The following is a 54,465-nucleotide window of genomic DNA, read 5'->3' as shown; positions in this document are numbered from 1 at the left end:
GGCTTCCTGGGGCACTCCCTGGTGCCGGAACACAGCGGGCTCGCGACGGTGGAGGTCACGGACGCGGACCTGCGCTGGGAACTGTCCGTCGCGACGGCCTCCACACGCCGCCCGAGCGCGGCGACGCGGGCGTTCCTGGACCTGCTCGCGGAGCGGCATCCGTCGCCTTGAGTTCAGCCGGGCAGCCTCACCCCGCCAGCGCTTACTCCACCGGCGGGGTGCCGTGCGTGTGGAAGGACTCGATCGTCTTCAGGCCCCACGCCTGGCCCTTCGCGCGCTCGGCCTGCGTCCACGTGATCGTCTTCCAGTCTGGCGCCAGGATGAGGCGTGCGACCGGGTTGCACAGCTCGATGCGGTTGCCGCCGGGCTCGTAGACGTACAGGAAGAACGTCTGCTGGATCGCGTGCTTGTGCGGGCCCGTCTCGATGAAGACGTCGTTCTCCAGGAAGATGTCGGCCGCGCGCAGGATGTCCTCACGCGTGTCCGTCGCGAAAGCGATGTGGTGCAGCCTCCCGTTGCTGCCCGTCCAGTCCTCTGTGTACACCAGGTCGTAGGACTTGTTCCCGAAGTGCAGCCACTGCGCGGCGATCTTCCCCGTGTCCAGCCGGATCTGCTCCGTCGCCTCGCCGCCGAGCAGGTCACGCACGAAGTCGCCGTTCGGTTCGACCTGTGCGGCCAGGAAGTTCACGTGGTCGAGCCGTCGCACGGAGACACCGCGGCCCGGGTACGCCTGCGCCTGGTTCTTCAGCGCCGGCCGCAGCTCCTCCGGCGGCTGGTACCACTCGCTTTCCCAGTACAGCTCGAATTCGTGCCCGTCCGGGTCCGTCGCGAGGTACGTCGGCCCGATACCCGCGTCGCCGTCGATCCAGCCGATGCCGCGGCCCGCGGCGTCCAGCGCCTTCACCCGCCGGTCGAGCGCCTCCTGGCTCGACGCACGCAACGCGGTGCGCCGGATGCCGGACGTCGAATGCGCCGTCAGCTTCAGGCTGTGGTGCTCGTAGTCGTCCCAGGTGCGCAGGTACACCGAGTCGCCGTCACGGCCGTTTTCGGTCAGCCCCATGATCTCCGTGAAGAACCACAGGCTCTTCTCCGGCTCGGGGGTGAGCAGCTCGACGTGGCCGACGTGAGCGATGTCGTGCGACGGTGCCATCGACAATCTCCTAGCTAGCGCGGGAAAACGGTGCCCTCGAACAGCTTTCGTGCGGTGCGCACCACGCCGGAGCGGCGCACGTGCACGCCGTCCAGTTCGACCTCCACCTCCAGGTGGCCGGTCGGGTGCTCGATGTCCAGCCGGTTGCCGGTGACGTGCGCCAGGTCGTGCCCGACCGCGCCCTCCATCAGCACGGCCGTCCCCACGGTCACCGCGCCCAGCACCCCGATCGACGTGTGCAGCTTCAGCGGGATGAACGTGCGCGTGCAGATGGTGCCGCCGTCACGCGGCGCCGCCACCAGCGTCGTCTTGGGCACCGACGCCTCGCTGACGTCCCCGAGCCCCATGAGTTTCCCGGCCTGCAGGCGGAGGGACTGGATCCGGTCGCGGAGACCGGCGAGTTCCTCGACGCTTTCGTAGCCGGTGATACCGAAATCCTTGGCGTACGCGACAACGACGGGCATCCCGTTGTCGATGCACGTGACCTCGATGCCGTCGATCTCGTCGCGCACGTTCCCCGTCGGCAGCAGGCTGCCGGTCGCCGAGCCCTCGGTGTCGGTGAAGTCCAGCGTGATCGCCGCGGCGGTACCGGGAACGCCCGAAATCGCGGTGTCCCCGTCGTAGCGCGGCACGCCGCCCGGCGTCGGGAACGTCGCCACCGCAACGGAATCCGAGTTGACCATGTGGATGCGCACGGACGTCATCTCGGCGCCGGGCCGCACGAGTCCGCGCTCGACCGCGAACGGGCCCACGCCGGCGAGGAGGTTGCCGCAGTTCTGCCGGTCGGAAACCGTGGCCTCCTCGACGCCCAGTTGCAGGAACAGGTAGTCCACATCGGACTTCCCGTCCCACGACGGGGAGATCACCGCGACCTTGCTCGTCAACGGGTGCGCGCCGCCGATACCGTCGATCTGGCGCGGGTCAGGACTGCCCATGATGCGCAGCAGGAGGTCGTCACGCTCGGCCGGATCGGACGGGAGGTCGTCGGCGAGGAAGTACGCGCCCTTGGAGGTGCCGCCACGCATCAGCAGGCACGGCACCCCGTTCACAGCCCGTACTCCTCTGCGGTCACGTACTGGACGCCGAGTTCCGCGAGCTTCGCGCGCAGGCCGTAGCGGTCGAGGCCGAGTTCGCCGTCGCGGAACGCCGCGCGGGTCTTCTCCTCCTTCTCCACGCGCGCCTGCGACGCCTCCACCGCGCGGTCGACGTCCTGCCGCGGCACGACCACGACACCGTCGTCGTCGGCGAGGATCGCGTCACCCGGTTTGACGAGCTGGCCGCCGATGGTGATCGGGACGTTCACGGCGCCCGCGGTCGCCTTGACGGTGCCCTGCGCGCTCACCGCGCGGGACCAGACGGGGAAGCCCATCTCGTGCAGTTCGGCGACGTCGCGGACGCCGGCCTCGGTGACCAGGCCGCGCACCCCGCGCACCTGGAGCGCCGTGGCGAACAGCTCACCGAACATGCCGTCCGTGCTGGGCGAGGTGGTGGTCACGACGAGCACGTCACCGGGACGGCACTGCTCGACCGCCGCGTGGATCATGAGGTTGTCGCCCGGCCAGGACAGGACGGTCACGGCGGTGCCGCCGATGCGGGAGCCGAGGTGCACCGGACGCAGCTGCGGACCGAGGAAGCCGGTGCGGCCCAGGGCTTCGTGCACCGTGGCGACCCCGTACTCGGCGAGCTTGTCGACCTTTTCGATCTCCGCGCGCGGCACGTCGGTGACGATGACGTTCCTCATGCCAGGACATCTCCCTACTTCCGGCTGCTCACCCGACAGTAGGAGCCTGCGACCTAGATTGTCAACAATTTTGCTAACAAGCGGAGGCTGCCTTCTGCCACGCGGTGATGCGGGCGATCACCAGCAGGAACAACCCGCCCGACACCACCCGGATGCCGAAAGCCACGGTGTCGGTGAGGGAGGCCGTGAACAGGTCGTGGGCATCGGCGGGCCGGAGGAACCCGACGGTGGCCCAGAGGTCGACGAGCGCGGACAGCAGGTAGAGCGACCACCAGGCCGTGACCAGTCCGCTTCCCCGCACCCGGGCCAGGTTCAGCGTCTCCGGGGAGCCGGGCCTGCTCGTCTTCCAGACGTCGGAGACGATCGTGTGCGGGTACCAGAAGTTGACGACCGGGCAGATCCAGCCGCCGATCACCCAGCCGCGGCCCAGCCGGTGCTGGGCGAGCGACCGCGACTCGGCGTTGCGGCGGGCCCGCCACAGCCACCCGGCCACGGCGGCCCCGGCGCACGCCAGGACCGCGAACGAGACCCAGCGGAGCGTCCTGTTGAGCGAGTCGGCGGCCACCACGTCGGCGAGCGGGGCGGAACCGTCGAGGTAGCCGGTGACCACGTGGTACGCGTGCCAGTGCGTCCACGTCACCGCACCCCTCGCCACCGCCGCCAGTACGACCGCGACCGCGGCGGCGGCACCGAGCGCGGTCAACGGCCGCACGGGTTCGGACTCGGACGGGGAGGATGCGGCGAAGGGCGCCAGGGCATCGGTCACGGGAGGACAGTCGTGATCACGCGCCCCGGCGTTTCACCCCCTCCGCCCCGTGAAGGCCAGCAGCCGTTCGCTGGCTCCGCCCGCCACCCCCAGGGGCGGGCCGAACCGGCCGGGGCGGTCCGCCGGGGTGAGCAGGAGCGGCGCCAGGTCGAGCAGCTCCTCCGCCAGGGGCTCCGGCAGCGGACGCCGCGCCCCGCACGCCTGCGCCACGTCCCACCCGTGCACCGCGATCTCGAACGCGCCGGCGCTGGTGAGGAGCTCCGACGTCAGGACCGCCGCCCCGACGCCGACCGTTCCCGGCGCTTCCGCCGCCGTCCACGCGGCGAGCAGACCGGTGGCGTGACCACGCACCGTCGTGACCGGATCGCCCGCCGCCTCGGGCACGGTGAGCGGGACGTGCCCGAGGTCGGCGGCTTCCCGCAGCGCAAGCAGCGAATCGTCGAGGTGTGCGAGGAGGTCCCCCAGCGTCCAGTCCGCACAGGGGGTCGGGCGCGACAGCGGACCGGGCGGGACGAGGGCCAGACTGCCGAGCGCGTAACCGATCGCGCGTTCGAGCAGCCCGAGCCCACCGAGCAGCGCCGCGCCCCCGTCCGTCATGCCGGCAGGACCTCCGGCAGCCCGAACTTCGCGAACAGGCCGGTGTCGAAGAAGCAGGTCACGTGCCGGACGCCGGACTTCGACAGCGTCAGCACGGGCATGTTGAACGGCCGGTACACGTCGCCGTCCCGGACGTACAGGCCGAACCCCGGCTGGCCGTTCGACCGGATCGGCAGCAGCCGCATGTCGCCGGGGCCCTTCGCGGGGCACTTGAGGTCGATGAGCTTCGCGATGTTCTCCGGGCCCTGGTACCAGCCGACGAACGGCGGCATCTCCCAGATCGCGTCCTTCGTGAACAGCTCGACCATCGCCGAGATGTCCTTGCGCTCGAACACGTCCACGAACCGCTCCAGCAGCTCGCGCTGCTCCGCGTCACCCGGCGCGACGACGTCGTCCTCCCGCGGCGTCACCTCGTCGAGCTGGGCGCGGGCGCGCTGCAGGATGCTGTTGACCGCGGTGGTCGTGGTGTCGAGGACCTTCGCCACCTCGGCGGCGCGCCACTGCAGGACGTCCCGCAGGATCAGCACCGCGCGCTGCCGCGGCGGCAGGTGCTGGAGCGCGGCCATCAGCGCCAGCCGGATGCTCTCGCGGGAGGTCACGATCGCGGCGGGGTCGGCCTGGTCGGCGCCGACCATGGCGTCCGGCACGGGTTCGAGCCACGGCACCTCGTCCTGGGCGACCAGCTCGTCACCCCCGTCCAGGCCGGGCCCGCCGAGCCCGGTCGGCAACGGGCGCTTGTCCCGGCTCTCCAGCGCGGTCAGGCACACGCGCGTCGCGATGCGGTAGAGCCACGTGCGCAGCGAGGAACGCCCTTCGAACCGGTCGTAGGACTTCCACGCGCGCAGGTAGGTCTCCTGCACCAGGTCCTCCGCGTCGTGCACGGAACCGAGCATGCGGTAACAGTGCGCGAGCAGCTCGCGTCTGAACGGATCGGCCTGACGCAGGAAATCCTCGTCGGCCCGTCTTTCGGTCAGTGTCATGGTCACCAGCATCGCCTCCTGTCGCGTCACCTGTACAGACCCGGCAAAGTTCGCGAACTCATCGCTGCGGTGGCGATGACTTTCCGTGGTCGCTCCGGACGCGCCTCGGCGCCTTCCTGGGGCCGAAGCTGCTCGGCGAACGGTTCGCCGTGCAGATCTTCGACGAGATCGGCGCCGGGCAGTGGTTCCGCTACCTGGTCGGCGTGCTGGAGCTCGCCGGCGCGATCGGGCTGGTGGTCCCGGCGCTGACCGGGCTCGCCGCACTCGGCCTGTCGGCCCTGCTCGTCGGCGCCACCTGCACGCAGCTCTTCGTGCTCGGCGAACCCCTGTACGCGCTCACCCCGGCGGCGCTGGCGATCGTCGCGGGAGTGCTCGCGTACGCGCGCCGGGAGAGCACGAAGAGCCTCCTCGCGCGGCTGAGGCGATGACGTCAGACCGCGAACCGCGCCACCGGGCTCGTCGTGGGTTGCGGCGAGCCCCCGGCCGGTTCGACCGTCATCGCGATCTGCTGGACGCCCCGCAGCCCGGCGAACGCGAGCGCCGAGGTACCGCGCGGCCCCAGGACACCCAGCGACTTCGCGGTGCCGCCGACGATCGCCCACGCCTGGTACGTCGTGTTCGCCGGCTGGTCCGGCATCCCGGACAGCACCAGCAGACCGCGGTCGAGCCGCTGCGAAAGCAGCACGCTGCCGCCTTCGGTCGAAACGGCCCGCAGATCCGGCGCGGACAACAGCTGCGTCACGGCGTTCTGCTGGGCCAGCTGACCGCGGGCCGCGGTGAGCTGGCCCTGCGTCCGCACCACGACCACGCCGAGCGCGACCGCCACGACGACGGCGACCGCGGCCGCCACCGAAACCAGCCGCAGCGCCAGTCCCCTCGCCCCCCGCGCCGGTTCCGTGCGTTCGGTGCCGGGGGGTTCCTGGCGCACGCCGGCGATCCTGGTCAGCACCTCGGCCTTCAGCCGTGGCGGTGGCGCCTCGCTGACGGCGAGCGCCAGCCTGGCGCCGGTGGCCCGCAGTTCGGCGACCTCCCGCGCGCACTCGGGGCACTGCGCGAGGTGGCGTTCGAACTGCCGCCGCTCGAACTCGTCGAGCGCGTCGATCGCGTAGGCACCGGTCAGCAGGTGCGCGTCCGGCGTCGTCATCGGGTCACCCCCAGGCAGTCCCGCAGGCGGATCAGCCCGTCCCGCAACCGTGTCTTGATCGTCCCGAGTGGACTGTCGAGCAGCTCCGCGACCTCCGGGTACGTCTTCCCGCCGTAGTAGGCGAGCAGCACGGACTCGCGCTGCAGCTCGGTCAGCGAGCCGAGGCAGCGGCGCACCTGCTCGCGTTCGAGCCGGGCCGTCACCGCCTCGGCGACCTCGTCGAACTCGCGGCCGGGGGCGACGGCGCTCGCCTTCTGCTCGCGGTCGGCACGGGCCTGCGCCGACCGCACCCGGTCGACGGCGCGGCGGTGGGCCAGCGTCAGCGCCCAGTTCACCGCGCCGCCCTTGGCCGGGTCGTAGCGCGGCGCGGTGCGCCACAGCTCGACCAGCACCTCCTGCGCGACCTCCTCGGACTGCGCGACGTCACGGACGACCCGGCGCACGATGCCGTACACGGGTCCCGCGACGACCTCGTAGAGCCGCTCGAACGCGGCCTCGCTGCCCCTGGCGACCTGCGTGAGCAGCTCCTCCGGGGTCGGCCCCTGCTCGCCCGGCCGCGTCGGGAACGCCCGCACCGACTCGTCCATGCACCCATCCTTCCCTGGCTCGGCACAGTTCGTTCGGTACCGGGCGCGGGGCGGATTGGTCAGTTCAGGAACTTCGCGGCGTCTGTCAGCAGCCCGCGCAACCAGACGTGCCCGGGGTCGTCCTCGAAGTTCTCGTGCCACCACAGTTTCTCGACGATGGGCTGCGGATCCCCGGGGCACGGCAGCACCCGCAGGCCCAGCGTGCCCGCGACCTGACGGGCGAGCCGTTCCTGCAACAGCGCGACGCGATCGGTCCCGGCGACGAGGTGCGGCACGGCCTGGTAGCTCTCGACGCGCACGACGACGCGCGGCTGGATGCCGAAGGCCGCGAGCTGCTGCGAGAGGGGCGCGGCGGGCGGGTAGCCCTGGTTGGGGTGGTACGGCGCCACCCACGACAGCCGCGAGAGGTCGTCCAGTGTCGGCTCGTCGGTGGTCAGCAGGGCGTTCCCCTCGGCGACCACGCACACCCAGCGGTCGCGGAACAGCTCCGCCGAGCGCAGCCCCGGAAGCCGGAACCGGCCGACGGGCGGGGCGATCATGCCGTCCATGAGGCGGATGTTCTCCTCGACGTCGGCCGCCATCGCCTCGCGGACCAGCCGCAGGTGCAACCGGACGCGCGGCGCCCGCTCGTCGAGCAACCGCGCGAGGTGCTCGCCGAGCACGGCGATCGTGTAGTCCGCGACGAGGAGGGTGAACTCGCGGCGGGACGTGGCGGGTTCGAAGCTCTCCCCCGCGGCGAAGAGCCGTTCGGCGGCGGCGCACACGACCTCGACCTGCTCGGCGAGCTGCGTGGCCAGCGGGGACAGCACGTAACCGCCCTTGCCGCGTACGAGCAGCTCGTCCCCGAAGTGCCGCCGGAGCCGGGACAACGCGGCGCTCGCGGCGGGCTGCGTGACGCCCACCCGTTCGGCGGCACGCGTGACGTTCCGCTCCCGGATCAGCTCGCGCAGGATGACGAGCAGGTTGAGGTCCAGGTTCGCCAGGTGCGCGACGGCTCGTTTCATGACGATCTGGACTTTACGCAGCTCACTCGTCCGCGAGAAGGTGCCGCAGGTAGCGCTCCGGCGCGGCGAGGAAGTCGCGCGTCAACCGCACCGGCAACGCCTGCTCGTAGGGGACGGGCACGATCTCGCCCGTCTCGGCGATCTCGTAGATCGTGGCGCCGGGCAGCGCGAGCAGCACCGGGGAGTGGGTGGCCACGACGATCTGGCTGCCCTGTTCCGCGAGTTCGGCGAGACGGGCCAAGACGGCCAGGCACCCGCGCACGGAAAGCGCGGCCTCCGGCTCGTCGAGGATGTACAGGCCGCGCGGCCCGAACCGGTGCGTCACGAGGTCCAGGAAGGATTCCCCGTGTGAGCGCTCGTGCGGGGACACGCCGCCGTAGGCCGGGAGGAGCGGCGGTCCCGGCTCGCGATCCAGGCGCTCGATCTCCGACGCGACGTTGTAGTAGGACTCGGCGCGGAGGAAGAAACCCGTGCGCGGCTTGGCCACACCCCAGGTCAGGATCAGCTGGTCGCCGAGGGAGGACTCGGTGGCGCGCGTGGCGAACCGGAAGTGCTGGCTGCCACCCTCCGGGTTGAAGCCCGCGGCGACCGCGAGCGCCTCGATCAGCGTCGACTTCCCGGTACCGTTCTCGCCGACCAGGAACGTCACCCCCGGATCGAGCCGCAGGCCGCCCGAGCGGTCCAGGTGTTTCACCGCGGGCAGGACTGCCGCCACAGCCGTGGCAGGATGTCCGTTGTGTCCCCGACTTTCGTGTTCGTCCACGGCTCCAACGGCAACTCCCTCGGCTGGGCCCCGCTCCAGCGCGAACTGGCACTGCGCGGGCACCGCTCGCTCGCCGTCGACCTGCCGGGGCACGGGTTCGGCACCACGTTCCCCCGCGCGTACCAGGCGCCGCAGGACCAGGCCGAGCTGAGCAAGACACCCTCCCGGCTGGCCGGCATCACGTCGGAGGACAACATCGCCCACGTCGTCGACACCCTGCGCCGGGTGCGCGAACACGGGCCCGCGATCCTCGTCGGGCACAGCCGGGGCGGCTTCACGGTCACCGGCGTCGGCAACGCGGCACCGGACCTGGTCGACCGCCTCGTCTACATCTCCGCGTGGTGCTGCGTCGACGCGACGCCCGCCGAGTACATGACCGGCCCCGAGTACGCGACCAGCGCCCTGCACGAAACCGCGGGCGTGCTCGCGGCCGACCCGGCGGAACTGGGCGCGCTGCGGATGAACTGGCGCACCGCCGACCCGGAACTGCTGACAGCGCTGAAGAACGCCGTGCTCGCCGACGGCACCGAAGACGAGTTCCTGGCGTACCTCAACACGCTGGAGCCCGACGAGATCCTCGACAGCAGCCACAGCCAGGCGCGCGCCGAGACGTGGGGCGCCATCCCCCGCACCTACGTCCGGCTCGCCCAGGACAGGTCGATCCCGTTGGCACTGCAGGACCGCTTCATCCGCGAGGCCGACGCGCTCACCCCCGCGAACCCCTTCACCGTGGAAACACTGGAAAGCAGCCACGCGGGCTTCCTCGTGCGCCCCGGCGAGGCGGCGGAGCTGCTCGCCGGAATGGTCTAGGCCAACCGGAGCAGTGCTTCCGCGTTGCCGTGCGCGATCCGCCTCCGGTCGGGCGCGGAGAGGGGCAGCGATTCGAGGAACTGCCGCGCCTGCGTCATCGGCTGGTACGGGTGGTCCGCGGAGAACATGATCCGCTCGACACCGACCTGGGTCAGCAGGTTGGTGAAGTTGGGCTCGTAGTTGAAGCCGCTGAACGTGTAGTGCACGTTCTCCCGCAGGTACGCCCCGACCGGGCGGGCCAGCCCCGTGGGCGGCGAGATCTCGTGGCTGCCGAACACCTCCTCCAGCCTCGGCAGCATGAACGACAGCCCCTCGCCCATGTGCCCGATCACCACCTGCAGCCGCGGGTACCGGTCGAACACGCCGCCCAGCACCATGCGCAGCACGTGGGTGGCGGTCTCGATGTGCCAGCCCCAGCCCGCCGCGGCGAGCGCGAAGGACACCCGTTCCGAGAAGTTCCCCGTGTAGCTCGCTTCGACGACCGGTCCGGGCGGCGGTGTCGGGTGCAGGTAGACCGGCACGCCCAGTTCCTCGGCCTTTCCCAGCACGGGCGCGAAGAACTCGTCGTCCAGGTACCGGCCGCGGATGTGCCCGTTGACGACCGCGCCGACGAAACCGTGCGTCTCGACCATTCGGGACAGTTCGTCCGCCGCGGCCGCCGGATCCGCCATCGGGAGCGCGGCGAAACCGGCGAACCGGTCCGGGTGGCGGTGCACCGCTTCCGCGAGTTCGTCGTTCGTCGTGCGGGCCCAGTACCGCGCGTCGTCCGCGTCGAGTTGTTCCGTGCCGGGCGCGGTCAGGGACAGGACCTGGACGTCTATCCCGGCCTCGTCCATCTCCGCGAGCCTCAGCTCGTCCAGGTCGCACAACCGGTTGAGGAAATCCCCTTGCCCGACGACGCGCCTGGCCGGCCCTTCGGCGAAGGCACGGGTGGCGAAGTGTTCCTCCAGCGTGATCGTCCGCATGCCCCCATTGTGCTCCCGAAAACGATCACGGGCGCTTCAGCGGGAACGGCGTCAGCCCACCTCCGTCGAGCACGAGCGTTTGCGCCGTGACATAACCGGCGTCTTCGGACGCCAGGTACCGCACCGCGGCCGCGACGTCCTCCGGCTGCCCCACGCGACCGACCGGGATCGCCCGGCCCCGCTGCGCCAGCACCTCCTGGTCGTCCAGGGCGGGATCGGGGTTGAGCACCGCGCGGCTCGTGCCCACCAGTCCCGGGCAGATCGCGTTCACCGTGACGCCCCACGGCGCCACGTCCATCGCCAGCGCCCGCGTCAGCCCGATCACCCCGGCCTTCGACGCCGAGTAGGCGGTGGAGGCCGGCGCGGCGGACAAGCCCGCCATCGACGCGATGTTGACGATCCGGCCCCACCGCTGCGCCCGCATCACGGGCACGGCGAACCGCGACATGAGGAACGTGCCACGCAGGTTCACGCGGATGACCTGGTCGAACACGTCCAGCGGGACCTCTTCGACGTCCTGCCGGTCCGGCCCCTGCGGGGCCGCGGCGTTGTTGACCAGCACGTCGAGCCGCCCGTGCCGCTCGACGACCTCGCCGATCATGCGGCGCGCGTCGTCCTCGTCGCCGATGTCGCCGGTCACCGCCGACGCTGTCCCGCCCTCTGCGGTGATCTCCGCGACGAGCGACTCGATGGTCCAGTCGTCGTGGCGGCCCAGGCGTTCCTGCCGCAGGTTCGGGACGCCGCCGGGCACGCGGTCGGACACCACGACGGCGGTCTTCTCCGCCGCCAGCGCCCGCGCGATCGCCTGCCCCATGCCGTCGCGTTTGCCGCAGCCGGTGACGAGTGCGACCTTCATCCGGCGTCGCCCGGGTACGTCAGGTCGATGGCCTGCTCGGGCACGCCGAGCGATTTGTGCAGGATGCCGCGCAGGACCGGTTCCGGCGCGAGGCAGTCCGCGCAGGCGTCCGGATCGGCGACGGAGATCCGCACGTCCACCCGCCCGCCGCGTTCGGCGACGTCGAGCGCGTACCCGTCGGCGGCGAGCGTGTCCCGCATCGCCTTGAGCCCGTTCTGGTCGATCATGCCTTTCCTCCCACCGGAACCGCTTTCCCGCGCCAGGCCCCGAAGACCCGCACGACCATCGACATCGCCGCGTTGCGTGCTCCGGCCACCACGACCGGCAGCTGGTCCGGGCTCGACATGAACCGCTCGAACTCCTCGTCGGTGCCGTCGTCCTCGGCCGCGTGACGCACCCAGTTGTCCGTCAGCCCGTTCTTGCCCACGCGCCGCAGGTCGCCGCGCCTGCGGCCGACGTGCTCGACGAGCCACGCCTTGACGTCCGCCTTGCTCATCCCGTCCTTGGCGAACATCTGCGCGTGCTCGGGGCTGAGCACCAGCCCGCACGGTGCCTCGCGGAAGATCACCGCACCCGTGCGCGCCATGGTGTCGGCGATGTCCGCCAGCACCTGCTCCGGGTCCTGCGTGTGCCGGTTGTCGACGTACTCACACGTCCGGAGCAACGTCGCCGACACGGCGCTGACGTCCTCGCCGAGCCCGCACTCCACCGAAAGCGGTTCCCACGGGCTTTCCTCCTCGTTCTCGGCGAGGCAGATCGACCACCGGCCGGGCAGGCCCTGCGTCGCCTGCTCAAGCACGTGCGGCCGGACGCCGAAGGCGTTGCGCACGATGAGCCCGATCGCCCTCGCCACTGTCGCGTTAGGACGGAAGCCGGGGCCGAACACCCCGCCGGTGCTGTTGAAACCCAGCCGCTGCCGCACGGGACCGTTGACGACGATCAGCGGCGCCGGACCGCTCGTGCTCTGCCAGCCGCCGCCCGCCGCGGCCCGGTCGGCCATGACCGCCTCGAACGCGGCGAGCACGACCGGGAAGTACTCGGGCTTGCAGCCGGCCATCGCGGCGTTGATCGCGGCCAGTTCCACCGTGCAGTCGCGGCCCAGCTGGGCGAGGCTGCCGAGGACCTCGTCCGGCGCGCGGTCGGTCTGCGCGAGGAACTTGTCGACAAGTGGCTGCGAGGCGGGGACCAGCGGCAGCCCGTCGCTCCAGTCCTGGTCGTAGCAGTACTCGATGGCGGCCTGCGCGACGTCGGGATCGGGCGCCGTCATGACGCTTCCGTCAGGATCGCCACGATCTCCGGCAGCACCTCTTCGGCGCGTTTGCGCACTTCGTCCGGGTTCAGCACCGCGACCGGGTGCGCGGTCTTCGCGTAGTGGTAGCCCTTGGCGCCCCGCAGGTCCGCCATCGCATCGGCGGTGACGACGAACGCGTCGCTGCAGATGACCGCCGCCGGGATGCCACGGCGTTCGAGCGCGACGCCGTCCGCCACGGCCGAAGCGCTGCACGACCCGCAGTCGCCGACGCCCGTGATCACGGCGTCACAGGTCTCGGCGAGTTCCGACAGCTGTTCCTCGGGCAGCGGCAGGGCGAACGCGGTCTTGACGCTCGGCCGCACGGCCTCGACGCCGTACCGCTCCTGCAGGAGCTTCCCCAGCTCGTCGAGGAACAGCGCCGCGTTCTGCTTGGTGTTGGACAGCAGCCCGACCGTCGCCCCGGCCAGCCGCGCGCGCCGGGGTGTCAGCACGGCCGCGCCCTCCGACACGGCGCGGCGCCCGCCGGTCGGATCCAGGATCGTGTTGGCCATGCCTGGAATCGTCGGCCGCCCGCGCGGGGGAACCAAGAGCGTTTTCGCCTGGCGCAAGCACTGTTACCAGCGCGGCCGCCGGGATCCTGGGAAACTGGGTGCATGGCGAATGATCGCAACGTGCTCGGCGGGGAACTGGAGCCGTGTGGCAGCGACCCCGTCACCGGGTTCTACCGCGAGGGCTGCTGCACCACCGGCCCCGACGATCTCGGCAACCACACCGTGTGCGCGGTCGTCACCAAGGAGTTCCTCGAGTACTCGCTGAAGGTCGGCAACGACCTGCTGACCCCGCGCCCGGAGTACGACTTCCCCGGGCTGCAGGCCGGGGACCGCTGGTGCATCGTCGCGGCGCGCTGGCAGGAGGCCTACGAGGCGGGCGTCGCCCCGCCGGTCGTGCTCGCCTCGACCCACGAGCGGGCGCTGGAGGTCGTGGACCTGGACGCGTTGCGGGAGCACGCGGCGGACGTGCCCGCGGACCCTAGCTCGCTGCTCTGACGCGTGAGCGGGTGAACCGCACGGTGGCGGTCACCAGCGCGACGGCACCGAGGATCGCGACCAGCTCGAAGTACAGGTTGTGCCTGCTCGCGAAGTCGGGTTCGAGGAGGCCGCCGGGATCGTCGAGCACGGCGACCCGCGCGCCCTCCTCCTGGCGGTCCGTGGAGTCGGTGCGGAGGGTGAACGTGCCGCCGCTGGGGCAGTTCAGGGTGTGCACGAAGCCGTAGTGGCGGTAGCGGGAGCTGGTGTCGACCTCCTCGCGGTGCACCACGTCGCACGTCTCCGCCGTGCCGAACACGTGGAGCGCGAGACCCCGGCCACCGACGGTGAGCGCCGCGAACAGCAGGGCGCCGGACAGCAGCGCGGCGATCAGCGCCCACCACGGACCGCCCGCGTACCGCACCATGCCGAGCCCGAACGCCGCCACCCCGGCGATGCCGAGGACCAGTGCGGCGAGGCTGCTGTGCGGCGGCAGCACGAACACCAGCGCGGCCACGACGACCGCCACCAGCCCGGCCGGGGCCACCACGCGCCCGGTCCGGATCCCGAGTCTTCGAGCCAGTTCACCCGCTGGAGTGCCTGCCATCGCGTAACTCTAGCTACCGGATCCGCCCTTGTATTGTGACCGCGTGCACGAAGCCGGCTACTACGAGCTGCTCGGGGTGGACAGGTCCGCCTCCGTGGCCGAGATCAAGTCGGCGTACCGCGCGAAGGCCCGCGCCAGCCACCCCGACGCGGGCGGTTCGCCCGCGGAGTTCCACCGGCTCCGGCAGGCCTACGAGACCCTGAGCGACCCGCGTCGCCGGGCGGACTACGACCGGGGGCTGGCACCCGCGCCGGTGCGGGTCCGGCGGCGGCCACGCGACTTCGGCGAGGACCCGTCGTTCGTCGCGACGATCCCCCCGCTCGACCCGGAGTCGCTGCCGTGGTGGCACCGGGGCGGCGAGTGCGCGTCGCCCGCGACCCCCGAGCGTCCCGGCCACGCCCCCGCCGCGATCCTGCTCGGCTGGCTGTTGCTGGTGGTGCTGCCCCTGCTGGCGGGCCCGTTGCTGCTGACGATCTGGCTCCTGCTGGCGACGGCGGTGGCGATCTGGCTCGTGCGGCGGCACCTGCTGCTCCGGCAGGCACGCGAGCGCTTCGCGAGCGAGTTCGGCCGGACGGTGGTGTTCGGCAGGCCCGGTGCCGACGCCGACCAGTGGGGTGAGCGGCTGACGGCGGAACTGCTGGAGCGCTACCTGACCCGGCTGCCGTCCGTGCGGATCTTCCACGGGCTGGCGTGGCCGGGTTCGGTGTTCGCCGACGTCGACCACGCCGTGCTGGCCGGGCGGCGGCTGGTGCTGATCGAGTCGAAGACGTGGCTGCCGGGGCACTACGCGGCCGACGAGGACGGCACCCTCTGGCGCGACGACCGCCTCTTCCGCGGCGGCGCGACGCGGCTGCCGGCGGCGATCGAGGCGTACCGGGAGCTGTTGCCGGGCGTGGAGATCCGCGGCGCGCTGGTCGTGTACCCCAGCCGTGCCGGCGAGATCACCACGGAAGAGGACTTCGAGGTGCCGGCCCCGCCGATGACGCCCGAGCAGTTCGTCGAGGAGATCGGCGGCTGGCTGGCCGCCCAACCGTCCACTGTGGACGTGGAGGTGCTGCGGACCGTGCGGCGCCAGGTGGTGGGTTAGCCGACGGTGCCGTACTCCGGCTCACCGGCCGTCTCGTACGCCAGGTGCAGCACCCCGTTGGGGTAGCTGACGGATTCGACCAGCCGCAGCGCGGTGGGCGGGACCCCCTCGCCGAACACCTTCTTGCCGGTGCCGAGCACGATCGGGTCCACCCACAGGTCCAGCCGGTCGACGAGGCCGAAGCGCAGCAGCGACTGCACGAGGTTGAGGCTGCCGATGACGTGCACCTCCTCGTACCGGTCCTTCAGCGCGGCCACGCTCTCCTCGAGGGGCTGACCGAGGACGGTCGAGCCCTGCCAGGACAGGGGCTCGGTGAGCGTGCGGGTCGCCACGTACTTGGGAACATCGTTGAGTACCGCGGTGAAGGGCATCTCCTCGGGCGCGTTGGGCCAGAAGGCGGCGAACACGTCGTAGGTCCGGCGGCCGAGCAGCAGGGCATCCATCGACTGGGCTCCCTCGAGCATGACCTTGCTCGCCTCGAGGTCGAGGAACGGCGCGTGCCACCCGCCGTAGCGGAAGCCGCCGTCGGTGTCCTCGTCGGGCTGTCCCCCCGACTGCGCCACGCCGTCCAGGGTCATGAACTCGGCCACGATCAGCTTGCCCACGGTCGCTTCCTCTCCTCGGTGTGCCTGTCCGCCAGTACGGACCCGGAGGAGACCGGGAACTCATCGCCGCGGGCGATTTCCCGCAAGACCTGGTTGGAGCGGACTACGCCGGAGATCCTGTCCCGCTGCGGCGGGCCGACCGGCATCCGCAAGGTCACCGCCATCGCCACCGGCACGGCAAAAGACTGGTCGCCGACATCTGGACCGCACTGGACGAGCAGACCGCCAGCGTCCCGGACACCACCGGCGCCGACGCCGTCCTGCCCCGACTCGCCGACAGCCTGAAAACCGCGTATCAGCAACGCAGCCAGGTGACCACGGAGGTGGAGGAGATACTCGATGCGCACACTCGCGCCGGGTCCTGACCTAGATGCCCGGCAAGGGCGTCAGGACGCCGCCCGCACCCTGCTCGAGACCCGGCGACGCCTCCCACATCCGCCTCGCCCGCCGCTGCGACGTCGTTTACGCCAGCCCCCACTCCGCAAGCCAGCTCCGACGTCGGCGCGGTATCGCCTCCGGCCTGGCTCGACCGAGCAACCCCCGCACTCTGCGCCGACGCTTCGCCTTACGACTTGAAATCAGCCACCCACCCCGCCCCTCATCGCGTCAAGCCGCGCTCCACAGGCATATCGGTGGCTCACGGTCCCGCTTCGCGACGTACGTGCCCTTCGACTTGATCGTGACCACGAGGCCGCGCTCCCGCAGGAGCCGCGTCGCGTGGCGGGCCGTGCCCAGTGAGACGCCGTACTCGCGGGCGAGCTGGGCTTCGGCGGGCAGCGTCGTGTTCGGGGGCAGCTCTCCGGAGAGGATGCGCGCCGCGAGCTCCGCCGCGACGGCTTCGTACAGGTACCCCGGTGTGGTGCGTTCATGATCCATGCGACAAAAAGTACCATAAGAAGAACAAGCTGTCCTGCGAAACGCCGGGACTAAGCTTCTCCCGATGGCTGAGAAGGAACCGGACGAGTCGCTCGACGACCGCCTGCGCGCGCTCGCGACGCGGGTGCGCCGGGCACGCCGCGATCTCGACCTCAGCCAGGAGGACCTCGCCGACCGCGCGGGCGTGTCCCGCTCGGTCGTGGCGGAGCTGGAGCGCTCACGGCTGGACCAGCCGAAGAGCAAGGAGGACCCGCGCCAGCGCCCGCCGCGCAACATCACGCTCGACAGCCTCTTCCGGATGGCCGACGCGCTCGGCATCCACCCCGCGGACCTGCTCGACGACCGCTGACGTGGAGTCCCTCACTCCGGCGGGGCCCCGAGCCGCACCGGCGTGGTAGTCAATGCTGATGCGCCTGCTGTTGCTGTCCAACTCGACCGCCCCTGGCAGGCGGTACCTCGAGCACGCCACCGACGCCCTCGCCGAAACCCTCGACGGCGTGCGCCGCCTGGTCTTCGTCCCGTTCGCGCTCGCCGACCACGACGCCTACACCGCCAAGGCCGCCGAGGCGCTCGCCGCGTTCGGCGTCGAGGTCACCGGAGCCCACCAGGGCGACCCCATCGCGCTGCTCGACGCCGCGCAGGCCGTGTTCGTGGGTGGTGGCAACACGTTCCGGTTGCTGCGCGAGCTGTACGCGCGCGAACTGCTCGCCCCGATCCGGGACCGCGTCGCGCGCGGGACCGTCTACATAGGATCGAGCGCGGGCACGAACGTGGCGTGCCCGTCGATCAGGACCACCAACGACATGCCCATCGTCCAGCCGCCCTCGTTCGACGCGAGCGGGCTGGTCCCGTTCCAGATCAACCCGCACTACCTCGACCCCGTCGAGGGCGATGCGCACATGGGCGAAACGCGGGAGGAACGCATTCTCCAGTTCCTGGAGGAGAACGACGTGCCCGTGCTCGGGATGCGCGAGGGCACGTGGTTGCGCCGCGAGGATTCGTCGCTGACGCTCGGCGGCGTCGAGGCGGGCGCGCGGTTGTTCCGGCGGGACGAAAAACCGGTGGAGATCGAATCCGGCGCGGATCTGAGCGCACTGCTGGAAACGGTGGGCCGTTTCCGGTGACCTGGGCCCGCGCGATTCCGGCCGCCTGGGTCGTGGACGGTGCGGTCCCCGGTCCCGACGTCGACGAGTTCGGCGAGCCGGCGGAGATCGCGGCGGCGCTCGCCCGCACCCCGTCCCCGAGCCTGCTGGCCGTGCAACACCCGCACCGCACGCCGCAGGCGCTCGCCGGCGGGCTGTCGCTCGCGGAGGCGCTGCCCGGTGCCCGCCGCACGCTGGAGCACCTGCTCGCGACCGCCTACACCGGGGTGCACGACGTCGTCGCCGTGTACGAGGTCGCCGGGCGCACGATCGGCGTGCTGTGCCTGATCGACCCGGGCGCGGTGGACGACCAGGTGCGGCACAGCGAGCAGGTGTACCCGGGCATCGTCGCCGAACGCGCGGCGGCGCTGACCTGGCTCGGGCACGCCACCAGCGCCGCGATGCTCGTGCCGCTCGGCGACGACGGTTCGCTGACCGCCGAGGCCCAACGGGCGGTCGCGGGCCAGGAGCCGGTGGTGGTGGCCGGTGAGCACCGGCTGTGGCTCGTCGGCGCGGGTCCGGCACAGCAGGACCTGCTCGCGGCCGTCCAGCGCCGCCCGCTGCTGGTCGCCGACGGCAACCACCGCGTCGCCGCCTCCGCCGCGGCCGGAACCGCCCTCCTCGCACTGGTCACCGCGGGCCCGCACCTGCACCTCGGCGCGATCCACCGCGCGCTGGCCGGCACGGGCCTGACGGCGGCCGGCCTCGCGGCCGCGTGGCGACGTGCCGGACTCGTCGTGCGCGAGGTACCCGGCGCCGCGCCGCCGTCGGTGCCCGGGACGGTGACCGTGCCGCCCGGGCTGGTCGTGGAACTCCCCGCGCCCGCGCCGCCGTTGCCGCGCATCGACCACGGTTTCGTCGAGGACGTGCTGATCGCCGGTGCGCTCGGGCTGGATCCGGAGGGCCCGCACGTGCGCGTGGTCCCCGAGGGGCACGATCCGGGCCCGGACGTCGACGCGGTGTTGCAACTGGCCCCCGTGCCGTTCGCGGACGTGCTCGCGGTGCACGACCAGGGCCGTCGCATGCCCCGCAAGGCCACCTACTTCACGCCGAAACCACGCAGTGGACTGCTGATCGCGAAGCTCGGTTAACGACCGGGCAGGACGCGTTCGACCGCGGACCACCCGGTGTCGCTCGTCCGCTCACCACCGCGGATGCCGAACAGGCGCTTGGCGAACAGCAGGTACACCACGACGGCGAGGTTGATCACCAGCGTGAGGACCTTCAGCACCGTCACCCGGTGCGCGAGCTCGTAGCACTCGGGAACCAGCAGCACGGCGGTCGCGACGAAGGTCAGGTACTCGGCCCACCGCCGGGCGAGCCACAGCCCGATCGCCTCGACGCCCTCCAGCAGCCCGTAGGCCAGGATCACCGCGCCCACCAGCCACAACGTCGAACTCCGCGCGTCGAACAGCTTCGTCGCCTCGCCCAGCAGACCGTCGCCGGAACGGCCGGTGCGGCCACCCAGCGCGCCCTGCAGCGCGTCGGTGATCCGGAAGAACGGGGCGGACAACGACTGCCGCTCGCGGGCGAAGGCGAACACCGCGACGGCGAGCACCGTCAGCACGACGAAGTGCAGGAGCCGGTCGAGCGCGATGAGCCGCAGCACGTAGCGGTCCCGCAGCAGCCGCCCGCGCAGCGGCACGTCCACCTCGTGGAGGTCGGGCAGCCGCTCCCGGCTCGGCGCCGCCGGTGGCGGCAGCGGCACCCAGCTGTCGCACCGCAGGCAGCGGTGCCAGCGCAGCCCGTCGTACTCACGCACGACCATCGCGTCCTCGGGGCGGATGCGCGCGGTGTCGCGGCCGAGCAGGTGGTGCCCGTGGCGGGCGCAGCCGAGCAGTTCGTACGTCAGCCATCCCTGCCTCGCCCCGGTTCCGGGCGGGGCGAGAAGCTCCTCTGCGGGCTCGCTCACGACGGCAGGCTAACGCACGCGAGACCACCACGCCGCGTCGCCAACATTCACTCTGCAAATTGCAGAAACGTGCTCGGTTTCAGTGAGCGGATCGGCTGTTTGCTACATTCCGGTGACGACGCTTCAGGGTCCGCCGCGGCCGACTTATGCTGCAGGGAGCCGAGAGAACCGGATGGTAATCATGGCAACTCGCATTGATTTCGGACCCGGGGTCACCTGTTTCGCGTGCCTCGTGCCGCGGGAGCAGACACCGGAAAACGAAGAATGGTGTTTCGACGTCGAGAACCGGCCGTTGTGCGGGCAGTGCGCCCGTGACGAATGCATTATCCACGAGCCGTGGGGCGGGAATTTCCCGCCCGAGGAATTCCTCCCGCGCCCGGGTGCGGAGCTCTCGTATTTCCTGCCCTGACGCACTATCCTTCCGCCGCCGGTATAACGTGGGGAAACCCGGTGCCGGCGACGGGAGGTGAGGAGCCCATGGGGGATACCGCGGCACGTCCGACGGTGAGCAGGCGGCGCGAAGTCAGCCACACGAGCGCCCGCTCGTTGCTGATGACCGTGCTCGGTGAGTTCGCGCTGCCGCGTGGCCGCCCGGTGTGGACGTCCACGCTGGTCGACGTGCTGGCGATGTTCGGCGTCGAGGAGAAGTCGGCCCGCCAGGCGCTCGCGCGCACGGCGGCCGAGGGCTGGCTCGTGAGCGAACGCGTCGGCAGGCGGGTACGCTGGTCGCTGACGCCGCCGGGGCGGCGGCTGCTCACCGAAGGCGCGGAACGCATCTACGGCTTCGGGCGGGACGGCCGCACGTGGGACGGGCGGTGGCTGATGCTGCTCGTGTCGGTGCCGGAGACGAAACGGGACCTGCGGCACAGCCTGCGCACGCGGCTGACGTGGGCCGGTTTCGGTTCGCCGACGCCGGGCGTGTGGATCAGCGCGGACCCGTGCAGGCAGGACGAGGCGGAACGCATCGTGCGTGAACTGGGCCTCGACCGCGAGGCGATGTCGTTCGTCGCCTCCTACGGCCAGATCGGCGACGAGGACGCGATGGTCTCGCGCGCCTGGGACCTGACCGCGCTGGAGGAGCGCTACGAGGGCTTCATCGACGAGTTCACCGGCCTGCACCCGGCGACCGGGGCGGAGGTGCTGCACGCGCAGACGAAGCTCGTGCACGAATGGCGCCGGTTCCCCTTCCTCGACCCGCAGCTGCCGGTGCGGCTGCTGCCCGCGAACTGGAGCGGCGTGCAGGCCGCGGAACTGTTCCACCGGCTGCACGTCGAGTGGCGCCCCACCGCGCGGCAGCACTGGGCCCTGCTCACGGAGGACGAGGAAGCCGCCTGATCGCCCGCCGTTCAGATCTCCCAGACCTCGTCCGCCGGCCGCGTCAACCGGATCGCCGTGCGGCGCACCGCGTCCGCGGCCTTGTCCTCGCTGATCTCGCCCGCGACGAACACCACCGCGACACAGCCCACCGTGCCCTCGGCGAACCGCACCGGTGCGGCGAGTTCGGTCAACCCGGGGTGCAGCTCGCCGACGGTCCGGACCACTCCGGTCTGCCGCGCCCAGCCGATCTCCGGCCGCTCGTCGGGCCGGGCCGGGCTCGCGGACTGGATCGCCAGGCCGCACGCGCCGCGATCCATCGGCGCCCGGGTCCACGGCCGGTACGCCGCCACACCGGCCCGGTCCCGGTCGGGCTCCACGGTGACCAGCGTGACGACCTGCCCCGCCCTCGGGACCGCGAAGAACGCCGTCGCCCCGACGCTGTTCGCCAGCTCGGCGAGGACGTCGTGCAGCTGTGCCTGGGTCTCGCCGAGCACCGAGCGCGTCAGCACCAGCAGGCCGAGGCCCATGGTGTACCGGCCTTCGGTAGTACGCCGAACGAGTTCCCGATCTTCCAGCGTGCGCAGGATGCGGTAGACAATCGAGCGGTGCAGCCCGGTGGCGGCCGCGAGGTCCTGGCTCGACCGCGCCTGCCCGTCGGCGAGGATGTCGAGGACGTCGAGCGCGCGGTCGAGGGTCTGCGCGCGGACGCCCGGCTTGGTCTCCACCCTGGCTCCCCTCGCTGTTGCCTGCGTCACCCTAACACGGTAGGCTGCTCGAATATCGAGCTGACAGCGTCGTCATCGCTCGATATCCGCGCCGTCCGGGCCGACGCTCAGCATTCCACTTCCCGCACCTCCGACGAAGGAGCGCCATGGACGGAATCGGCATAGTCGGCGCCGGGATCGCCGGCCTGCACCTGGGGTTGCTGCTGCGCCGGCACGGCGTACCGGTGACGATCTACAGCGACCGCACCCCGGAACAACTCGCCGCCGGGCGCATGCTGAACAGCGTCGCGCACCACCACGCCACGGTCGAGCGCGAACGCGAGCTGGGCGTCGACCACTGGGATGCCGAGGAGTACTACTACTTCGGGCACCACCACTACCTCGGCGGCCCGCAGCCGCTGGTGTTCCCCGGGTTCTTCACCGCGCCGTCCCGCGCGATCGACTACCGCATCTACCTGCCGCGGTTGCTGGAGGACTTCGTCGCCCGCGGCGGGGAGTTCGACGTGCGGCCGGTGCAGGCCGCCGACGTGACCCTGTTGTCGGAGCGGCACGAACTCGTCGTGATCGCCTCCGGGCGCGGCACGATGAGCGCGATGTTCCCGCGCAGAGCGGACAAATCGCCGTACGACACCCCGCAGCGCAAGCTGTGCGTCGGGCTGTACGAAGGCGTCGCGCCGAGCGAACCGCGTGGCGTCACGATGAGCGTCGCGCCGGGGCACGGCGAGCTGCTGGAGATCCCGATCTTCTCGGCGGCCGGGCACGTCACGGCGCTGCTGTTCGAAAACGTGCCGGGCGGTGACCTGGAGGTGCTCGCCGAACTCGGTTACGACGAGGACCCTGCGGGCTTCGAGAAGGTGGTCCTGGAGAAGACGCGGCAGCACCACCCGGCGACCTTCGAGCGCATCGATCCGGCGCGGTTCCGCCTGACGGGTCCGCTGGACCTGCTGCAGGGCGGTGTCCTGCCGTCGGTGCGCGAGGACTACGCGCGGCTGCCGAACGGCCGGTACGTGGTGGCGCTGGGCGACGCGCACGTCGTCGTCGACCCGGTGATCGGCCAGGGCGCGAACTGCGCTTCGTACTCGGCGTGGGAACTGGGGCGCACGATCCTGGAGGACCCGAACTTCGACGAGCGCTTCTGCCGCAAGGTCGCCGACCGGCGCCGCAACCGCGTGCACGCCACCGCGGACTGGACCAACCTGATGATCCGCACGCCTCCGCCGCCGCACCTGCTGCGGATGTTCGGCGCGATGGCGCAGCACCGTGAGATCGCCGACGAGTTCACGGAGAACTTCAGCTGGCCCGACCGGCAGTGGGACATCCTCGCGACGCCGGAGCGGGTGGAGCGCTACCTCGCCAGGCACGGCGCGGTCTGACTCCACAGTGGACGCCCTCGCGGAAACTGTCGGTGGTGGTCGCTAGTGTGCGGGTCGTGACCGAACACCTGAGCATCCCGACCCCCGCAGGCTCCTTCGACGCGATCGCCGCCGGGCCCGCCGACGGGCGGCCCGTCCTGCTGCTGCACGGGTTCCCCGAGGCGGCGATCTCGTGGGAGTACCAGGTGAACGTGCTGGGGCAGCGGGGTTTCCGCGCGATCGCACCGGACCAGCGGGGGTACTCGCCGGACGTGCGGCCGAGCGCCGTGGCGGAGTACGGGATCGACGAGCTGGTGGGTGACGTGCTGGCGATCGCCGACGAGCTGGGCTGGTCCCGGTTCGACCTGGTGGGGCACGACTGGGGCGGTGCGGTCGCGTGGTGGACGGCGGCGGAGCACCCGGAGCGGTTGCGCACGTTGTCCGTGGTGTCCACGCCGCACCCCGGCGCGCTGGGCGAGGCGCTGAGCACGGACGAGGACCAGCAGCTGCGCTCGCAGTACATGCGGGACTGGCGGGACAGCAGCACCGAGCGGCGGATGCTCGCGAACGGCGGCGAGGCGCTGCGGCGCATGTTCGAGTGGCGCGTCGGGCAGAGCCGGGTGGACGAGTACCTGCGGCGGCTCGCCGAGCCGGGTGCGCTGACGGCGGCGCTGAACTGGTACCGCGCGAGCCGTCCCGCGGGGAAGATCGGCAAGGTTTCCGTGCCGACGCTGTACGTGTGGAGCACGGAGGACGTGGCCTTCGGCTCGACGGCCGCGTTCGGCACGGAGCAGTGGGTGACCGGCCCCTACTCGTTCCAGATGCTGGAGGACGTCAGCCACTGGGTGCCCGAGGAGGTGCCGGAGGTGCTCACCGGCATGATCCTCGAACACCTGCAGGGCAGGTAGGCTTCCCGCCCGCGGGCGGGAAGCCCACCGCCGTCAGCTGCGCGAGAACTCCTGGCTCACCGCGTTCGGGCCGTCGTGGGTCCGGTCCGGCATCTGTTGCAGGTGCTCCAGCACGTCGTTGTCGGCGCCCTGGGACTTCGCGTGTTCGACGAGGTCGTCGCGGCTGGCCGGGTAGTCGACGCCCGACAGGAACTTCTGCATCTGAATCGGGTTCGGAGTGTCCGCCATGGTGTTTCTCCTTCCTTGCTCCGGCCCCGGACTACCCACCGGCGCGGCCGTCATTCGTGCCGTTTCGGGTCGTGCCCGGAGGGCACCCCATCGGGATGCGGCCGAGCGTTTTTGTCGGTGGGCCGGGCTAGCGTGCGGACATGGCATACGACTTCCAAGTGACCGTGGACTGCGCGCACCCGCACGACCTGGCCGACTGGTGGGCGGAGGCGCTGGGCTGGTCGGTCGAGCCCAGCGACGAGGCGTTCATCCGGCGGATGGTCGCCGAGGGCCAGGCGACCGAAGAGGACACGACGACGCACCGGGGGGTGCTGGTGTGGCGGCTGGGTACGGGCATCCGGCACCCCGAGTCGGGGCGGCGGATCCTGTTCCAGCGCGTGCCGGAGCCGAAGACGGTGAAGAACCGCGTCCACCTGGACGTGTACGTGGGCGACCAGCGAGAAGCGGAGGCGGCGCGCCTGGTGGGGATGGGCGCGAAGGAGCTGTTCCGGGGGCAGCAGGGCCCGTACAAGTGGATCACCCTGGCCGACCCGGAAGGCAACGAACTCTGCCTGCAGTGAGGGTCAGGGGGGTGTGCCGTCAGGCCAGACACAGGGGGACGAGGCGTCGATCGACAGCCCACCCTGCCGGTTCGCCTGGAGGGACATGGTGAACCCGTCGTCGGGGCGGTAGGCGTGCAGGTACCGGTCCTGGGGGCGGGCGTCCTTGTCCACGGTCCACCCGTGTGCCGGCAACCAGGACTTCAGTGCGTCGAAGTAGCTGTCGTACCGAACCTGGTCAAGGCCACGCACCCAATAGGTCCGCCCGGGCTGCACACGCCCGTCGAAGTTGACGCCGGACGCGTCGGTGCAGGCACCGTCCGCGTCACCGAGTAGTTCGAGGGTCGCTTCGGCGGGGAACGCCGCACGGAAACTCTGCAGGTACTCCTCCACCCGTTCCTTGGCTTGCTCCGCCGTCAGGGTGGGCGTGTTCGGATCGGGGGTGGATCGCATTTGTGCGCCTCCGCAAGCTGACAGGACCAGGGTCAGGAACAGGGCTCCCACGCCGGCGCGGAGTCCGGAGGCCATCACCTGTTCCCCGCGATGATCTCGCCCATGGCCTTCAACGACGAAGAACCACGGTCCCAGTATTGGCTGTGCGAATGCCTCGGGTCGCCGGGGTCGGACTCGAACGTCTGCCCGCCGAACCAGGGAGTCGTGGGATCCGGACCCAACGGGTCCAGCCCGTCGGCGTAGGGAAGATCGAAGTTCGTGAGAGCCGGCACAGGATCGGTGGGAGCGTTGCTCGAGAACACGTGTTTCCCAGCCTCGCCGGGAGGCACGCCGTCGAGCCGCAACTCGTCGGCGTGTTCGACGCCCACTCCGGGGCTTCCGACGAAGACCACGTCGTCCGCGGCCAGCCCCTGGTCCCGGGCGGTCTGGCCCACCGCCGTGCTGCCGTAACTGTGCCCGATCACCGTCGTGTGGGCGGCCGGACCCTGGTGCGCGATCCGAAGGCCGTCCTGGAAGTCGTGGAGAGGCTGTTCGGCTTGGTCGGCGTAGCGCGTACTCGCCGCGTCCGGGATCGTTGCGGGAGCGTCATAGCCGACCCAGGTGATCACGGCGGTCGACGCCGAGCCTGCCCGTCGTGCCTGCTCGAGCATGAGATCCGAGCGTTGGATGTTCCCGCCGATGTCGTCGAGTCCGGAGCCGGTGCCGGGGACGAAGGTGGCGACGTTCTGCGCCGTGTCGGGATTGCCTGCCGCGACGATCGCCTTGCCCGCGACGTCCGCGTCGATCTTGAGAAGATACGCGGGCTGGCCGTTCACCGGGTGGTTGAGCCTGTCGTAGATGGCGTCCACCCCGCGCAGTTTGCCCTCGATGTCGGCCAGCTGCTCGGTCAACCGCTCGTAGGCCGCTCGATCGTTGAGCACGATGTCGCCTCCTGCCGTGCGGCGGAGCCCGTCGATGCGGTGCTGGAGTTCCGTTCGCTGCCCGGCGAGGTTTGCGCGGGTCCGGTCCAGCAGCACGCGGTTCGCGTGATCGCGGGCCTCGGTCGGCAGCCCGTCGCGAGGACCGATCAGTTCCGGGTGGTCCCTGGCCAGCACCGTCCGCTGAGCCGGGCTGAGGGTGGCCCACCAAGCGGCGTTGTCAGCGGGCGCGGCACCGGCGGGAGGCGGCGCCGGAATGGTCAGCGACCCGAGTGACCAGCCCGCGTTACCCGCCGCGGCCAGCGAGGTCCCGTCACCATCGATCACGTGGTTGGACAGGATGCGGTCGAGCACGGCGCAGAAGTCGTTGTCCACGTCGTCGGCCGAGCGCAGCACCTCGTGCACCCGGTCCCGCAGCTCCGCGGCGATCCGCTGCCGCTCCGCGGTCACCAGCGAGCCGTCCGGATCGCTTGGCGTGCACACCGGCGGTGGCCCCTGGTCGACGATGGTGCCGTCGTCAGCGATCAGGAATTCCCGCGCCGCAGCGAGGTTTTCGGCCTCCCGCACTCCATTCAGGACACCCGACACCGCATCCGAGACGTCCCCCGCCGCCCGCCGCAGCATGGCGCCCTCGGCGGCGAGCTCTTCGGCCGCCTCGCCCAGTTCGCGCACCTTCGTCGCCGCCGCGTTCGCCGCGGGCCCGGACCAGCCCTTCGGGACGCCGCTCGCGCGCAGTTCGTCGGCACAGCCCATCAACTGCTGATAGCGCCCGTTGAGCACGCCCACCAGTTCCGCGAGCGGTGCGGGGCTCCACCGGACGACCTCACCCCAGGTGACCACGTTCAGTTCAGTCCCCTCGGCGGCTCGAAGCGCCGCAGCTCGCGCTCGGCGGCCTCCTCGTGGGAGCGGTAGAACGCGACCGCCTGGGCCAGCCGGCCCGCGTAGTCGGTGAAACCATCGACGAGAGGCTTCTCCTTACCGGTCCAGCCCCGCTTGACCGCCGCCAGCCTGTCCACGGCGCGAGCACCCGGCAACCCCAGATCACCGTCGGGAACCGCCCCCGCGAAATCCAACGACCGGAACACGTCCGCGACTCGCTGGGCCGCCCGCCCAGCTTCGACCATCCCGCTGAGAACGACCTCGTAATCCGACACCGCCGGAACCCCCTGCTACCCCGCTACGTGTTCAAGCGGTAACGCTACGGTATGGCCGCGCGAGGCTCAATCAACTCGAGTAGAACTACTCAGGGCGTGCGGTACCAGCGCGGCGAGGTGTTGACCGGGGGTTTCAGCGCCGCCCGCACCACGAGGACGTTCGGCTCCTCCGCGCGGACGAACTCCCCCAGCAGGCGGCGGAACGCGCGGCCGAAGCCCTTCACCTCGTCCGCGTGCACGCCGAACGAGCGCGCCAGGCCGACGAAGTTCGGCGTGTGCAGGTCCACCCCGCGGTGCGGCACGCCGGCCCTGTCCTGGTCGAACCGCAGCATCCCGTACCCGCCGTCGTCCACGATGATGACCGTCACCGGCAACGACTCCTGCGCCAGGGTGGCCAGATCCCCGCAGCCGTAGAGGAAACCGCCGTCCCCGCTGACGCACACCACCCGTCCGCCGCCCGCCGCGGCCGCGCCGAGTGACGCCGGGAAGCCGAACCCGAGCGTGCCCCACCCCATCGGGTAGGCGAACCGGCGTGGCGCGCTCACCCGGTGGTACCCGCCGGCCCAGTAGCCCGCCACGCACATGTCCGCGACGACGACCGCACCCTCGGGCAGCGTCTCCTCCAGCGTGCCCAGGAAGTCCGCGGCCTGCGGCTCCTCCGCCCGCATCCGCCGCCGCACCGTGTCCTCGATCCGCCGCAGCCGCGCCGTCAGCTCCCCCAGCCCCGGCCGCGCCACGAGCCCGCCCACCAGCTGCGCCACGACGTCCCGCGCGTCCCCGACGAGCGTGACGTCCGGCTGGTAGTTCTTCGCCGCGTCCTTGGCGTCCACGTTCACCGCGATCAGCTTCGGCGGCCGCGGCATGCGCCAGTTCTGCGTCATCAACCCGTCGAAGTCGCTGCCCACGCCCAGCACCACGTCGGCCTCGTCCCACAACGCGCCGACCTCGGGGGCGTGCACCGGGGTCGGCGCGAGACACGGGTGCCCGGGCGGCAACAACCCCCGTCCCGCGAACGTCGTGATCACCGGGGCCGTCAGCTTCTCCGCCAGCTCCCCCACGACCGGCCCCGCCTCCGCCCGCACGGCACCGCCGCCCGCCCAGATCACCGGCCGTTCGGCACCGGCCAGCAATGCGAGCGCGTAGTCCAGCTGGTCCAGGTCGACCGCCGTGAACCGCTCCGTGACCTCCGACTCCGGCCTGCGCTCGGTCTCGGCCCGCAGGAAATCCGTCGGGATGCCGACGTACACCGGGCCGCTCTGCGGTTCGCGCGCGATGCGGGCGGCCCTGGCGACAGCGGGCGCGAGATCGGCGGGCGACTTGACGGTGATCGCGGCCTTCGTGACCGGCGCGAACATCGCGGCCTGGTCGCTGGTCTCGTGCAGCACGCCCCGCACGGTGCCGGGGCGGCGCAGCGCCGACGGGATGTCCGTGGCCAGCACCAGCACCGGGGACGCCGAGGCCATCGCCTCGCCGACCGCGCCCAGCGTGTTCGCCGCGCCGGGACCGGTGGTGACGACCGCGACGCCGAGCCTGCCCGTCGCCCTGGCGTACCCGTCGGCCGCGTAACCCGCGGTCTGCTCGTGCCGGACGCCGATCAGCCGGATGCCGCTGCCCGCGACCGCCTCCCAGATCGGCAGGTTGTGCACGCCGGGCAGGCCGAACGCCACGTCCGTCCCTAGCTCGGCCAGCACGTCCACGAGATGTTCCGCGCCGGTCTTGTTCACCCGACCAGGTTAGGCCCCCACGGAGCGGAGCCACTCTCGGTGGGTCCCCGCCTCACCACTGGGGCGGCACGGCCTCGGCGGCGGGCGGCGGACCGGGCGGGGTGCCGTCCCCGAACGGCCGCCCGCCGAGCTCCTCGCGCCCGTGCGGTTCCGCCCAGGACCGCAGGTCCGGACCTTTCGGCACGATCCGCGTCGGGTTGACCTGCTCGTGCACCTGGTAGTAGTGCCGCTTGATGTGGTCGAAGTCCACCGTGTCGCCGAAACCGGGCGTCTGGAACAGATCGCGCGCGTACGCCCACAACACCGGCATTTCGCTCAGCTTCTGGCGGTTGCACTTGAAATGCCCGTGGTAGACCGGGTCGAAGCGGACCAGCGTGGTGAACAACCGGATGTCCGCCTCGGTGATCGTGTCACCGACGAGAAAGCGCTGTCGGGAAAGCCGGTCCGACAATTGGTCCAACCGGGCGAACAACCGCGAATACGCGTCGTCGTAGGCGGACTGTTTCGTCGCGAAACCCGCCTCGTACACCGCCGCGTTCACGTCGCGGTACACCGCCTGGTTGATTTCGTCGATCTCGTCGCGGTGCTCTTCCGGGTACAGGTCGGGCGCGCCTTCCCGGTGGTACGCCGTCCACTCCGTGGAAAAGTCCAGCGTGATCTGCGGGTAGTCGTTGGTGACGAGCTTGCCGCTGGGGATGTCGACGACGGCGGGCACGCTGATCCCGCCGTCGTACGCCGGATCCGCCGCGTGGTACGCCTCGGCGAGGAAACGGATGCCCAGCACGGGATCCCGGCCGTCCGGGTCGAGCGTGAAGCGCCAGCTGCGTTCGTCCTGGATGGGGTCGGCGACCGCCACCGAGATCGCCTCCTCCAGCCCCAGCAGCCGCCGCACGACCAGTCCCCGGCTCGCCCACGGGCACGCGCGGCTGACCACGAGCCGGTACCGCCCCGGCTCCACCGGCCAGCCGTCCCGGCCGTCGGCGGTGATGCGCGCGGCGAAGTGGTTGGGGGACCGCACGAACTCCCCGGTTTCCGGATCGGTCGGAATGGTCATACCGACACCCTAGATGGGGTGCGCGGGCCTAGCATTGTGCGAACGACGGCGGCCACGCGTGGCACTGCACGAGAGGTGGACCCGGAATGGCGCTGATGCCCTTCACCGACTCGATGTTCCTCCTGGTCGAAAGCCGCGAGCACCCGATGCACGTCGGCGGCCTCCAGCTGTTCCGCAAACCCGACGGCGCGGGGGAGGACTTCCTCCGCGGGCTGCGGGACGACCTGCTCAAGGCCGACGGCGTGCCGCCGCTGTTCCGCCGCCGCCCCGCGCGGCCGGTGAACACCCTCGGCTACCTGGCGTGGATCCAGGACGAGGACATCGATCTGGACTACCACTTCCGGCATTCCGCGCTGCCGCAGCCCGGCCGGATCCGGGAGTTGCTGGAGCTGACGTCCCGCTGGCACAGCACGCTGCTCGACCGGCACCGCCCGCTGTGGGAGATCCACCTCGTCGAAGGCCTGCGGGACGGCCGGTTCGCGATGTACAGCAAGATCCACCACGCGCTCATGGACGGCGTGTCCGCGCTGCGGCACCTGCAGGGCACGCTGTCCGACGACCCGGACGACCACGACTGCCCGCCGCCGTGGGGTTCCCGGCGCGCGCCGCGGGAGAGGACCCGGGGCACTCGGTCGCTGCTGCACACGGCACGCACGTCGCTGGAGCAGCTCGCGGGAGTCGCCCCGGCCGCGCTGCGCGTCGCGCGGGAGGCGTTCCGCGAGCACACGCTGACGTTGCCGATGCAGGCGCCGCGCACGATGCTGAACGTGCCGATCGGCGGTGCGCGCCGGTTCGCCGCGCAGTCCTGGCCGCTGGCGCGCGTGCGCTCGATCGCCGCGCGCACGGGGACGTCACGCAACGACGTGGTGCTCGCGATGTGCGCCGGTGCGCTGCGGGACTACCTGATCGAGCAGAGCGCGCTGCCGGACGCCCCGCTGGTCGCGATGGTGCCGGTGTCGATGCGCAAGCAGACCGAGGTGCAGTCCAGCGGCAACCAGATCGGCGCGCTGCTGTGCAATCTCGCCACCGACAAGTCGGATCCGGCGATCCGGCTCGCGACGATCCACCACTCGATGCGCGAGGCGAAGCGGATCTTCAACGAGCTGACGCCCGTCCAGGCGCTGCTGCTGTCGGGGATCAACGTGGCGCAGCTGGGGATTTCGACGGTGCCGGGCGTCGTGTCCAACACCCGGCCCCCGTTCAACCTCGTGATCTCCAACGTGCCGGGGCCCCGCAAGCAGATGTACTGGAACGGGGCGGCGCTCGACGGGATCTACCCCGCGTCGGTGCTGCTGGACGGGCAGGCGCTCAACATCACGCTGACCAACAACGGGGACAACCTGGACTTCGGGATCACGGGCTGCCGCCGCAGCGTCCCGCACCTGCAGCGGCTGCTCCTCCACCTGGACACCGCTCTTTCGGAGCTGGAGGCGGCGGTGGCCTGAACTCCACTTTGGACGGTGGGCTCAGGGGGCCCCGGTGAGCCAGAGTTCGTCGAACTCACCGAGGCGCAGGTGGACCGACATCGAGCTCTCTCCTTCTCCCGGGTTGACGTTGGCGTTCCGGCGCCGTGGCCCAGAGGAACACCAGCGTGACCAGTGCCGCGCCGGCGGCGACGAGGGGCACGAACCCGGGCCCGGCCGCGGCGATCACCCCACCGCCCAGCGCCGATCCCCCTCCGGTGCCGACGTAGATCATCGAGCCGTTCAGCCCGAGCGCCACGGTCGCCGCGGTACCGCTGGCCGCGAAAACCCGGGTCTGCTGCGGCGTGATCTGGAAGGAGCCGACCAGGCCGAGCACGGCGAGCGCGACGATCGCCGGGACGAGGCTCAGCCGGACGAACCACAGCGCGACCAGTGCCACCGCGCTGACGGTCAGGCCCACGGTGATCACCCGGAGCCCGCCCCACCGGTCGGCGAGGTGGCCGACGAGCCGGTTCCCGGTGAAGAGGGCGACACCGAACACGACCAGCGCGACGAGCACCGACGTGTCCGTCTGCCCCTGCGCGCCGATGATCGGGGCGACGTAGCTGAGGACGGTGTACTGCGGCACGAGCTGGAGCGCGGTGCCGCACAGCAGCAAGAGCATGCTGGGGGTACCGAGGAGGCGGAGCCGCTCACGCAGTGACGCGGCGGGCAGCCGCACGCTGGGCAGCACCAGGCAGAGCGCCGCGGCCACCGCCGCCACGCCGGTGACCAGCCACAGCGCCGCGCGCCAGCCGATCTGCTGCCCGACCAGCACTCCGACCGGCACCCCGACGACCGTGGCCAGGCTCGACCCGGCACCGACCATCGCCAGCGCACGCGCCCGACGCTCCGGTGGGGCGAGAAACCCGACGACCGCGTACGCGTTCGCCTGGAACCCGGCCGCGCCCAGCGCGGCCAGGACCCGCCCGGCCAGCACCACCCCGTAGGTCGGGCCGAGCGCCTGGCCGACCATGCCGAGCAGGAAGACCGCCATCCCGCCGCCGAGCACCACGCGCCGGTCGAGCCGGCCCGTGGCGGTCGCGATCAGCGGCGATCCGATCGCGTAGGTGAGGGCGAACGCCGTGGTCAGCTGCCCGGCCTGGGCGACGCTGACGTGCAGGTCTTGGGCGACCGCGGGCAGCAGCCCCGCCAGCACGAAGCTGTCGACCCCGAGCACGAACGTACCGACGGCGAGCAGCACCAGCCGCGCCGACGGATCAGACTTCGATGACAGTCGAACCACGACGGCCACGGTAGGCTAGAATTCGATGAACGTCAAAGTGTCGCGTGGAGGAGGTCCGATGTCGCGAACGCTGCCGGAGCCGTCGATCGACGAACTGGACCTGACGGCGATCCTCGGCGCGCTGGTCGACCCGGCCCGCCGCGCGATCATGACCGTGATGTACCGGGGACCGGAGCCGTTCGACTGCAGCGCCAGCACGTGGTGCGCCAACCTCGGGGTCACCCCGCCGACCATCTCGCACCACTTCCGGACGTTGCGCGAGGCCGGCCTGACCCGCACCGTGGTCGACGGGCGCTCGCGCAACGTCCGGGTGCGCAAGGAAGATGTGGAGAAACGCTTCCCCGGCCTCCTCGATGCCGTGCTGGGCCACGACACGGAGGGGTCAGACACGCTCTAGGCCACGCCCTCCGGGCTCGCGCCCTCGACCTGGACGCCGCGGGCGGTGATGCGCTCGATCTCCGCGATCTCGTCGGGGGTCAGTTCGACGTCCGCCGCGCCGAGGCTGTCCTCGATGTTCTTCGCCCGGCGGGCGCCGACGATCGCCACGTGCACGCCCGGCTTGTGCAGCGTCCAGGCGATCGCGAGCTGGCTGACCGTGCATCCCTTGTGCTCGGCGAAAAGCTTCAGCTCCTCGACCACCTCCAGGTTCCGCCGGAGGTTGTCGCCCTGGAACGCGGACGACCTGGCGCGCCAGTCACCGTCTTCGAAGGTCGCGTCCGGCTTCAGCGCGCCGGTGAGCAGCCCGCTGCCGAGCGGGCTGTAGACCAGCACGCCGATCTCGTGCTCGCGGCAGTACGGCAGCGGGTCTTCCTCGATGGCGCGGCGGAACAGGTGGTACGGCGGCTGCAGCGTCTCCACCGGCCGGACGCGGTCGAAGGCCGCCAGCTGCGAAGTGTCGTAATTGGACACTCCGACGTGCCGGATCTTGCCCTCGTCGACCAGTTCCTGCAACGCGCTCGCGGTCTCCTCGGCCGGGGTGTCCGGGTCCGGCCAGTGCACCTGGTACAGGTCGATGTAGTCGATCTCCAGGTGGCGCAGGCTTTCCTCGACGCCGTGCCGCAGCCACGAGCGGCGCGCGTCCCGCGGCCGGTCGCTGCCGGGGTTGACGCCGCCCTTGGTCGCGATCACCAGGTTTTCGCGGTCCCGCTTGAGTTCCTCGCGCAGCGCCCGGCCGAGCAGGGCCTCCGACTTGCCGAACCCGTAGGCCTGCGCGGTGTCGAAGAAGTTCACGCCCAGCTCCCGGGCGTGCTGGATGGCCCGGACCGCCGCGTCCTCGTCGAAGGCGCCCCAGTCGCCGCCGAGCTGCCAGGTGCCGAACGCGATGCGGGAGACCTCCAGCCCGCTCCTGCCCAAAGTCGTCGTACGCATGCTTCCAGCTCAGCACATCCGGCCGTTCGCCGCATCGCCGAGTAGCCCCGCTCACAGCGATGATGGGGCACACTCGTGTCGTGCCACACGAAAACCCGCACGGCGGACAAGGCGCGGTGAAGCCGCTGGCGCACAAGGACTTCCGCTGGCTGCTGGCGGGCCGGACGAGTGGTGAACTGGGCAACGCGGTCGCGCCGGTGGCGCTCGCGTTCGCGGTGCTCGACCGCACGGGGTCGGCGGTGGACCTCGGGCTCGTCGTGGGGGCCCGGTCGGTGGCGAGCGTGCTGCTGGTGTTGTTCGGTGGCATGCTCGCCGACCGGCTGCCACGCTCGGTGATCCTCCAGGGCACCGAACTCGCCGCGACGCTCACCCAGGCGGCGATCGCCGCGAGTGTCCTTTTCGGATTCGCCTCCTTGCCGTTGCTGGTGGGCCTGAGTGCGGTCAACGGCGCGGTCGCCGCGGTTTCACTACCGGCGGCGTCGGCGCTGACCCCGCAGACGGTGCCGGAAACCGTGCTGGGACAGGCGAACGCGTACGTCCGGATCGGCGCGAACCTGGGCCGGTTCACGGGAGCGGCACTGGGCGGGGTGCTCGTCGCCGGCCTCGGCGCGGGTGGCGCGATCGCGGTGAACGCGGCTCTGTTCCTGTGTGCGGGCCTCTGCTACCGGGGAATCCGGGTCGGGCTGCGGCCGGCACCGGCGTCCCGGCCGCTGGCCGAACTCGCCGACGGCTGGCGGGAGTTCGCGTCGCGGATGTGGGTGTGGGCGGTCGTGGCGCAGTTCTGCGTCGTCAACGCGGTGAACGCGGGTGCGGTGCAGGTGCTGGGCCCCGTCGTCGCGAACGGGACGATCGGCAGGGCCGCGTGGGGTTTCGTGCTGGCGGCCCAGACGGTCGGCGCGCTGGCGGGCGGGGTGCTCGCGGCGCGGTGGCAGCCGCGGCGCGCGCTGCTGGTCGGTGTGGCGGTCACGTTCGCGGACGCCCTGCCGGTGGTGCTGGCGCAGGCGCCGCTCGTGCCGCCGCTGCTGGTGGCGGGGTTCGTCACGGGCGTCGCGGTGGAGCTGTTCACGGTGGCGTGGGACGTGTCGCTGCAGGAGAACATCCCGCCGGACCGGCTCGCGCGGGTGTACGCCTACGACATCCTCGGCTCGCTCGTCGCGCTGCCGGTGGGCACCGTCGCCGCCGGGCCGCTCGCCGCGCACTTCGGCACGCGGGCGACCCTGCTCGGCGCCGCCGTCCTCCTCACGGCGGCCACGGCGGCGGCGCTGCTGAGCAGGGACATCCGCACCTTGCGGCGGATCAGCCCGCGGCCATCCGGCTGACGCGGATCGGGCGGATCTCCTCCACCAGCTTCGCCACCGCGAGGACCAGGTCGTCCGAGTGCCGCGGGCCCACGATCTGCAGCCCGACCGGCCGCCCGTCCTCCGTCACGCCCGCCGGGACGCTGATCGCCGGCTGCTGGGTCATGTTGAACGGGTACGTGAACGGCGTCCACTCCGGCCAGCTCGACAGGCCGCTGCCCGGCGGCACCTCGTACCCGGCCTCGAACGGCGGGATGCCGACCGTCGGCGTGATGAGCACGTCGTACCGCGTGTGGAACTCGCCCATGAGGATGCCGAGCGCGGCGCGCTCCGCGTTGGCGGCCAGGTAGTCCGCCGCCGAGTACGTCTTCCCCTGCTCCCACACGCGCCGCAGGCCCGGGTCGATCCTCTCCTCGGACCCCGGCGGGAAGGTGTTCAGCCACTGCGCGGCACCCGTGGACCACAGCACGTCGAAGGCGTCCTTCGGGTCGCTGAAGCCCGGGTCGGTCTCCTCGATGCGCAACCCCGCGTCTTCCAGCCCGGCCACGGCGGAGCGCACCAGGCTCGCCACTTCCGGATCGACCTCCGCGAAACCCAGCGTCGGCGAGAACGCCGCGATCAAGCCCCGCACGTCACGCCGGACGGCCTCGCGGTACGCGCTGATCGGCGGCGGCAGCGCGTTGGGGTCGCGGTGGTCGGGCAAGGTCAGCACGTCCAGCATCAACGCGACGTCGTCCACCGAACGCGCCATCGGCCCGGCGTGCGAGAGCGCGCCGAACGGGCTCGCCGGGTACAGCGGCACGCGGCCGTACGTCGGCTTCAGCCCGACGATGCCGCAGAACGCGGCGGGAATCCGGATGGACCCGCCGCCGTCGGTGCCGACGGACAGCTCCCCCATCCCGGCCGCGACCGCCGCCGCGCTGCCGCCGCTCGACCCGCCCGCGGTCAGCGCCGTGTCCCACGGGTTGCGCGTGATGCCGCAGAGCGCGCTGTCGGTGACCCCCTTCCACGCCAGTTCCGGCGTGGTCGTCTTGCCGAGCAGCACCAGTCCGTTCTCCCGCAACCGCGCGGCGACCGGGCTGTCCACGTCCCACGGCTGGTTCGGGTCGACGCACGTCGAGCCGCGCAACGTCGGCCAGCCCGCGGTGAGGAACATGTCCTTGATCGACGTCGGCACCCCGTCGAGCCAGCCGATGGGGTTGCCCTCCCGCCAGCGGGTTTCGGACGCCTTCGCACCCTCCAGCGCGACCTCGCGGTCGACGAGGCAGTAGGCGTTGACCTCGCCGTCGCGTTCCTCGATGGCGTTCAGCGCGGACTCGGTGGCCTCCACGGGCGACAGCTCGCCGGTGGAGTACGCGGCGACCAGCTCGCTGGCCGTCAACAGGGTGCTCATCATGCTCCTTTTAATGCCCCGACGGCACGTAGCCCAACTGTTTGTCGACGACATTACGAAGCGGGCGGCCATCGCGCCACCGTGCGAAGTTGTCGGCGAACACCTCGACGAGCGTGTTCCGCCAGCCGACGAAGTCCCCGGACATGTGCGGGGAGATCACCACGTTGGCCAACGTCCACAGTGGATGGTCGACGGGCAGCGGCTCGGTGTCGAACACGTCGAGCGCGGCCCCGGCGATCTCTCCCGCGCGCAAGGCCGTGACCAGCTCGTCCGTCACCACCAGCTCGCCCCGGCCGACGTTGACGAACCGGGCGGACGGCTTCATCGCGGCGAAGGCCGCGGCGTCGAACATGCCCTTGGTCTCGTCGGTCAGCGGCGCCACGGCGATCACGTAGTCGAACCCGGCCACCACCCGGACGAGGTCCGCCGAGGCGTGCACGGTGCCGAAGTCCGGATCTTCCCCACGGGCGCGGCGGCCCATGCCGGAGACGTCGAGCCCGGCGGCACGCAACAGCCGCGCGATGGCGCGGCCGATCGGCCCGGTGCCGACGACGAGCGCGCGGCGCCCAGCGACCCGCTCGCTCTCGCGGTGCTGCCAGCGACGCTGCCGTTGCAGCTCGAGCGAGCGCGGCAGGTCCTTGGCGAACGCGATGACCACGCCGAGCACGTACTCGGCGATGGAGTCGTCGAACACACCCCGCGAATTGGTCAGGACCACGTCGCTTTCGCGCAGTTCGGGGAACATCACCGGGTCCACGCCCGCGCTCGCGATGTGCACCCAGCGGATGCGGTCGGCGGCGTGCCAGGCGCCCGGCACGGCGGTGGAGAGGAAGTCGTAGACGAACAGCGCGTCGGCGCCCCGAAGCGCGTCCGGGAGCCCTTTTTCGTCCGTGTAACGGATTTCCGCCGCCGCCTCGACCGCGTCCATGTCCGGGGGGCGCCGATCACCGCAGAGCACCGCCAGCACCGGGATTTCCGTGCCGATCATCGTTGACACGGTAGGAGCCGGTCGTATGATTGTCAACAATCCGAGGAGCCACCCCGGAGGCCTTCGTCCAGAGCGTCACCTTCGGAGCCGAGCCTTGGATTTGGACTTCCCTGCCTTCGACGGCCCACTGGCACAGCGGGGGATCGGCGTCATCGCGCCGTTCGACCTCGCACTCGAGCGCGAGCTGTGGCGCTGGGTGCCGATGGAGGTATCACTGCACCTCGCGCGCACCCCGTACGAACCCGTGCCGGTGAGCATGGAGATGGCGCAGCTCGTCAGCAACAGCGCACACCTCGCCGCGGCCACCCGCGACGTCCTGCACGTCGAGCCCGAGGTCGTCGCATACCTGTGCACGTCGGGCAGCTTCGTCAACGGCATCGACTACGAACGCTCCCTGTGCAAGGCGATCTGCGACGCCGGCGCGCCGGACGCGGTGACCACGTCGGGCGCGCTCGCCGAGGTGCTGGACCAGCTGGACGTGCACCGGGTCGCCGTGATCACGCCCTACGACGCCGACCTCACCGGGAAGCTGCACGACTTCCTCGCCGAGATGAACGTCGAGACCGTGGCGAGCGAGCACCTCGGCCTGGGCGGCGGGATCTGGAAGGTCAGCTACCGCACGATCGCGGAGCGCATCTTCGCCGCGGACCACGCCGACGCGGAGGCGATCTTCGTGAGCTGCACGAACCTGCCCACCTACGACCTGATCGAGCCGCTGGAGGTCGCGCTCGGCAAGCCGGTGCTGACCGCCAACCAGCTGACCATGTGGGCCTGCCTGAAGCGGATGCAGCTGCCGATCGTCGGACCCGGCAAGTGGTTGAAGGAAGTATCGTAGGATTGTCGACAACCCTCCTGGAGGTGCCGCCCATGCCGACAGTCGGCTTCATCTACCCGGACCACGCCGCCGAGGACGACTACCCGTTCGCCGAGCGGCTGCTGGGCCCGGGGTTCTCGCTGCCGGTCGAGCACATCTACGGCACCGACCTGCACGCCGTGCCCGAGCTGCTCGACCTCGGCAGCGAGCAGCGCCTCGCCGAGGGGGCGGCACTGCTGGCCAAGCACGAGCCGGACGCCGTGGTGTGGGCGTGCACGAGCGGCAGCTTCGTGTACCGGTGGGACGGGGCGCACGAGCAGGTGGACAAGCTCGCGGCCGCCGCGGGCAAACCGGCGTCGAGCACGTCTTTCGCGTTCGTGCGGGCGGCGGAGAAGCTGGGCCTCAAGCGCGTCGCGGTCGCGGCGAGCTACCCCGAGGACGTGGCGAAGCTGTTCGTGGAGTTCCTCGGCCACGGCGGTGTGGAGATCGTGTCGATGACCAGCGAAGGCATCGACACCGCGGCCGAGGTCGGCAGGCTCTCCCCCGAGGCGGTCGTCGAGCTCGCCGTGAGCCACGACCACCCCGACGCCGACGCGGTGCTGATCCCGGACACGGCCATGCGCACACTCGGGGTGCTCACTACGATCGAAACCCGGCTCGGCAAGCCCGTGCTCACGGCCAACCAGGTGACCATCTGGGAGGGCCTGCGCCTCGCGGGTGAGATCCCCGGGTCGACCGAACTGGGGGAGCTCTTCCGATGCCATTAGCCGAAATCGAACCGGTCAGCCGCGAGTCCACCGCCGCGATCATCGCGCGCCAGCTGCGTGAGGCGATCATGAACGGGTCCCTGCCGCCGGGCACTCAGCTCGCGGAAACCGAACTCGCCGCGCAGTTCCAGGTGTCGCGCGGGCCGCTGCGCGAGGCGATGCAGCGGCTGGTGTCCGAGGGGCTGTTGCGCAGCGAACGGCACCGGGGGCTGTTCGTGATCGACCTCGAACCGGAGGACGTGCACGACATCTACTCGGCGCGGATGGCCATCGAGCGGCAGGCGCTGATCCGCGTCGCGCAGGGGGCCGACCGCGAGGCGGTGGCGGACGCGCTCGACGAGACCGTGCGGGAGATGGCCGCCGCGACGGCCGCCAGGGACTGGGCGGCGGTGTCCGAAGCGGACACCCGGTTCCACGAGGTGCTCGTCGCGGGCTCGGGCAGCAAGCGGCTGCAGCGGATGTCGCGCACGCTGCTGGTCGAGACCCGCATGTGCCTGTCCGCGTTGCGCCTCAAGTACAACGACGACGAGGAGCGCGTGACCGAACACGAGCAGATCGCGGAAGCCATCCGCCGCGGTGACGCGAAAAAGGCGGCGGCGTTGCTGGAGGACCACATGGACGACGCCGTGCGCCGGCTGACCGCGGGCACGTAACGTTCTCCGGCGCGATCTCGATCCCGCTGTGTGCGCAAGCTCTGGTTGTTCCTGGTCGCGGCGGGTCTGCTCGCGGCGTGCTCCTCGTCGCCCGCGCCGGTAGCTGCGCCGCCTCCCCTGTCGCCCGCCCCGGAGGTGAGCGATCAGCAGCGGCTGGTCGCCGCGCTGCCGAGCGAGGACGAGGCCGAGCGCTACGGACTGGAACCGACGGGCACAGCCGCTCCTCTGCTGCCGAGCGAAACGACGCGGGTCTCGCTCGGCAAGCCTTGCGACCGCACGTTGCCTTCGGACGTGCGGATTGCGGGAGCCGCTCAGGCGATCTGGTACCTGACCGACAACAACCCGCGCCTCCAGGTGCGCCAAGTGCTGGCCCGCTACAGCCGCACCGCGGGAGCAACGGTCGTCCAGGAGGTCGAGCAGTCCTTGACCTGCCGGACCGGCACCGACGAGGACGAGGTTCCCTACGCCTTCGACGGCAAGCTGGCACTGCCGCCCATATCGGGTGCGGACCGCCAGGTCGCCTACTGCGTGCACAGCACCGGGCTGAACTACCGGGACTGCTACGTGTATGCCGCCCGGGGTGAGTTCGCCATGATGCTCGACTTCCGGACCTACGGAGACAAGGACTCCGCCAACCACGTCGTACCGACCCTGACCGCCCAGCTGGCCACCGCCCTCACGCGGACGTGAACACCACCGTCACGAGCAGGATCACCGGCGGGTGGAAGCTGGCCCGGTTGAACGCGGCCAACGCACCAGCCGCGTCGGGACGGCGGAGCAACCGCCGCGCGGGCACGAACACCGTGTACCCCAAGGCGAGCACCGCCCCGACGATCCCCAGTGGACCGACCTCGGCGTAGCACAGCAACGCGAGAACGGCCGCGGCGGCGACCGTCAGCGCGGCAGCGGCGACCGCAGCAGCGGTGCGGGCGCCGAACACCACCGGCACGGTCCGGATGCCGAGCCGGGCGTCCTCATCGACGTCGGCGAGGTCGTTCGGGATGTTGCGCCCGCCGATTTCCCAAGCGGCCAGCCACAACGCGACGAGACCCAGCCGCAGCGGGTCGAACTCGCCCGTCATCGCGAACCAGCCCACCCATCCACCGCCCGCGACCATGATCCCGCTGACCACGGTCTTGCCGCAGGTGGCGGTGGCCAGCAGGCAGTAGGCCACCTCCAGCACCGCGGCGACGAAGAACAACACCACGCACACCCGGCCCAGCAACGCGAGCAACACCACGGTCAGCAGGCCCAGCGCGGCCACCCACGTCACTCCGGCCCGCAGGGACAACCGCCCCTGCGCCAACGGATGCCTGCCACCCGCGCTTTCGATGTCCGGCAGGTCGAGTTCGCCACGGCGTTGCCGGTCGAGGCCGGTGTCGAGCAGGTCGTTGAGCGCGATGACCGACGCGAACGCCGCCAGCGACGCGACCGCCAGCACGACGAAACGCCAGACCGGCGGATGACCGGGCGCGAGGAGCGCCACGGTCAGGGGCTGGGCCACGCTGAGCAGCGCCTGCGTGCCCCGGGAAAATCCGTAGAACGTGACGAGCCGCTCCCTCACCGCCATGCCGCACCACCCGCAACCAACTGGCCACGCAGGGGCTCGCGGACGTCGGGATGCCGCCCGGATCCGGCGTAGCGGTGGGCGAAGGCCGTGGCGCTCGGCCCCGGCCGGGACAGGCTCGCGACGCGTTCGAGTTTCAACCGCAGCCGGAAATCCGGGTCGGTGGCGTCGTGCGGAGGCACGTGCAGCAGGTGCAGCAGCCAGTCGGAGAACTCCTGGGTCAGCCAGGCGTCCCGTTCCCGGCGCGCCGCGTACCCGGTCACCGCTGTCCGGTCCCCGTCGTGGAACCACCGGATCAGCGAGTGCGCCGCGTCGGCGGCGTCGGCGATGGCGAGGTTCATCCCCTTGGCACCGCTGGGAGTCAGGACGTGTGCCGCATCGCCCGCGACGAGCAGCCTGCCGTGCCGCACCGGCGTGAGCACACTGCTGCGCATGCGCAGCATTCCGACCTCGTCGATGCTCTCGATCGAGGGCAGCAGCGAAGCGGTGTCGGCCATGCGGTGCGCGAACTCGGTACGGACACGTCGTTCGCTCCACGACTCCGGGTGTTCCCCCACCGCCGTCTGCAGGTAGAGGCGCGCGGTGTGTCCGGCCCGCGGCATCATCCCCGCGAAACCGCGAGGATGGATCCCGTACGTCACCCCGGCCACGGGACTGTCCACTGTGGCCAGAACGGTGAGCCAGTCGTAGGGGTAGCGGCTGGCGGACGGCCGGGCTCCCGTCGCGGTGAGGGCGGCTCCGCCGACGCCTCGCGGTCCGTCACAGGCGAGCACGAACTCGCACGCGATCTCCAGGCCAGGGCACTCGACGACCGGCGCGGTGACCACATCGCGGAGGCCGAGCGCGGGGCTCGCGAAATGCGGTTCCAGTCCGGTGAGCAGATCACGGACCAGGAACTGTTGCGGGTACACCCAGTGCGCGGCACCGCCGGACAGCGCCGCGTAGTCCACCCGGACCCGTGTGCCCGCACAGGAGAAGTCGCACCAGCCGCGCCTGCTCCCCTCGGTCGTCAGCCGGTCGGCCAGCCCGTGTTCGCGCAGGTACCGCACCACTCGGTGTTCGAGCAGCCCGGCCCTGGGCCGCCGCTCGAGTTCGTCGGGGGTGGCCTTTTCGACCACGCACACGTCGATTCCGGCGCGCAGCAACACGTGTGCCGCGACGAGTCCCGCCGGTCCGGCGCCGATGATGCCCACCTGGGTGGAGATCCGCCGGGTCATCCTGCGACCTCCGACCGGGCGTACGCGGCATCGACCACCTCGGGGTTGAACGTCTCGCACACGACCGCGAGCGGCCGCGCCGCGTGCCACAGCACGTAGGCGCGGAACGCCGCCGACCCGGACCCGAGGGGCCAGGGCCTGCGACCGACCGCCATGAGCGTGCGGCTGTGCGCGATTCCCACGGAGCGCAGCGCAGCGCCGACGGGAGCGCCGCCGGTCAGGCACTGGCGCACGGGCTCCGGCACGTCCGCACGCGCCACCACCTGGTTGACCGACCAGACCCGTTCGCCTGGACCGACCAGTGCCGAACACCGAACCAGCAAAGGCTCTTTCCCGGACCGCAGCACGTCGAGGATTTCACGTGGTACCCGTGACGCGGGCACCGGATCGCGGACTTCGCGGAGTACGCGCAACGGGCCGTCCGCCATCGCGACGAGGGAGGTTGTGGTCAATCCGCGGCCGCCCAACAACCCGCGAGTGGACGAACAACGGAACCGGGCGATCGCGGCCGCGATATCAGGCTGGTTCCGCATCTCCTCGTCCGGGAAGTCCACCGGAATCCGCGTCGAAGTCATTTCCCGTTCCATTCCAGCCGGGCGCCAGGTGGAGCGGACCGCTTTTCCGGCCCGCTCCACCTGGCGAACAGGTCAATGACGGACTTGCTTCATCGCATCGACGAGCGTCGCCGGGGCGGTCACGATCCCGGTGGTGGCGCTGGCGACCAGTGCGGCCGCCCCTTCGCCGGCCGCCCCGCCACCGTTGATGAAGTTCGTGAAGGCGGTCGCGAAGGTGGGCTTGGGGTGCTCATCATTGGTCGCCGCCGACGCGGCGGCCGCTCCACCGAACGAGAACAACGCGGCGAGAGCGAGGACGACAGGAATCTTTTTCAACATGTGCACTCCCTGAAGCGGGCTATCGGAACACGACGCGGCACAGCAAACCACCCGTTTCCGGACCACGCCATTCGCGGTCACGCTAATGAGTGGCGCCGTTCATTTCCGAACCCGCGACGGGGAATTCGGCTACTCCCCTTCCGCGGCCTCCGCGTGGCGATCGAAAAGCGTGCCGAGCGGCGCCGCCCGGCACGCGCCGGGGCCTGCCCCGAGAGCCCGAGCTACTCCTCTTCCACGGCCTCCGCGCGACGGTCGAAAAGCGTGCCGAGCAGCGTCGCCGACGTGGCGGAGCCCAGTGCGATCGTCCAGCCGACCGGGCCCAGCGGGGTGCAGCCGAAGAACCGGCTCACCCCGGGCGTCTGGATCACCAGCGCCAGCGCCGCGGCCGAACCCAGCGAGGCGGCCAAAGTGGACACATCGACACCGCCGGTCACGAGCGTCTGCCCCAGCTGCGTCCCGACGAGGCTCGCCAGCGCGACCGTGCTCGCCCGCCTGCCGCGGCCGGTGAAGCGCGCCAGCGTCCACGCCGTCGTCGCGCCGAGGGTCGTCACCCCGGCCCGGACGCCGATGTCCCGCTGCAATGCCTTGCCCAGCGAGCTTTCCGGCCCCTCGCTGAGCAGCTCGGTGCCCCCGGTCGGCCTGCGCAGCGCGATCGCGAGCGCGGGGGCCAGGTCGGTCAGCAGGTTGACCAGCAGCAGCTGCCGCGCGGTGAGCGGGGACCGGCCGGTGAGGGCCGCACCCAGCACGCTGAACGCGATCTCCCCCAGGTTGCCGCCCAGCAGGATCGCCAGCGCCTCACGCACCGAAGCCCACATCGCGCGGCCCTCGACCAGCGCCGCGATGATCGTTTCCAGCCGGTCGTCGGTCACCACCAGGTCGGCGGCGGCCTTCGCGGCGGGCGTGCCGTGACCGCCGAGTGCGATGCCGACGTCCGCGAGCCGGATCGCCGGGGCGTCGTTCGCCCCGTCACCCGTCATCGCGACCGTGCGCCCGATCCGCTGGTACGCCTTGATGATGCGCACCTTCTGCATCGGGCTGCACCGCGCCACGACGTCGACGGTGCGCAGCGTCTCGGCGAGCTGCTCCTCGTCCAGCTCCTCCAGCTGCGCCCCCGTCACGACGTGCAGGTCGGCGTCGTCCTCGGTGACCTCGTTCGCGATGGCCTCACCGGTGTCGGGGTGGTCGCCGGTGATCATCACGATCTGCACGCCCGCCGCCCGCAACTGGGCCGCCGCTTCCGCCGCGCTGCCGCGCACGGGGTCCGCGATCCCGACGAAACCGCGGAACTCCAGGTCCCGCACCGCGTCCTCGTCCACTGTGGACGTTTCGAGCGGGCGTTCCGCCACGGCCAGCACGCGCTGCCCGGCCTGCGCGAGCTTCCGCATCCGGCTGGACATCTTCCGCCGCGCCGCCTTGTCGAGCGAGCAGCGTGGCAGCACCGCCTCCGGTGCGCCCTTGACGCTCAGCACGACCTGACCGTCGGCGCGCCCCGCCACCGCGTGGTACCCGCGGGACGGCTCGAACGGCACCGAGTCCAGCGGCTCCCACTCGCCGAGTTCCGCGTGCTCCGCGCTCGCCAGCACCGCTCGGTCTGTGGCGCGCGGCAGCTCGGTCGGGTCGTCGGCGTGCGGGGTCGCTCGCACCGCGACGGCGAGCACCTTCCGCAGCTCCGGGGTCAGGTCGTCCACGCGGCGCCGGGAGCGCCCGTCGTCGATCTCGTTGACGGTCAGCTTGCCCTCGGTCAGGGTGCCGGTCTTGTCGAAGCACAGCACGTCGACGCGGCCCAGTGCCTCGATGCTGCGGGGGTTGCGCACGAGCGCGTTGTGCTCGGCGAGGCGCCGGGCGGCGGCCAGCTGCGCCGCGTTCACCAGGAACGGCAGCCCCTCCGGCACGGACGCGACCGCGAGGTTGACGGCCGCGGACATGCTCTCCCGCAAGGGAATTCCCCGCACGAGCCCGGCACCGGCGACGGCGACCGCCGAGCCCAGCGCGGCCGGCATGCTCTTGCGCGTCAGCTCCGACAGCCGGTGCTCCACGCCGGTGGTCGGCGCGTTCTCGCGTGCCAGCGCCATGCTGCGGCCCGCCTCGGTGTCGTCCCCGGTCGCGACGACGACAGCCGTCGCACGGCCCGCGGCGACCGTCGTGCCCTCGTACAGCATCGACGTGCGCTCGGCGACGTCCGCGGCGACCACGGGCGACGAGTCCTTGGCGATCGGCAGCGATTCGCCCGTCAACGACGATTCGTCCATCTCCAGCGCGTCGGCGGTCAGCAACCGGCAGTCGGCGGGAACGACATCCCCCGAGTCGAGCAGCACGATGTCGCCCCGCACGAGTTCGTCGGCGCTGAGGGTGCGCTCCTCGCCGTCCCGCAGCACCGTCGCCGTGGTCGCCGACCGCCGCAGCAGGTCGGCGAGCTGCCGTTCGGTGCGCACCTGCTGCACACTGCCGACGACGGCGGACAACGCGGTGATCCCGGCGACCAGCAGCGCGTCCGACGGGGAACCCACGGACGCGGAAAGCGCCGCGCCGCCGAGCAGCACGGGGGTCAGCGGGTTCGACAGCTCGGCGAGGAAGGCGTTGGCGAAGCTGGTGCGTTCGGCCACCCCGCCCGGCGCGATCCGCTTGCGCGACTCCGTTGTGGACAGTCCTTTGTGGTCGGTTTTGAGCCGTTCCAGCACGACGTCCGCCGGCATCAGGTGCCAGGGCGCGACGGCCGCGTCGAGCACGGGCGGCCGCAGCCGCCCCGCGCGCCGGTGCGCGTTGGCCAGTGCGATCCCGGCGCCCACGTTCACCGCGCGCAGGCTCCGGCTCGCCGGGCTCGTCCGGCCCCGCTGCAGCGCGCTCACCGCGCCGACCCCGCTCGCCCCGGCGGCGAGGCGGATGCCGTCGCGGTCGATGTCCCGCGCCACGCACACCGCCTCGATCACCAGGCCCGCCACCGCGATGTCGTCGCCGACCAGCAGGTGCGCACCCCACGGCGGCGCCTCGCCCTCGCCGTGCACACCGATCCCGCAGTCCGACGCACCCAGTGCCTGCCGGTCGCCCGACACGAGCAGCACGACGCGTCCTTCGCCCTGCAACTCCCGCACGGACGCGACGAGCCGGTTGCCGCCGGGCACCGTGCGGTCGGCGTCGAACGACGGTTCGTCCCCGTTCGCGCTGATGATCGGCAGGTTGGCGCGGCGTGCGGCGGCGACGAGCGTGGCGATGCCCGGCGGGGTCTCGCGTTTCAGCCCCAGCACGGCACGCAGTTCGTCCCCGCACCACACGCCCAGCACGGCGGCCGCGCCACCCCGCAGCAGTTCCCCGGCCTCGGCCGAATCCGGGTCCAGCGGGGTCAGCCGCCAGCCGTCGGCGCTGCGCTCCTCCTTGGGGCGCTTGGGGTCGAACAGCTGCCAGATCCGGTCTACGACACCTTCGCTGTCAGAAAGCGTTTTCAGCTCACTTGGCGCCATCCGGCCCGTCTCGAGCGCGGCCTCGTCGACCACGACGGTGTCGATGACGTCGAGCCGCCGGAGCACGGAGCGGTCCATCACGAGCGTGCCGTGCCGGGCGAGCACCCGGCCGAGGTGCGCGCCGAACGCCGAGCGCCCCGCCTCCGCGGCTTTCGGCAGCGACGCGAGCCCGATGCCGAGCGCGCGGCGCGGGCCGAACGGCAGCATCACGCCCGCGGCCAGCGCACCGGCCGCCAGCGCCTTGCGTTCGTAGTCCTCGGCGGGACCGTCGGGCAGCGGGCGCGGGCGTTCGACCACGACCGGATCGGCGGCCGCGTCCTCCGGTCCGGTGATCAGCTTGCTTTCGGCGGCACACCAGGCCTTCGAGTAGGCCTTCGCCTCCCGCCACTGCTCGACGCGCTGCGCGGTGTCGAGCAGCGTGCCCTCGCCCCCGGCGGCGAGACCGTGTGCGAGGGCGCCGGCGATCGACGTCGCCGAGTCGGCACGTTCCCCGCTTCCCGCGCGTTTCGCCGCCAGCTCCCGGAGCTTCGGGTGCAGGTCGAAGACGCTCGGCAGCGCGGCGACCTCGGCGGGCAGCGGCGCCCACGGCGCGACCCGGGTGATCGCCGACAGCCCGAGCCCCACGGCGTTCGCGGCGAGGGTGGGCAGCAGGCGCGTGCCGCGGATGCCGTCGGCGGGGTGGTGCAGTTCGTCCTCGGCGGCCTGTTCCTCCTCGGTTTCCGGTTCGGCCTCGGCGCGCTCGACGGCCCGCACGAGCTCCTCGGTCGCGGGCGCGGGATCGCCGACGGCGATGATCACGCGGGAGGAGGGCGCGTTGACCCGCGCCCAGTGCACGCCCTCGTACTTCTCCAGCTCACGCTCGATGCGGCGGGCGACGCGTTCGCCGCCCGCCCCGTGCACGCCGTGCGCCTCGATGTGCAGCCGCCCCGGGCACGACCACACCTGCCGCCGCTGCCGTCCACCCAGCACGTCGCGGACCACGCCGGCGACCGCGCCCATCGTGGACAGCGGTCCCGGCACCCGTACACCCAGCAGCCGCATCGGCACCTCCCTCTCCCGTGGAAGGAGGTGCCCAGTCCGGCCCGGGTTTATGCCTCGACCGAGTCGGCGACCGCGTCGCCCAGCTCCGCCGTGGTGGCCTTGCCGCCGAGATCGGGCGTCGCGACCTCGCCCGTCGCGAGCACCTGCTCGACCGCCGCGTACACCGCGCGCGCCGCCTCGGCCTCGCCGAGGTGCTCCAGCATCATCGTGCCCGCGAGGATCTGCGCGACGGGGTTGGCGATGCCCTTGCCCGCGATGTCGGGCGCGCTGCCGTGCACGGCCTCGAACATCGACGGGTGCTCGCGCTCCGGGTTGATGTTGCCCGACGGCGCCATGCCCAGCCCGCCGGTGACCGCGGCCGCGAGGTCGCTCAGGATGTCACCGAACAGGTTCGAGGCCACCACCACGTCGATCCGCTCCGGCTGCTGCACCATGCGGGCGGCCAGCGCATCGATGTGGCACTGTTCACTGTGGACGGTCGGGAAGTCGGCGGCGACCTCGGCGAAGATCTCGTCCCAGAACGGCATCGTGTGGATGATCCCGTTGGACTTGGTGGCCGAGACGACGCGCCCGGTGCGGGTCTGCGCCAGCTCGAACGCGTAGCGGATGATCCGCTCCACGCCCACGCGCGTGAACACCGACTCCTGCAGCGCGAACTCGCCGGGCAGCCCGCGGTTCTGGCGGCCGCCCAGCTCGGAGTACTCGCCCTCGGAGTTCTCCCGGACGATCACCATCTCCAGCTCGTCGGCCGTGCGGTCCTTCAGCACCGACGTGGTGCCCGGCAGCAACCGCACCGGACGCAGGTTCACGTACTGCGAGAACGCGCGCCGCACCGGGATGAGCAGGCCCCACAGCGAAACGTGGTCCGGCACGCCGGGAAAACCCACGGCACCGAGCAGGATCTGGTCGAACCCGGACAGCTGCTCGATCCCGTCCTCCGGCATCATCCGGCCGGTCTCGGCGTAACGCTCGCAGCTCCAGTCGAACTCGGTCCACTCCAGCGTGAACCCGAACCGCTTCGCCGCGCGGTCGAGCACCTTGCGGGCCTCGGCCTGGACGTCCACGCCGATGCCGTCACCGGGGATGCTCGCGATGCGGTAGGAGCTCACAGAGCGACCGCCACGTACTTGATCTCCAGGAACTCGTCGATGCCGACGGCGCCGCCCTCGCGGCCGAGCCCCGACTGCTTGACGCCGCCGAACGGCGCCGCCGGGTTGGACACGATGCCCTGGTTGAGCCCGATCATCCCGGCCTCCAGGTTTTCCGAGACCCGCAGCGCGCGCTTGAGGTCGTTGGTGAACACGTAGCTCACCAGACCGTACTCGGTGTCGTTGGCGGCGGCGACCGCTTCGTCCTCGGTGTCGAACACCGTGATCGGCGCCACCGGGCCGAAGATCTCCTCGGTGGCCATGCGCGCGTCGCGGGGCACGCCGGTGAGCACGGTCGCCTGGTAGAAGTTGCCGGGCCCGTCAACGGTGGCGCCGCCGGTGAGCACCCGCGCACCCCGGTCGGTCGCGTCCTGCACCAGCTCGCTGACCTTGCGCACGGCGTCGGAGTCGATCAGCGGGCCGACGACGACGCCGGGCTCGGTGCCGCGCCCCATCGGCAGCGCGGACATGCGCTCGGTGAGGCGGCGGGCGAACTCGTCGGCGACCCCGCGCTGCACGTAGAAGCGGTTGGCGGCGGTGCAGGCCTCGCCGATGTTGCGCATCTTCGCCTGCATCGCGCCGTCCACCGCCGCGTCGAGATCGGCGTCGTCGAACACCAGGAACGGCGCGTTGCCACCCAGCTCCATCGACGTGCGCAGCACCTTGTCGGCGCACTGCTCCAGCAGCTTCCGGCCCACCGCGGTGGAGCCGGTGAAGGACAGCTTGCGGGCCCGGCCGTCGCGGATCAGCGGCTCCATGACTCCGCCGGGGTCGGTGGTCGTGACCACGTTGAGCACGCCCGCGGGCAGCCCGGCCTCGGTGAGGATCGCCGCGAGCGCGAGCATCGACAGCGGGGTCTGCTCGGCCGGCTTGATCACCATCGTGCAGCCCGCCGCGATCGCCGGGCCGATCTTGCGCCCGCCCATCGCCATCGGGAAGTTCCACGGCGTGATCAGCAGCGTCGGGCCGACCGGCTGCTTGGTGACGAGGAAGCGGCCGGCGCCGTTGGGCGCGACCTGGTAGCCGCCGTCGATGCGCACGGCCTCCTCGGAGAACCAGCGGAAGAACTCGGCGGCGTAAGCGATTTCGCCCTTCGCCTCGGCCAGCGGCTTGCCCATCTCGAGCGTCATGAGCAGGCCGAGCTCGTCGGTGCGGGCGAGCAGCAGTTCGTAGGCGCGGCGCAGGATCTCGCTGCGCTCGCGCGGGGCGGTGCGCGCCCAGTCGGCCTGCGCGGCGACCGCCGCGTCGAGCGCGGCCAGCCCGTCCTGGGGCGTCGCGTCGGCGACCTCGCACAGCACCTCGCCGGTGGCCGGGTCCTCGACGGCGAACGTGCGGCCGCCGGTCGCGGGCACCCACTTCCCGCCGACGAACAGCTCCTTGTGCACGCCCTCGACCACGCTGGTCTCGCTCACATCCGCCTCCGTGTGGATTGCACCAGTTCACCGGCCATGCTATGCATATTGTCAACAATCTACAACCCGGTCGAGGAGTGCCGACATGGCTCAGCTGTCCCCCCTGCTCAAACAAGCCACGCCCGTCGTCGTCGACCGGGGTGAAGGGGTCTACCTCTACGACGTGGACGGCAGGCGCCACCTGGACTTCACGGCCGGGATCGGCGTCACCAGCACCGGCCACTGCCACCCGAAGGTCGTCGCGGCGGCGCAGGAGCAGGTCGGCAAGCTGATCCACGGGCAGTACACGACGGTCATGCACCAGCCGCTGCTCAAGCTGACCGAGCGGCTCGGGGACGTGCTGCCCGCCGGCCTGGACTCGCTGTTCTTCGCCAACTCCGGCAGCGAGGCGGTCGAAGCCGCGCTCCGGCTGTCCCGGCAGGCGACCGGCCGCCCCAACGTGATCGTGTTCCAGGGCGGCTTCCACGGCCGGACCGTCGCGGCGGCGACGATGACCACCTCGGGTACGCGCTTCAGCGCCGGGATCTCCCCGCTCATGGGCGGCGTGCACGTCGCTCCGTTCCCCTACGCCTACCACTACGGCTGGGACGAGCAGACCGCGACGGAGTTCTGCCTGCGGGAACTGGATTACCTGTTCGCGACCGTGAGCGCGCCGAACGAGACCGCGGCCTTCTTCGTCGAGCCGGTGCTCGGCGAGGGCGGTTACGTCCCCGCGAACACGGCGTTCATGCAGGGCCTGCGGGCACGCGCGGACGAGCACGGCATCCTGCTGGTCCTCGACGAGATCCAGACCGGTTTCGGGCGCACCGGGAAGTTCTGGGGACACGACCACTTCGGCGTGCGGCCGGACGTGGTGACGATCGCGAAGGGCCTGGCCAGCGGTTTCCCGCTGTCCGGCATCGCGACGTCCAAGGAGCTGATGGCCAAGGCGTTCCCCGGTTCGCAAGGCGGCACCTACGGCGGCAACGCGGTGTCGTGCGCAGCCGCGCTGGCGACGCTGGACGTCATCGAGGAGGAGGGCCTGGTCGCGAACGCGGCGGCCCGCGGGCGGCAGCTGCTCGAAGGCGCGCGGCTGGTCGGCGACAAGACGCCGGGCATCGGCGAGGTGCGCGGGCTCGGCCTGCTGGTGGGCTCCGAGTTCACCACCGCCGACGGCAAGCCCGACACCGCGACCGCGCAGGCCGCGCAGCAGGAGGCCGCCCGGCGCGGACTGCTGCTGCTGACGTGCGGCGCGTACTCCAACGTCGTCCGGATGATCCCGCCGCTGGTGGTGAGCGCCGAGCAGATCGACGAGGCGCTCGGCATCTGGGGCGAGACCGTCGCGGCCGTGACCAAGTAGAGGAGAGACGTGGCCCGCTACATCACCATCACCCTCGACAAGCGCGGGGTGTCCTGCCGCGCGGTGCTGCTCGACCGGGAGGCCCCGCGCACGTGCGAAGCGGTGTGGAACGCGCTGCCGCAGAGCGGTTCGGCCTACCACGCGAAATACGCGCGGAACGAGGTGTACACGCTGGTCCCGCCGTTCGCGGACCCGAAACCGGGGCGGGAGAACCCGACCATCACCCCCATTCCGGGCGACGTGGTGTATTTCGGCTTCGAGGCGTGGGAAATCGGCAATCCGGCCTACGGTTACGAGGATTCCAGCGAAGCGCACAGCGACCGCGGTGCGACGGATCTGGCCATCTTCTACGGGCGGAACAACCTGCTCATCAACGGCGACGCCGGCTGGGTGCCCGGAAACGTGTTCGCCACGATCGTCGAGGGCCTGCCGGAAATGGCGGCCGCCGCGCAGGACCTGTGGCTGCGCGGGGTGGAGGGCGAGACCCTCTCGTTCGCCAGGGCGGAGTAGGCGCGAGCACAGCGGGTGAAGGGCGCCAGACCCCCGGCGCCCTTCACCCGTTCGCATGAAAGTAGCGAAATCACGGGGCGTGCCTTGACCTTCACCCGTTCGGGAGACATCCATCCCGGCTTGCCGCATCAAGATCGCCATTACCGCACGTCACCGTTTCGGGTGGGGCTACCAACCGTGCAGCACCCCGTACGGGGGACCCCCGGCACAAAACCCGAACGTGTTACACGTTTAACCTGTGAGGCTTTCAGCGCCGAACGGCGGCCGCTTTCCCCCGGCGCGGGGGCGCGTTGACAGCGGGCCCGCACGGGTGGAAATCTCCTCCTCGCTTTCGAAAGCAAGGGCACATTCGAAAAACAGTTGAGGAGCTTTTCCATGCACGCGTTCGGAGCGCACTTCCACTACTGCCACGACGTTCTCACCCACGTCGTCGCCGGGCTGGTCCACTTCGTGGGCTGGCTGGTCTGATTCCGAACCCACCGACGGAATGAGCGCGGGGCCGGCACGAATTGGCGCGGGCCGGCCCCGCGTTTTCCGTGAAAAGGGAAATCCCTGACATGAGACCCGGACGTGCTCGCCTGCTCGCGGGGTTCCCGTGGCGGGCACGTCCGGCCCAGCGCCGGTGCGCGTTCACGCGGCGGCCCTTCCACCCGCACCGCCGCTTCCACCGAGATCACCGGGAAGTTACCCGCCCGTACTAGGCTGCGACCAGCAACGCGTACGGGAAGGCGGGTGCACGTCATGGGTGACGCGGCAGCACGGTTCGCCGAGATCGTCGGCAGGACCCATCTGCTGGCCGGGGACCAGGTCAGCGAGGACTACGCGCACGACGAGTCCCTGACCACGGAACCCCGCAAGCCGGCCTTCGTGGCCAAACCCGCCACCGCCGAGGAAGTCTCGGCCCTGCTCGTCGCGGCCGGGGAGCACGGCGTCCACGTCACCGCGCGCGGAGCGGGCAGCGGCATGTCCGGCGCGGCGCGGCCCCGCGAGGACGGGCTGCTGATCTCCTTCGAACGCATGAACTCCGTGCTCGAGATCGACACCGGCAACCAGGTCGCCGTCGTCCAGCCCGGCGTCAGCCTCGCTGAGCTTGACGAGCGGGCCGCCGAAGCCGGGCTGTCCTACCCCGTCTACCCCGGTGAGCTGAGCGCGTCCGTCGGCGGCACGGTCGGCACGAACGCGGGCGGGATGCGGGCCGTCAAGTACGGCGTGACGCGCCACAACGTGCTGGGGTTGCAGGCGGTGCTGCCGACCGGCGAGATCATCCGGACCGGCGGCCGCACCTCGAAGATCTCCACGGGTTACGACCTCACGCAGCTGATCATCGGCTCCGAGGGCACTCTCGCGCTGGCCACCGAGGTCGTCGTCAAGCTCGCCCCGCGGCTGGCGCACTCCGCGACGCTGCTCGCCCCGTTCGGGGACCTGGACCAGGTGATGCGGGCCGTGCCGCGGATACTGGAGGCCGGGCTCGCGCCGCACATCCTCGAGTACATCGACAACCTGACGATGGCGGCGATCACCTACAACGAGAAGCTGTCGCTCGGCATCCCGGACGAGGTGCGGGATGCCACGCAGGCCTACCTGGTGGTGGGGCTGGAAAACCGGGAGGCCGACCGCCTCGACGGCGACGTCGAGCGGGCCGGTGAGCTGCTC

The 54,465-nt window shown here is 71.4% G+C and carries 60 protein-coding genes (2 of these 60 running past the window's edge); 23 read left to right on the top strand and 37 right to left on the bottom strand.

The annotated features are described in order from the left end of the window. Positions 1-171 carry the 3' end of a LysR family transcriptional regulator gene (locus tag ABFX51_RS35925; RefSeq protein ID WP_346056441.1) on the top strand. Its footprint begins 720 nt before the window's first position, so 171 of the gene's 891 nt are visible here — the last part of the coding sequence; its start codon lies beyond the left edge, outside the window; its stop codon occupies positions 169-171. A gap of 31 nt (positions 172-202) precedes the next feature. Here the strand turns inward: ABFX51_RS35925 and ABFX51_RS35920 are convergent, their stop codons facing one another. From ABFX51_RS35920 to ABFX51_RS35895, 6 genes are all read right to left on the bottom strand, one after another. Then, positions 203-1,150 (bottom strand): catechol 2,3-dioxygenase, encoded by a 948-nt coding sequence (locus ABFX51_RS35920; protein WP_346056440.1) that lies wholly within the window; start codon positions 1,148-1,150, stop codon positions 203-205. 14 nt (positions 1,151-1,164) lie between these two features. Next, positions 1,165-2,199: a 4-oxalomesaconate tautomerase gene (locus ABFX51_RS35915; protein ID WP_346056439.1), complete on the bottom strand. Its 1,035-nt coding sequence runs from the start codon at positions 2,197-2,199 to the stop codon at positions 1,165-1,167. Further along, on the bottom strand, positions 2,196-2,891 hold the full coding sequence (locus tag ABFX51_RS35910; RefSeq protein ID WP_091504731.1) for a 4-carboxy-4-hydroxy-2-oxoadipate aldolase/oxaloacetate decarboxylase: 696 nt from the start codon (positions 2,889-2,891) through the stop codon (positions 2,196-2,198). The genes ABFX51_RS35915 and ABFX51_RS35910 overlap by 4 nt, the downstream gene beginning before the upstream one ends. Positions 2,892-2,964: 73 nt before the next feature. Next, complete coding sequence (locus ABFX51_RS35905; protein ID WP_346056438.1) at positions 2,965-3,657, bottom strand: DUF4328 domain-containing protein; 693 nt, start codon at positions 3,655-3,657, stop codon at positions 2,965-2,967. A gap of 33 nt (positions 3,658-3,690) precedes the next feature. Then, positions 3,691-4,254, bottom strand: coding sequence for a TIGR03086 family metal-binding protein (locus ABFX51_RS35900; RefSeq protein WP_346056437.1), 564 nt, complete (start codon positions 4,252-4,254; stop codon positions 3,691-3,693). After that, on the bottom strand, positions 4,251-5,234 hold the full coding sequence (locus ABFX51_RS35895; protein WP_091504858.1) for a sigma-70 family RNA polymerase sigma factor: 984 nt from the start codon (positions 5,232-5,234) through the stop codon (positions 4,251-4,253). The genes ABFX51_RS35900 and ABFX51_RS35895 overlap by 4 nt, the downstream gene beginning before the upstream one ends. On the opposite strand from ABFX51_RS35895, the gene ABFX51_RS35890 reads away from it, so the two are divergent. Further along, positions 5,228-5,662, top strand: a complete 435-nt coding sequence (locus tag ABFX51_RS35890) for a DoxX family protein (protein ID WP_346056436.1) — start codon at positions 5,228-5,230, stop codon at positions 5,660-5,662. The two genes, ABFX51_RS35895 and ABFX51_RS35890, sit on opposite strands and share 7 nt — an antisense overlap. 2 nt (positions 5,663-5,664) lie before the next feature. Here the strand turns inward: ABFX51_RS35890 and ABFX51_RS35885 are convergent, their stop codons facing one another. From ABFX51_RS35885 to ABFX51_RS35870, 4 genes are read right to left on the bottom strand one after another with little or no spacing between them, the layout of a single operon-like run. Then, entirely contained in the window at positions 5,665-6,378 is a 714-nt protein-coding gene (locus tag ABFX51_RS35885; RefSeq protein ID WP_091504735.1) for an anti-sigma factor, read from the bottom strand. Next, the gene (gene sigK / locus ABFX51_RS35880) at positions 6,375-6,965 is read right to left on the bottom strand and encodes an ECF RNA polymerase sigma factor SigK (protein ID WP_091504736.1); all 591 of its coding nucleotides are present in this window, start codon (positions 6,963-6,965) and stop codon (positions 6,375-6,377) included. The genes ABFX51_RS35885 and sigK overlap by 4 nt, the downstream gene beginning before the upstream one ends. 59 nt (positions 6,966-7,024) lie before the next feature. Next, entirely contained in the window at positions 7,025-7,969 is a 945-nt protein-coding gene (locus ABFX51_RS35875; RefSeq protein WP_091504737.1) for a LysR family transcriptional regulator, read from the bottom strand. Positions 7,970-7,991: 22 nt separating this feature from the next. After that, positions 7,992-8,663 carry an AAA family ATPase gene (locus ABFX51_RS35870; protein WP_346056435.1) on the bottom strand — a complete coding sequence of 224 codons (672 nt, stop codon included), beginning with the start codon at positions 8,661-8,663 and terminating at the stop codon, positions 7,992-7,994. Positions 8,664-8,705: 42 nt separating this feature from the next. Between ABFX51_RS35870 and ABFX51_RS35865 the strand changes: the two genes are divergently transcribed. Beyond that, complete coding sequence (locus ABFX51_RS35865) at positions 8,706-9,542, top strand: alpha/beta fold hydrolase (RefSeq protein ID WP_428832529.1); 837 nt, start codon at positions 8,706-8,708, stop codon at positions 9,540-9,542. Here ABFX51_RS35865 and ABFX51_RS35860 read toward each other — a convergent pair. The 5 genes from ABFX51_RS35860 to ABFX51_RS35840 are packed head-to-tail and all read right to left on the bottom strand — an operon-like array spanning position 9,539 to position 13,166. After that, positions 9,539-10,507, bottom strand: a complete 969-nt coding sequence (locus ABFX51_RS35860) for an amidohydrolase family protein (RefSeq protein WP_346056433.1) — start codon at positions 10,505-10,507, stop codon at positions 9,539-9,541. The two genes, ABFX51_RS35865 and ABFX51_RS35860, sit on opposite strands and share 4 nt — an antisense overlap. A 25-nt stretch (positions 10,508-10,532) precedes the next feature. Then, positions 10,533-11,363 carry an SDR family NAD(P)-dependent oxidoreductase gene (locus ABFX51_RS35855; RefSeq protein ID WP_346056432.1) on the bottom strand — a complete coding sequence of 277 codons (831 nt, stop codon included), beginning with the start codon at positions 11,361-11,363 and terminating at the stop codon, positions 10,533-10,535. Then, positions 11,360-11,590, bottom strand: coding sequence for an ADP-ribosylation factor GTPase-activating family protein (locus tag ABFX51_RS35850; RefSeq protein WP_346056431.1), 231 nt, complete (start codon positions 11,588-11,590; stop codon positions 11,360-11,362). The genes ABFX51_RS35855 and ABFX51_RS35850 overlap by 4 nt, the downstream gene beginning before the upstream one ends. Then, entirely contained in the window at positions 11,587-12,630 is a 1,044-nt protein-coding gene (locus ABFX51_RS35845; RefSeq protein WP_346056430.1) for a hypothetical protein, read from the bottom strand. Before ABFX51_RS35845 ends, ABFX51_RS35850 begins: the two co-directional genes overlap by 4 nt. After that, a complete protein-coding gene (locus ABFX51_RS35840; protein WP_091504743.1) occupies positions 12,627-13,166 on the bottom strand; it encodes a UGSC family (seleno)protein in 540 nt (179 codons plus the stop codon). Before ABFX51_RS35840 ends, ABFX51_RS35845 begins: the two co-directional genes overlap by 4 nt. A gap of 102 nt (positions 13,167-13,268) precedes the next feature. Between ABFX51_RS35840 and ABFX51_RS35835 the strand changes: the two genes are divergently transcribed. After that, positions 13,269-13,661, top strand: coding sequence for a DUF2237 family protein (locus tag ABFX51_RS35835; RefSeq protein WP_346056429.1), 393 nt, complete (start codon positions 13,269-13,271; stop codon positions 13,659-13,661). Here ABFX51_RS35835 and ABFX51_RS35830 read toward each other — a convergent pair. Beyond that, positions 13,645-14,247 carry a hypothetical protein gene (locus tag ABFX51_RS35830; RefSeq protein WP_091504745.1) on the bottom strand — a complete coding sequence of 201 codons (603 nt, stop codon included), beginning with the start codon at positions 14,245-14,247 and terminating at the stop codon, positions 13,645-13,647. The two genes, ABFX51_RS35835 and ABFX51_RS35830, sit on opposite strands and share 17 nt — an antisense overlap. Positions 14,248-14,290: 43 nt before the next feature. Here ABFX51_RS35830 and ABFX51_RS35825 point away from each other — a divergent pair, with 43 nt between their 5' ends. Then, entirely contained in the window at positions 14,291-15,334 is a 1,044-nt protein-coding gene (locus ABFX51_RS35825; RefSeq protein WP_091504746.1) for a J domain-containing protein, read from the top strand. Here ABFX51_RS35825 and ABFX51_RS35820 read toward each other — a convergent pair. Further along, positions 15,331-15,939: a dihydrofolate reductase family protein gene (locus ABFX51_RS35820; protein WP_091504747.1), complete on the bottom strand. Its 609-nt coding sequence runs from the start codon at positions 15,937-15,939 to the stop codon at positions 15,331-15,333. The two genes, ABFX51_RS35825 and ABFX51_RS35820, sit on opposite strands and share 4 nt — an antisense overlap. Positions 15,940-15,959: 20 nt before the next feature. Between ABFX51_RS35820 and ABFX51_RS35815 the strand changes: the two genes are divergently transcribed. Further along, complete coding sequence (locus ABFX51_RS35815; protein ID WP_143249804.1) at positions 15,960-16,304, top strand: hypothetical protein; 345 nt, start codon at positions 15,960-15,962, stop codon at positions 16,302-16,304. A gap of 241 nt (positions 16,305-16,545) precedes the next feature. Here ABFX51_RS35815 and ABFX51_RS35810 read toward each other — a convergent pair whose 3' ends face one another. Next, positions 16,546-16,815 (bottom strand): winged helix-turn-helix domain-containing protein, encoded by a 270-nt coding sequence (locus tag ABFX51_RS35810; protein WP_091504749.1) that lies wholly within the window; start codon positions 16,813-16,815, stop codon positions 16,546-16,548. Between the two features lie 64 nt (positions 16,816-16,879). Between ABFX51_RS35810 and ABFX51_RS35805 the strand changes: the two genes are divergently transcribed. Genes ABFX51_RS35805 through ABFX51_RS35795 form a run of 3 tightly spaced genes read left to right on the top strand, consistent with a single transcriptional unit; the run spans position 16,880 to position 19,048 of the window. Continuing rightward, entirely contained in the window at positions 16,880-17,164 is a 285-nt protein-coding gene (locus ABFX51_RS35805; protein ID WP_091504750.1) for a helix-turn-helix domain-containing protein, read from the top strand. Between the two features lie 58 nt (positions 17,165-17,222). Next, entirely contained in the window at positions 17,223-17,939 is a 717-nt protein-coding gene (gene pepE, locus ABFX51_RS35800) for a dipeptidase PepE (protein ID WP_091504859.1), read from the top strand. Continuing rightward, positions 17,936-19,048 carry a DUF1015 family protein gene (locus tag ABFX51_RS35795; protein WP_346056428.1) on the top strand — a complete coding sequence of 371 codons (1,113 nt, stop codon included), beginning with the start codon at positions 17,936-17,938 and terminating at the stop codon, positions 19,046-19,048. The genes pepE and ABFX51_RS35795 overlap by 4 nt, the downstream gene beginning before the upstream one ends. On the opposite strand, the gene ABFX51_RS35790 is transcribed toward ABFX51_RS35795, so the two are convergent. Then, positions 19,045-19,869 carry a DUF2127 domain-containing protein gene (locus ABFX51_RS35790; protein WP_346056427.1) on the bottom strand — a complete coding sequence of 275 codons (825 nt, stop codon included), beginning with the start codon at positions 19,867-19,869 and terminating at the stop codon, positions 19,045-19,047. The two genes, ABFX51_RS35795 and ABFX51_RS35790, sit on opposite strands and share 4 nt — an antisense overlap. A 477-nt stretch (positions 19,870-20,346) precedes the next feature. Between ABFX51_RS35790 and ABFX51_RS35785 the strand changes: the two genes are divergently transcribed. Continuing rightward, positions 20,347-21,204, top strand: coding sequence for a PaaX family transcriptional regulator (locus ABFX51_RS35785; protein WP_091504753.1), 858 nt, complete (start codon positions 20,347-20,349; stop codon positions 21,202-21,204). A gap of 11 nt (positions 21,205-21,215) precedes the next feature. Here ABFX51_RS35785 and ABFX51_RS35780 read toward each other — a convergent pair whose 3' ends face one another. Continuing rightward, complete coding sequence (locus ABFX51_RS35780) at positions 21,216-21,941, bottom strand: IclR family transcriptional regulator (RefSeq protein ID WP_245782928.1); 726 nt, start codon at positions 21,939-21,941, stop codon at positions 21,216-21,218. 116 nt (positions 21,942-22,057) lie between these two features. Between ABFX51_RS35780 and styA the strand changes: the two genes are divergently transcribed. Next, positions 22,058-23,284, top strand: coding sequence for a styrene monooxygenase subunit StyA (gene styA / locus ABFX51_RS35775; protein WP_346056426.1), 1,227 nt, complete (start codon positions 22,058-22,060; stop codon positions 23,282-23,284). Between the two features lie 56 nt (positions 23,285-23,340). Continuing rightward, a complete protein-coding gene (locus ABFX51_RS35770; protein WP_346056425.1) occupies positions 23,341-24,171 on the top strand; it encodes an alpha/beta fold hydrolase in 831 nt (276 codons plus the stop codon). A gap of 33 nt (positions 24,172-24,204) precedes the next feature. On the opposite strand, the gene ABFX51_RS35765 is transcribed toward ABFX51_RS35770, so the two are convergent. After that, positions 24,205-24,399 carry a DUF2795 domain-containing protein gene (locus tag ABFX51_RS35765; RefSeq protein ID WP_346056424.1) on the bottom strand — a complete coding sequence of 65 codons (195 nt, stop codon included), beginning with the start codon at positions 24,397-24,399 and terminating at the stop codon, positions 24,205-24,207. 140 nt (positions 24,400-24,539) lie between these two features. Between ABFX51_RS35765 and ABFX51_RS35760 the strand changes: the two genes are divergently transcribed. Next, the gene (locus ABFX51_RS35760; RefSeq protein ID WP_346056423.1) at positions 24,540-24,959 is read left to right on the top strand and encodes a VOC family protein; all 420 of its coding nucleotides are present in this window, start codon (positions 24,540-24,542) and stop codon (positions 24,957-24,959) included. 3 nt (positions 24,960-24,962) lie between these two features. Here ABFX51_RS35760 and ABFX51_RS35755 read toward each other — a convergent pair whose 3' ends face one another. From ABFX51_RS35755 to ABFX51_RS35735, 5 genes are all read right to left on the bottom strand, one after another. Further along, a complete protein-coding gene (locus tag ABFX51_RS35755) occupies positions 24,963-25,391 on the bottom strand; it encodes a hypothetical protein (RefSeq protein ID WP_346056422.1) in 429 nt (142 codons plus the stop codon). Between the two features lie 74 nt (positions 25,392-25,465). Next, positions 25,466-27,148, bottom strand: coding sequence for an alpha/beta hydrolase (locus ABFX51_RS35750; protein ID WP_091504758.1), 1,683 nt, complete (start codon positions 27,146-27,148; stop codon positions 25,466-25,468). A gap of 2 nt (positions 27,149-27,150) precedes the next feature. Further along, positions 27,151-27,462, bottom strand: a complete 312-nt coding sequence (locus ABFX51_RS35745; RefSeq protein ID WP_091504759.1) for a hypothetical protein — start codon at positions 27,460-27,462, stop codon at positions 27,151-27,153. An 89-nt stretch (positions 27,463-27,551) separates the two neighbouring features. Further along, positions 27,552-29,186, bottom strand: coding sequence for a thiamine pyrophosphate-binding protein (locus ABFX51_RS35740; protein ID WP_346056421.1), 1,635 nt, complete (start codon positions 29,184-29,186; stop codon positions 27,552-27,554). 52 nt (positions 29,187-29,238) lie between these two features. Then, on the bottom strand, positions 29,239-30,240 hold the full coding sequence (locus ABFX51_RS35735) for a glutathione S-transferase family protein (RefSeq protein WP_346056420.1): 1,002 nt from the start codon (positions 30,238-30,240) through the stop codon (positions 29,239-29,241). 86 nt (positions 30,241-30,326) lie between these two features. On the opposite strand from ABFX51_RS35735, the gene ABFX51_RS35730 reads away from it, so the two are divergent. Further along, positions 30,327-31,685, top strand: a complete 1,359-nt coding sequence (locus ABFX51_RS35730; RefSeq protein WP_091504762.1) for a WS/DGAT/MGAT family O-acyltransferase — start codon at positions 30,327-30,329, stop codon at positions 31,683-31,685. Between the two features lie 55 nt (positions 31,686-31,740). On the opposite strand, the gene ABFX51_RS35725 is transcribed toward ABFX51_RS35730, so the two are convergent. After that, a complete protein-coding gene (locus ABFX51_RS35725; RefSeq protein WP_346056419.1) occupies positions 31,741-32,949 on the bottom strand; it encodes an MFS transporter in 1,209 nt (402 codons plus the stop codon). A 58-nt stretch (positions 32,950-33,007) separates the two neighbouring features. Here ABFX51_RS35725 and ABFX51_RS35720 point away from each other — a divergent pair, with 58 nt between their 5' ends. Next, positions 33,008-33,346, top strand: coding sequence for an ArsR/SmtB family transcription factor (locus ABFX51_RS35720; protein WP_346056418.1), 339 nt, complete (start codon positions 33,008-33,010; stop codon positions 33,344-33,346). On the opposite strand, the gene ABFX51_RS35715 is transcribed toward ABFX51_RS35720, so the two are convergent. Continuing rightward, positions 33,343-34,317, bottom strand: coding sequence for an aldo/keto reductase (locus tag ABFX51_RS35715; RefSeq protein WP_346056417.1), 975 nt, complete (start codon positions 34,315-34,317; stop codon positions 33,343-33,345). The two genes, ABFX51_RS35720 and ABFX51_RS35715, sit on opposite strands and share 4 nt — an antisense overlap. Positions 34,318-34,397: 80 nt before the next feature. On the opposite strand from ABFX51_RS35715, the gene ABFX51_RS35710 reads away from it, so the two are divergent. Next, positions 34,398-35,636: an MFS transporter gene (locus tag ABFX51_RS35710; RefSeq protein WP_346056416.1), complete on the top strand. Its 1,239-nt coding sequence runs from the start codon at positions 34,398-34,400 to the stop codon at positions 35,634-35,636. Here the strand turns inward: ABFX51_RS35710 and ABFX51_RS35705 are convergent. Together ABFX51_RS35705 and ABFX51_RS35700 are read right to left on the bottom strand one after the other, a co-directional pair. Beyond that, positions 35,614-37,011 carry an amidase gene (locus ABFX51_RS35705; RefSeq protein ID WP_346056415.1) on the bottom strand — a complete coding sequence of 466 codons (1,398 nt, stop codon included), beginning with the start codon at positions 37,009-37,011 and terminating at the stop codon, positions 35,614-35,616. The two genes, ABFX51_RS35710 and ABFX51_RS35705, sit on opposite strands and share 23 nt — an antisense overlap. Before the next feature lie 7 nt (positions 37,012-37,018). Next, positions 37,019-37,996, bottom strand: a complete 978-nt coding sequence (locus ABFX51_RS35700; protein ID WP_346056414.1) for a D-2-hydroxyacid dehydrogenase — start codon at positions 37,994-37,996, stop codon at positions 37,019-37,021. 94 nt (positions 37,997-38,090) lie between these two features. Between ABFX51_RS35700 and ABFX51_RS35695 the strand changes: the two genes are divergently transcribed. Genes ABFX51_RS35695 through ABFX51_RS35680 form a run of 4 tightly spaced genes read left to right on the top strand, consistent with a single transcriptional unit; the run spans position 38,091 to position 40,920 of the window. After that, complete coding sequence (locus ABFX51_RS35695) at positions 38,091-38,831, top strand: maleate cis-trans isomerase family protein (RefSeq protein ID WP_091504767.1); 741 nt, start codon at positions 38,091-38,093, stop codon at positions 38,829-38,831. 32 nt (positions 38,832-38,863) lie between these two features. Then, a complete protein-coding gene (locus ABFX51_RS35690; RefSeq protein ID WP_346056413.1) occupies positions 38,864-39,577 on the top strand; it encodes a maleate cis-trans isomerase family protein in 714 nt (237 codons plus the stop codon). Beyond that, complete coding sequence (locus ABFX51_RS35685) at positions 39,568-40,230, top strand: GntR family transcriptional regulator (protein ID WP_346056412.1); 663 nt, start codon at positions 39,568-39,570, stop codon at positions 40,228-40,230. Before ABFX51_RS35690 ends, ABFX51_RS35685 begins: the two co-directional genes overlap by 10 nt. A 30-nt stretch (positions 40,231-40,260) precedes the next feature. Continuing rightward, the gene (locus tag ABFX51_RS35680) at positions 40,261-40,920 is read left to right on the top strand and encodes a hypothetical protein (RefSeq protein ID WP_346056411.1); all 660 of its coding nucleotides are present in this window, start codon (positions 40,261-40,263) and stop codon (positions 40,918-40,920) included. Here ABFX51_RS35680 and ABFX51_RS35675 read toward each other — a convergent pair. The 7 genes from ABFX51_RS35675 to ABFX51_RS35645 form a co-directional block, all read right to left on the bottom strand. Then, positions 40,907-41,800, bottom strand: coding sequence for a UbiA family prenyltransferase (locus ABFX51_RS35675; protein WP_346056410.1), 894 nt, complete (start codon positions 41,798-41,800; stop codon positions 40,907-40,909). The two genes, ABFX51_RS35680 and ABFX51_RS35675, sit on opposite strands and share 14 nt — an antisense overlap. Then, positions 41,791-43,014 carry an FAD-dependent monooxygenase gene (locus ABFX51_RS35670; RefSeq protein ID WP_346056409.1) on the bottom strand — a complete coding sequence of 408 codons (1,224 nt, stop codon included), beginning with the start codon at positions 43,012-43,014 and terminating at the stop codon, positions 41,791-41,793. The genes ABFX51_RS35675 and ABFX51_RS35670 overlap by 10 nt, the downstream gene beginning before the upstream one ends. Then, positions 43,011-43,589, bottom strand: a complete 579-nt coding sequence (locus tag ABFX51_RS35665; protein WP_346056408.1) for a hypothetical protein — start codon at positions 43,587-43,589, stop codon at positions 43,011-43,013. The genes ABFX51_RS35670 and ABFX51_RS35665 overlap by 4 nt, the downstream gene beginning before the upstream one ends. Before the next feature lie 72 nt (positions 43,590-43,661). Beyond that, on the bottom strand, positions 43,662-43,907 hold the full coding sequence (locus tag ABFX51_RS35660; protein ID WP_091504774.1) for a hypothetical protein: 246 nt from the start codon (positions 43,905-43,907) through the stop codon (positions 43,662-43,664). A gap of 221 nt (positions 43,908-44,128) precedes the next feature. Continuing rightward, the gene (locus ABFX51_RS35655) at positions 44,129-48,403 is read right to left on the bottom strand and encodes an HAD-IC family P-type ATPase (RefSeq protein WP_346056407.1); all 4,275 of its coding nucleotides are present in this window, start codon (positions 48,401-48,403) and stop codon (positions 44,129-44,131) included. Between the two features lie 47 nt (positions 48,404-48,450). Continuing rightward, on the bottom strand, positions 48,451-49,512 hold the full coding sequence (locus tag ABFX51_RS35650; protein ID WP_346056406.1) for a tartrate dehydrogenase: 1,062 nt from the start codon (positions 49,510-49,512) through the stop codon (positions 48,451-48,453). Then, a complete protein-coding gene (locus ABFX51_RS35645; protein WP_346056405.1) occupies positions 49,509-50,963 on the bottom strand; it encodes an NAD-dependent succinate-semialdehyde dehydrogenase in 1,455 nt (484 codons plus the stop codon). The genes ABFX51_RS35650 and ABFX51_RS35645 overlap by 4 nt, the downstream gene beginning before the upstream one ends. Positions 50,964-51,048: 85 nt before the next feature. Between ABFX51_RS35645 and ABFX51_RS35640 the strand changes: the two genes are divergently transcribed. The 3 genes from ABFX51_RS35640 to ABFX51_RS35630 all read left to right on the top strand — a co-directional run. Continuing rightward, positions 51,049-52,302, top strand: a complete 1,254-nt coding sequence (locus ABFX51_RS35640; protein WP_346056404.1) for an aspartate aminotransferase family protein — start codon at positions 51,049-51,051, stop codon at positions 52,300-52,302. A gap of 9 nt (positions 52,303-52,311) precedes the next feature. Then, positions 52,312-52,812: a DUF3830 family protein gene (locus ABFX51_RS35635; RefSeq protein WP_091504778.1), complete on the top strand. Its 501-nt coding sequence runs from the start codon at positions 52,312-52,314 to the stop codon at positions 52,810-52,812. A gap of 741 nt (positions 52,813-53,553) precedes the next feature. Continuing rightward, positions 53,554-54,465: the 5' portion of an FAD-binding oxidoreductase gene (locus ABFX51_RS35630; protein ID WP_346056403.1), read on the top strand. It continues 462 nt past the right edge of the window; 912 of the gene's 1,374 nt are visible here — the first part of the coding sequence; the start codon lies at positions 53,554-53,556; the stop codon falls past the right edge of the window.

Origin of the sequence: Amycolatopsis dongchuanensis (assembly GCF_039542405.1) — a bacterium.
In the GTDB taxonomy this organism is placed as follows: Bacteria; Actinomycetota; Actinomycetes; order Mycobacteriales; family Pseudonocardiaceae; genus Amycolatopsis_E; species Amycolatopsis_E sacchari.
This window is presented reverse-complemented; position numbering and strand designations above follow the sequence as displayed.

What these genes read in the sequence shown, in the direction of transcription:
- ABFX51_RS35920 (WP_346056440.1), bottom strand. Translation starts at nt 1,150, where the DNA reads ATGGCACCGTCGCACGACATCGCTCACGTCGGCCACGTCGAGCTGCTC.
- ABFX51_RS35910 (WP_091504731.1), bottom strand. Translation starts at nt 2,891, where the DNA reads ATGAGGAACGTCATCGTCACCGACGTGCCGCGCGCGGAGATCGAAAAG.
- ABFX51_RS35900 (WP_346056437.1), bottom strand. Translation starts at nt 4,254, where the DNA reads ATGACGGACGGGGGCGCGGCGCTGCTCGGTGGGCTCGGGCTGCTCGAA.
- ABFX51_RS35895 (WP_091504858.1), bottom strand. Translation starts at nt 5,234, where the DNA reads ATGACACTGACCGAAAGACGGGCCGACGAGGATTTCCTGCGTCAGGCC.
- ABFX51_RS35885 (WP_091504735.1), bottom strand. Translation starts at nt 6,378, where the DNA reads ATGACGACGCCGGACGCGCACCTGCTGACCGGTGCCTACGCGATCGAC.
- sigK (WP_091504736.1), bottom strand. Translation starts at nt 6,965, where the DNA reads ATGGACGAGTCGGTGCGGGCGTTCCCGACGCGGCCGGGCGAGCAGGGG.
- ABFX51_RS35875 (WP_091504737.1), bottom strand. Translation starts at nt 7,969, where the DNA reads ATGAAACGAGCCGTCGCGCACCTGGCGAACCTGGACCTCAACCTGCTC.
- ABFX51_RS35860 (WP_346056433.1), bottom strand. Translation starts at nt 10,507, where the DNA reads ATGCGGACGATCACGCTGGAGGAACACTTCGCCACCCGTGCCTTCGCC.
- ABFX51_RS35855 (WP_346056432.1), bottom strand. Translation starts at nt 11,363, where the DNA reads ATGAAGGTCGCACTCGTCACCGGCTGCGGCAAACGCGACGGCATGGGG.
- ABFX51_RS35850 (WP_346056431.1), bottom strand. Translation starts at nt 11,590, where the DNA reads ATGATCGACCAGAACGGGCTCAAGGCGATGCGGGACACGCTCGCCGCC.
- ABFX51_RS35845 (WP_346056430.1), bottom strand. Translation starts at nt 12,630, where the DNA reads ATGACGGCGCCCGATCCCGACGTCGCGCAGGCCGCCATCGAGTACTGC.
- ABFX51_RS35840 (WP_091504743.1), bottom strand. Translation starts at nt 13,166, where the DNA reads ATGGCCAACACGATCCTGGATCCGACCGGCGGGCGCCGCGCCGTGTCG.
- ABFX51_RS35835 (WP_346056429.1), top strand. Translation starts at nt 13,269, where the DNA reads ATGGCGAATGATCGCAACGTGCTCGGCGGGGAACTGGAGCCGTGTGGC.
- ABFX51_RS35830 (WP_091504745.1), bottom strand. Translation starts at nt 14,247, where the DNA reads ATGGCAGGCACTCCAGCGGGTGAACTGGCTCGAAGACTCGGGATCCGG.
- ABFX51_RS35810 (WP_091504749.1), bottom strand. Translation starts at nt 16,815, where the DNA reads ATGGATCATGAACGCACCACACCGGGGTACCTGTACGAAGCCGTCGCG.
- ABFX51_RS35805 (WP_091504750.1), top strand. Translation starts at nt 16,880, where the DNA reads ATGGCTGAGAAGGAACCGGACGAGTCGCTCGACGACCGCCTGCGCGCG.
- pepE (WP_091504859.1), top strand. Translation starts at nt 17,223, where the DNA reads ATGCGCCTGCTGTTGCTGTCCAACTCGACCGCCCCTGGCAGGCGGTAC.
- ABFX51_RS35785 (WP_091504753.1), top strand. Translation starts at nt 20,347, where the DNA reads ATGGGGGATACCGCGGCACGTCCGACGGTGAGCAGGCGGCGCGAAGTC.
- styA (WP_346056426.1), top strand. Translation starts at nt 22,058, where the DNA reads ATGGACGGAATCGGCATAGTCGGCGCCGGGATCGCCGGCCTGCACCTG.
- ABFX51_RS35765 (WP_346056424.1), bottom strand. Translation starts at nt 24,399, where the DNA reads ATGGCGGACACTCCGAACCCGATTCAGATGCAGAAGTTCCTGTCGGGC.
- ABFX51_RS35760 (WP_346056423.1), top strand. Translation starts at nt 24,540, where the DNA reads ATGGCATACGACTTCCAAGTGACCGTGGACTGCGCGCACCCGCACGAC.
- ABFX51_RS35755 (WP_346056422.1), bottom strand. Translation starts at nt 25,391, where the DNA reads ATGCGATCCACCCCCGATCCGAACACGCCCACCCTGACGGCGGAGCAA.
- ABFX51_RS35735 (WP_346056420.1), bottom strand. Translation starts at nt 30,240, where the DNA reads ATGACCATTCCGACCGATCCGGAAACCGGGGAGTTCGTGCGGTCCCCC.
- ABFX51_RS35730 (WP_091504762.1), top strand. Translation starts at nt 30,327, where the DNA reads ATGGCGCTGATGCCCTTCACCGACTCGATGTTCCTCCTGGTCGAAAGC.
- ABFX51_RS35720 (WP_346056418.1), top strand. Translation starts at nt 33,008, where the DNA reads ATGTCGCGAACGCTGCCGGAGCCGTCGATCGACGAACTGGACCTGACG.
- ABFX51_RS35715 (WP_346056417.1), bottom strand. Translation starts at nt 34,317, where the DNA reads ATGCGTACGACGACTTTGGGCAGGAGCGGGCTGGAGGTCTCCCGCATC.
- ABFX51_RS35705 (WP_346056415.1), bottom strand. Translation starts at nt 37,011, where the DNA reads ATGATGAGCACCCTGTTGACGGCCAGCGAGCTGGTCGCCGCGTACTCC.
- ABFX51_RS35700 (WP_346056414.1), bottom strand. Translation starts at nt 37,996, where the DNA reads ATGATCGGCACGGAAATCCCGGTGCTGGCGGTGCTCTGCGGTGATCGG.
- ABFX51_RS35690 (WP_346056413.1), top strand. Translation starts at nt 38,864, where the DNA reads ATGCCGACAGTCGGCTTCATCTACCCGGACCACGCCGCCGAGGACGAC.
- ABFX51_RS35685 (WP_346056412.1), top strand. Translation starts at nt 39,568, where the DNA reads ATGCCATTAGCCGAAATCGAACCGGTCAGCCGCGAGTCCACCGCCGCG.
- ABFX51_RS35675 (WP_346056410.1), bottom strand. Translation starts at nt 41,800, where the DNA reads ATGGCGGTGAGGGAGCGGCTCGTCACGTTCTACGGATTTTCCCGGGGC.
- ABFX51_RS35670 (WP_346056409.1), bottom strand. Translation starts at nt 43,014, where the DNA reads ATGACCCGGCGGATCTCCACCCAGGTGGGCATCATCGGCGCCGGACCG.
- ABFX51_RS35665 (WP_346056408.1), bottom strand. Translation starts at nt 43,589, where the DNA reads ATGACTTCGACGCGGATTCCGGTGGACTTCCCGGACGAGGAGATGCGG.
- ABFX51_RS35660 (WP_091504774.1), bottom strand. Translation starts at nt 43,907, where the DNA reads ATGTTGAAAAAGATTCCTGTCGTCCTCGCTCTCGCCGCGTTGTTCTCG.
- ABFX51_RS35655 (WP_346056407.1), bottom strand. Translation starts at nt 48,403, where the DNA reads ATGCGGCTGCTGGGTGTACGGGTGCCGGGACCGCTGTCCACGATGGGC.
- ABFX51_RS35640 (WP_346056404.1), top strand. Translation starts at nt 51,049, where the DNA reads ATGGCTCAGCTGTCCCCCCTGCTCAAACAAGCCACGCCCGTCGTCGTC.